The organism is Amycolatopsis sp. CA-161197 (genome assembly GCF_050942255.1).
GTDB lineage: Bacteria > Actinomycetota > Actinomycetes > Mycobacteriales > Pseudonocardiaceae > Amycolatopsis.
This window is the reverse complement of sequence record NZ_CP192059.1, coordinates 5,461,809-5,517,458: the sequence shown is the minus strand read 5'-3', so window position 1 is coordinate 5,517,458 and position 55,650 is coordinate 5,461,809. Positions and strand designations below refer to the sequence as shown.

Annotated in this window: 55 protein-coding genes and 1 pseudogene (2 of these 56 running past the window's edge); 40 read left to right on the top strand and 16 right to left on the bottom strand. The window is 72.1% G+C overall.

What is annotated here, in order from left to right:
* Both ACQPXB_RS25670 and mshC read left to right on the top strand, forming a co-directional pair.
* Positions 1–1,557, top strand: partial view of a VWA domain-containing protein gene (locus tag ACQPXB_RS25670; RefSeq protein ID WP_366576206.1) — the 3' portion only. Its footprint begins 402 nt before the window's first position; 1,557 of the gene's 1,959 nt are visible here — the last part of the coding sequence; its start codon lies beyond the left edge, outside the window; the stop codon is at positions 1,555–1,557.
* Between the two features lie 126 nt (positions 1,558–1,683).
* On the top strand, positions 1,684–2,922 hold the full coding sequence (gene mshC / locus ACQPXB_RS25665) for a cysteine--1-D-myo-inosityl 2-amino-2-deoxy-alpha-D-glucopyranoside ligase (RefSeq protein WP_432844708.1): 1,239 nt from the start codon (positions 1,684–1,686) through the stop codon (positions 2,920–2,922).
* Positions 2,923–2,988: 66 nt separating this feature from the next.
* Here mshC and ACQPXB_RS25660 read toward each other — a convergent pair whose 3' ends face one another.
* Both ACQPXB_RS25660 and ACQPXB_RS25655 read right to left on the bottom strand, forming a co-directional pair.
* The gene (locus tag ACQPXB_RS25660; protein WP_432844707.1) at positions 2,989–4,614 is read right to left on the bottom strand and encodes an ABC-F family ATP-binding cassette domain-containing protein; all 1,626 of its coding nucleotides are present in this window, start codon (positions 4,612–4,614) and stop codon (positions 2,989–2,991) included.
* Between the two features lie 171 nt (positions 4,615–4,785).
* The gene (locus ACQPXB_RS25655; protein ID WP_432844706.1) at positions 4,786–5,271 is read right to left on the bottom strand and encodes a MarR family winged helix-turn-helix transcriptional regulator; all 486 of its coding nucleotides are present in this window, start codon (positions 5,269–5,271) and stop codon (positions 4,786–4,788) included.
* Between the two features lie 156 nt (positions 5,272–5,427).
* Between ACQPXB_RS25655 and ACQPXB_RS25650 the strand changes: the two genes are divergently transcribed.
* The 4 genes and pseudogenes from ACQPXB_RS25650 (at position 5,428) to ACQPXB_RS25635 (ending at position 9,023) form a co-directional block, all read left to right on the top strand.
* Positions 5,428–6,015 (top strand): ArsR/SmtB family transcription factor, encoded by a 588-nt coding sequence (locus ACQPXB_RS25650; protein ID WP_432844705.1) that lies wholly within the window; start codon positions 5,428–5,430, stop codon positions 6,013–6,015.
* A pseudogene (locus tag ACQPXB_RS25645) lies at positions 6,012–7,285 on the top strand (MFS transporter). The gene ACQPXB_RS25650 and the pseudogene ACQPXB_RS25645 overlap by 4 nt, the downstream one beginning before the upstream one ends.
* Positions 7,249–8,079, top strand: a complete 831-nt coding sequence (locus tag ACQPXB_RS25640) for a metallophosphoesterase family protein (protein WP_432844704.1) — start codon at positions 7,249–7,251, stop codon at positions 8,077–8,079. Before ACQPXB_RS25645 ends, ACQPXB_RS25640 begins: the two are co-directional and overlap by 37 nt.
* Positions 8,076–9,023 carry a phosphotriesterase family protein gene (locus tag ACQPXB_RS25635; protein ID WP_432844703.1) on the top strand — a complete coding sequence of 316 codons (948 nt, stop codon included), beginning with the start codon at positions 8,076–8,078 and terminating at the stop codon, positions 9,021–9,023. Before ACQPXB_RS25640 ends, ACQPXB_RS25635 begins: the two co-directional genes overlap by 4 nt.
* Before the next feature lie 69 nt (positions 9,024–9,092).
* Here the strand turns inward: ACQPXB_RS25635 and ACQPXB_RS25630 are convergent, their stop codons facing one another.
* Positions 9,093–10,007, bottom strand: a complete 915-nt coding sequence (locus ACQPXB_RS25630; RefSeq protein ID WP_366576194.1) for a PAC2 family protein — start codon at positions 10,005–10,007, stop codon at positions 9,093–9,095.
* Between the two features lie 341 nt (positions 10,008–10,348).
* On the opposite strand from ACQPXB_RS25630, the gene ACQPXB_RS25625 reads away from it, so the two are divergent.
* The 3 genes from ACQPXB_RS25625 (at position 10,349) to hisG (ending at position 12,245) form a co-directional block, all read left to right on the top strand.
* Positions 10,349–11,035, top strand: a complete 687-nt coding sequence (locus ACQPXB_RS25625; RefSeq protein ID WP_432844702.1) for an HAD family hydrolase — start codon at positions 10,349–10,351, stop codon at positions 11,033–11,035.
* 65 nt (positions 11,036–11,100) lie between these two features.
* On the top strand, positions 11,101–11,364 hold the full coding sequence (locus tag ACQPXB_RS25620; RefSeq protein ID WP_184778231.1) for a phosphoribosyl-ATP diphosphatase: 264 nt from the start codon (positions 11,101–11,103) through the stop codon (positions 11,362–11,364).
* 35 nt (positions 11,365–11,399) lie between these two features.
* Positions 11,400–12,245, top strand: coding sequence for an ATP phosphoribosyltransferase (gene hisG / locus ACQPXB_RS25615; RefSeq protein WP_366576191.1), 846 nt, complete (start codon positions 11,400–11,402; stop codon positions 12,243–12,245).
* A 71-nt stretch (positions 12,246–12,316) separates the two neighbouring features.
* Here the strand turns inward: hisG and ACQPXB_RS25610 are convergent, their stop codons facing one another.
* From ACQPXB_RS25610 to ACQPXB_RS25600, 3 genes are all read right to left on the bottom strand, one after another.
* Entirely contained in the window at positions 12,317–13,252 is a 936-nt protein-coding gene (locus ACQPXB_RS25610; protein WP_366576189.1) for a ParA family protein, read from the bottom strand.
* Between the two features lie 63 nt (positions 13,253–13,315).
* The gene (locus ACQPXB_RS25605; RefSeq protein ID WP_386945452.1) at positions 13,316–14,107 is read right to left on the bottom strand and encodes a thioesterase family protein; all 792 of its coding nucleotides are present in this window, start codon (positions 14,105–14,107) and stop codon (positions 13,316–13,318) included.
* Entirely contained in the window at positions 14,107–15,000 is an 894-nt protein-coding gene (locus tag ACQPXB_RS25600) for a RecB family exonuclease (RefSeq protein ID WP_432844701.1), read from the bottom strand. The genes ACQPXB_RS25605 and ACQPXB_RS25600 overlap by 1 nt, the downstream gene beginning before the upstream one ends.
* Before the next feature lie 1,726 nt (positions 15,001–16,726).
* On the opposite strand from ACQPXB_RS25600, the gene ACQPXB_RS25595 reads away from it, so the two are divergent.
* Positions 16,727–17,884: a M50 family metallopeptidase gene (locus ACQPXB_RS25595; protein ID WP_386945453.1), complete on the top strand. Its 1,158-nt coding sequence runs from the start codon at positions 16,727–16,729 to the stop codon at positions 17,882–17,884.
* Between the two features lie 81 nt (positions 17,885–17,965).
* Positions 17,966–18,796: a tRNA (adenine-N1)-methyltransferase gene (locus tag ACQPXB_RS25590; RefSeq protein ID WP_432844700.1), complete on the top strand. Its 831-nt coding sequence runs from the start codon at positions 17,966–17,968 to the stop codon at positions 18,794–18,796.
* 3 nt (positions 18,797–18,799) lie between these two features.
* Here ACQPXB_RS25590 and ACQPXB_RS25585 read toward each other — a convergent pair whose 3' ends face one another.
* Entirely contained in the window at positions 18,800–19,252 is a 453-nt protein-coding gene (locus ACQPXB_RS25585) for a hypothetical protein (protein ID WP_432844699.1), read from the bottom strand.
* A 10-nt stretch (positions 19,253–19,262) separates the two neighbouring features.
* Positions 19,263–20,276: a hypothetical protein gene (locus ACQPXB_RS25580; protein WP_432844698.1), complete on the bottom strand. Its 1,014-nt coding sequence runs from the start codon at positions 20,274–20,276 to the stop codon at positions 19,263–19,265.
* A 351-nt stretch (positions 20,277–20,627) separates the two neighbouring features.
* Between ACQPXB_RS25580 and arc the strand changes: the two genes are divergently transcribed.
* A complete protein-coding gene (arc, locus tag ACQPXB_RS25575) occupies positions 20,628–22,430 on the top strand; it encodes a proteasome ATPase (protein WP_432844697.1) in 1,803 nt (600 codons plus the stop codon).
* A 23-nt stretch (positions 22,431–22,453) separates the two neighbouring features.
* Here the strand turns inward: arc and ACQPXB_RS25570 are convergent, their stop codons facing one another.
* Positions 22,454–23,386 (bottom strand): DMT family transporter, encoded by a 933-nt coding sequence (locus tag ACQPXB_RS25570; RefSeq protein ID WP_432844696.1) that lies wholly within the window; start codon positions 23,384–23,386, stop codon positions 22,454–22,456.
* Positions 23,387–23,503: 117 nt separating this feature from the next.
* On the opposite strand from ACQPXB_RS25570, the gene ACQPXB_RS25565 reads away from it, so the two are divergent.
* From ACQPXB_RS25565 to ACQPXB_RS25555, 3 genes are all read left to right on the top strand, one after another.
* Positions 23,504–23,845 carry a hypothetical protein gene (locus tag ACQPXB_RS25565; protein WP_220240784.1) on the top strand — a complete coding sequence of 114 codons (342 nt, stop codon included), beginning with the start codon at positions 23,504–23,506 and terminating at the stop codon, positions 23,843–23,845.
* A gap of 92 nt (positions 23,846–23,937) precedes the next feature.
* A complete protein-coding gene (locus tag ACQPXB_RS25560) occupies positions 23,938–24,861 on the top strand; it encodes an aldo/keto reductase (RefSeq protein WP_432844695.1) in 924 nt (307 codons plus the stop codon).
* 75 nt (positions 24,862–24,936) lie between these two features.
* On the top strand, positions 24,937–25,563 hold the full coding sequence (locus ACQPXB_RS25555) for a hypothetical protein (RefSeq protein ID WP_432844694.1): 627 nt from the start codon (positions 24,937–24,939) through the stop codon (positions 25,561–25,563).
* Here ACQPXB_RS25555 and ACQPXB_RS25550 read toward each other — a convergent pair.
* The gene (locus tag ACQPXB_RS25550; protein WP_432844693.1) at positions 25,554–26,066 is read right to left on the bottom strand and encodes an NUDIX hydrolase; all 513 of its coding nucleotides are present in this window, start codon (positions 26,064–26,066) and stop codon (positions 25,554–25,556) included. The two genes, ACQPXB_RS25555 and ACQPXB_RS25550, sit on opposite strands and share 10 nt — an antisense overlap.
* Before the next feature lie 41 nt (positions 26,067–26,107).
* On the opposite strand from ACQPXB_RS25550, the gene dop reads away from it, so the two are divergent.
* The 4 genes from dop (at position 26,108) to prcA (ending at position 29,831) form a co-directional block, all read left to right on the top strand.
* Positions 26,108–27,610: a depupylase/deamidase Dop gene (gene dop / locus ACQPXB_RS25545; RefSeq protein ID WP_366576166.1), complete on the top strand. Its 1,503-nt coding sequence runs from the start codon at positions 26,108–26,110 to the stop codon at positions 27,608–27,610.
* A 96-nt stretch (positions 27,611–27,706) separates the two neighbouring features.
* Complete coding sequence (locus ACQPXB_RS25540) at positions 27,707–27,901, top strand: ubiquitin-like protein Pup (RefSeq protein WP_220240779.1); 195 nt, start codon at positions 27,707–27,709, stop codon at positions 27,899–27,901.
* A 221-nt stretch (positions 27,902–28,122) separates the two neighbouring features.
* Positions 28,123–28,989, top strand: a complete 867-nt coding sequence (gene prcB / locus ACQPXB_RS25535; RefSeq protein ID WP_364048730.1) for a proteasome subunit beta — start codon at positions 28,123–28,125, stop codon at positions 28,987–28,989.
* Between the two features lie 68 nt (positions 28,990–29,057).
* A complete protein-coding gene (gene prcA, locus ACQPXB_RS25530) occupies positions 29,058–29,831 on the top strand; it encodes a proteasome subunit alpha (RefSeq protein WP_432844692.1) in 774 nt (257 codons plus the stop codon).
* A 93-nt stretch (positions 29,832–29,924) separates the two neighbouring features.
* On the opposite strand, the gene ACQPXB_RS25525 is transcribed toward prcA, so the two are convergent.
* A complete protein-coding gene (locus ACQPXB_RS25525; protein WP_432844691.1) occupies positions 29,925–31,106 on the bottom strand; it encodes an alpha/beta hydrolase in 1,182 nt (393 codons plus the stop codon).
* A gap of 151 nt (positions 31,107–31,257) precedes the next feature.
* Positions 31,258–32,757 carry a bifunctional phosphatase PAP2/diacylglycerol kinase family protein gene (locus ACQPXB_RS25520; protein WP_432844690.1) on the bottom strand — a complete coding sequence of 500 codons (1,500 nt, stop codon included), beginning with the start codon at positions 32,755–32,757 and terminating at the stop codon, positions 31,258–31,260.
* 146 nt (positions 32,758–32,903) lie between these two features.
* Between ACQPXB_RS25520 and pafA the strand changes: the two genes are divergently transcribed.
* On the top strand, positions 32,904–34,262 hold the full coding sequence (gene pafA, locus ACQPXB_RS25515; protein ID WP_220240774.1) for a Pup--protein ligase: 1,359 nt from the start codon (positions 32,904–32,906) through the stop codon (positions 34,260–34,262).
* A gap of 152 nt (positions 34,263–34,414) precedes the next feature.
* Complete coding sequence (locus ACQPXB_RS25510; protein WP_432844689.1) at positions 34,415–35,458, top strand: WD40/YVTN/BNR-like repeat-containing protein; 1,044 nt, start codon at positions 34,415–34,417, stop codon at positions 35,456–35,458.
* Here ACQPXB_RS25510 and ACQPXB_RS25505 read toward each other — a convergent pair.
* Entirely contained in the window at positions 35,455–36,153 is a 699-nt protein-coding gene (locus ACQPXB_RS25505; RefSeq protein ID WP_386945468.1) for an SDR family oxidoreductase, read from the bottom strand. The genes ACQPXB_RS25510 and ACQPXB_RS25505 overlap by 4 nt on opposite strands.
* A gap of 75 nt (positions 36,154–36,228) precedes the next feature.
* Between ACQPXB_RS25505 and ACQPXB_RS25500 the strand changes: the two genes are divergently transcribed.
* The 11 genes from ACQPXB_RS25500 to ACQPXB_RS25450 all read left to right on the top strand — a co-directional run bounded on the left by ACQPXB_RS25500 (position 36,229) and on the right by ACQPXB_RS25450 (position 47,614).
* Positions 36,229–37,221, top strand: a complete 993-nt coding sequence (locus ACQPXB_RS25500) for a helix-turn-helix transcriptional regulator (protein WP_432844688.1) — start codon at positions 36,229–36,231, stop codon at positions 37,219–37,221.
* Positions 37,218–38,198, top strand: coding sequence for a helix-turn-helix transcriptional regulator (locus tag ACQPXB_RS25495; protein ID WP_366576154.1), 981 nt, complete (start codon positions 37,218–37,220; stop codon positions 38,196–38,198). The genes ACQPXB_RS25500 and ACQPXB_RS25495 overlap by 4 nt, the downstream gene beginning before the upstream one ends.
* Positions 38,199–38,208: 10 nt before the next feature.
* Positions 38,209–38,436: a bacteriophage holin gene (locus ACQPXB_RS25490; RefSeq protein WP_285966923.1), complete on the top strand. Its 228-nt coding sequence runs from the start codon at positions 38,209–38,211 to the stop codon at positions 38,434–38,436.
* A 21-nt stretch (positions 38,437–38,457) separates the two neighbouring features.
* Entirely contained in the window at positions 38,458–38,757 is a 300-nt protein-coding gene (tatA, locus tag ACQPXB_RS25485) for a Sec-independent protein translocase subunit TatA (RefSeq protein WP_386945471.1), read from the top strand.
* Between the two features lie 88 nt (positions 38,758–38,845).
* A complete protein-coding gene (gene tatC / locus ACQPXB_RS25480; protein WP_432844687.1) occupies positions 38,846–39,811 on the top strand; it encodes a twin-arginine translocase subunit TatC in 966 nt (321 codons plus the stop codon).
* Positions 39,812–39,821: 10 nt separating this feature from the next.
* Positions 39,822–40,760 (top strand): diacylglycerol/lipid kinase family protein, encoded by a 939-nt coding sequence (locus ACQPXB_RS25475; protein ID WP_432844686.1) that lies wholly within the window; start codon positions 39,822–39,824, stop codon positions 40,758–40,760.
* Between the two features lie 67 nt (positions 40,761–40,827).
* Positions 40,828–43,593, top strand: a complete 2,766-nt coding sequence (locus tag ACQPXB_RS25470) for a DEAD/DEAH box helicase (RefSeq protein ID WP_432844685.1) — start codon at positions 40,828–40,830, stop codon at positions 43,591–43,593.
* A 187-nt stretch (positions 43,594–43,780) separates the two neighbouring features.
* Positions 43,781–44,635, top strand: coding sequence for a DUF4333 domain-containing protein (locus tag ACQPXB_RS25465; protein WP_432844684.1), 855 nt, complete (start codon positions 43,781–43,783; stop codon positions 44,633–44,635).
* 69 nt (positions 44,636–44,704) lie between these two features.
* A complete protein-coding gene (locus ACQPXB_RS25460; protein WP_366576144.1) occupies positions 44,705–45,907 on the top strand; it encodes a GNAT family N-acetyltransferase in 1,203 nt (400 codons plus the stop codon).
* A gap of 46 nt (positions 45,908–45,953) precedes the next feature.
* Complete coding sequence (locus ACQPXB_RS25455) at positions 45,954–46,355, top strand: DUF4333 domain-containing protein (protein ID WP_432844683.1); 402 nt, start codon at positions 45,954–45,956, stop codon at positions 46,353–46,355.
* Between the two features lie 41 nt (positions 46,356–46,396).
* Complete coding sequence (locus tag ACQPXB_RS25450) at positions 46,397–47,614, top strand: GNAT family N-acetyltransferase (protein WP_432844682.1); 1,218 nt, start codon at positions 46,397–46,399, stop codon at positions 47,612–47,614.
* A 7-nt stretch (positions 47,615–47,621) separates the two neighbouring features.
* On the opposite strand, the gene ACQPXB_RS25445 is transcribed toward ACQPXB_RS25450, so the two are convergent.
* Positions 47,622–48,572, bottom strand: a complete 951-nt coding sequence (locus tag ACQPXB_RS25445) for a 5'-3' exonuclease (protein WP_432844681.1) — start codon at positions 48,570–48,572, stop codon at positions 47,622–47,624.
* Positions 48,573–48,683: 111 nt separating this feature from the next.
* Here ACQPXB_RS25445 and ACQPXB_RS25440 point away from each other — a divergent pair, with 111 nt between their 5' ends.
* From ACQPXB_RS25440 to ACQPXB_RS25425, 4 genes are read left to right on the top strand one after another with little or no spacing between them, the layout of a single operon-like run.
* Positions 48,684–49,571 (top strand): NAD(P)H-binding protein, encoded by an 888-nt coding sequence (locus ACQPXB_RS25440; protein WP_432844680.1) that lies wholly within the window; start codon positions 48,684–48,686, stop codon positions 49,569–49,571.
* Complete coding sequence (locus ACQPXB_RS25435) at positions 49,571–50,182, top strand: lysostaphin resistance A-like protein (protein ID WP_432844679.1); 612 nt, start codon at positions 49,571–49,573, stop codon at positions 50,180–50,182. Before ACQPXB_RS25440 ends, ACQPXB_RS25435 begins: the two co-directional genes overlap by 1 nt.
* A gap of 36 nt (positions 50,183–50,218) precedes the next feature.
* Entirely contained in the window at positions 50,219–51,361 is a 1,143-nt protein-coding gene (locus tag ACQPXB_RS25430; protein WP_366576133.1) for a M24 family metallopeptidase, read from the top strand.
* Entirely contained in the window at positions 51,358–51,810 is a 453-nt protein-coding gene (locus ACQPXB_RS25425; protein WP_009078207.1) for an Lrp/AsnC family transcriptional regulator, read from the top strand. The genes ACQPXB_RS25430 and ACQPXB_RS25425 overlap by 4 nt, the downstream gene beginning before the upstream one ends.
* Positions 51,811–51,856: 46 nt before the next feature.
* Here ACQPXB_RS25425 and ACQPXB_RS25420 read toward each other — a convergent pair whose 3' ends face one another.
* Complete coding sequence (locus tag ACQPXB_RS25420; protein WP_366576131.1) at positions 51,857–52,531, bottom strand: winged helix-turn-helix transcriptional regulator; 675 nt, start codon at positions 52,529–52,531, stop codon at positions 51,857–51,859.
* 56 nt (positions 52,532–52,587) lie between these two features.
* Between ACQPXB_RS25420 and ACQPXB_RS25415 the strand changes: the two genes are divergently transcribed.
* The 3 genes from ACQPXB_RS25415 to ACQPXB_RS25405 are packed head-to-tail and all read left to right on the top strand — an operon-like array spanning position 52,588 to position 53,936.
* Positions 52,588–53,385 carry a class I SAM-dependent methyltransferase gene (locus ACQPXB_RS25415; protein ID WP_432844678.1) on the top strand — a complete coding sequence of 266 codons (798 nt, stop codon included), beginning with the start codon at positions 52,588–52,590 and terminating at the stop codon, positions 53,383–53,385.
* A 37-nt stretch (positions 53,386–53,422) separates the two neighbouring features.
* A complete protein-coding gene (locus ACQPXB_RS25410; RefSeq protein ID WP_360601484.1) occupies positions 53,423–53,650 on the top strand; it encodes a hypothetical protein in 228 nt (75 codons plus the stop codon).
* Positions 53,637–53,936 (top strand): hypothetical protein, encoded by a 300-nt coding sequence (locus ACQPXB_RS25405; RefSeq protein WP_360601482.1) that lies wholly within the window; start codon positions 53,637–53,639, stop codon positions 53,934–53,936. Before ACQPXB_RS25410 ends, ACQPXB_RS25405 begins: the two co-directional genes overlap by 14 nt.
* 12 nt (positions 53,937–53,948) lie before the next feature.
* Here ACQPXB_RS25405 and ACQPXB_RS25400 read toward each other — a convergent pair whose 3' ends face one another.
* Positions 53,949–55,028, bottom strand: coding sequence for a GDSL-type esterase/lipase family protein (locus ACQPXB_RS25400; RefSeq protein ID WP_366576127.1), 1,080 nt, complete (start codon positions 55,026–55,028; stop codon positions 53,949–53,951).
* A 92-nt stretch (positions 55,029–55,120) separates the two neighbouring features.
* On the opposite strand from ACQPXB_RS25400, the gene ACQPXB_RS25395 reads away from it, so the two are divergent.
* A protein-coding gene (locus ACQPXB_RS25395) for a nucleoside-diphosphate kinase (protein WP_432844677.1) crosses the window boundary here: on the top strand, positions 55,121–55,650 show its 5' portion. Its footprint extends 460 nt past the window's final position; the window shows 530 of its 990 coding nt (coding positions 1–530); its start codon is at positions 55,121–55,123; its stop codon lies beyond the right edge, outside the window.

The following is a 55,650-nucleotide window of genomic DNA, read 5'->3' as shown; positions in this document are numbered from 1 at the left end:
TACGACTGGCGCTCGTCGGAGGGCCGGCAGAAGTACGAGCAGATCCGCGACCTGCTCGGCCGCGAGGCGCTCGACGCGCGGTTCCAGGGCATGAAGCAGGCGCTGCAGAACGCCGGGCCCGAGGACGTCGAGCAGGTCAACCAGATGCTGTCCGACCTCAACGCACTGCTGCAGGCCCACGCGCAGGGTGCCGACGACATCGACGAGCGGTTCGCGGAGTTCATGAACCGCCACGGCGAGTTCTTCCCGGAGAACCCGCGCAACGTCGAGGAGCTGATCGACGCGCTGGCCGCCCGGTCGGCCGCCGCGCAGCGCATGATGAACTCGATGTCGGCCGAGCAGCGTGCCGAGCTGATGGAGCTGTCCCAGCAGGCGTTCGGCGACCCGCGCATCGCCCAGCAGCTGTCCGCGCTCGACGCGGCGCTGCAGGCGCTGCGGCCGGGGGAGGACTGGCAGGGCTCGGAGCGCTTCCGCGGCCAGGACCCGCTGGGGATGGGCGAGGGCGCGCAGGCGATGCAGGACCTCGCGGAGCTCGACGGGCTGGCCGAGCAGCTGGGCCAGGCCTACCCGGGCGCCCGGCTCGAGGACATCGACATGGACGCGCTGCAGCGCCAGCTGGGTCCCGACGCCGGTGTCGACGCGCAGCGACTGTCCGAACTGGAGCGTGAGCTGCGCCGGCAGGGCCTGTTCGAACGCGCGGCCGACGGCACGCTCCGCCTGTCGCCCAAGGCGTTGCGGCGCCTGGGCGAGACGGCACTGTCCGATGTGGTCAACTCGCTGCGCGGCAAGACCGGTGAGCGGGAGACCGAGTCCGCCGGAGCCGCGGGGGAGCCCACGGGCTCGAGCCGGCCGTGGCGGTTCGGGGACATGCAGCCGTGGGACGTGCCGCGCACGGTCCGCAACGCGGTGCTGCGCTCGACGTCGCTCGGCTCGCGCGCGGTGACGCTCGACGTCGAGGACGTGGAGGTCGTCGAGACCGAGCACCGCTCGCGCGCGGCCGTGGCGCTGCTGGTGGACACGTCGTGGTCGATGGTGCAGGAGGACCGCTGGCTGCCGATGAAGCGCACCGCGCTCGCACTGCACCAGCTGATCAGCACGCGCTTCCGCAACGACGCGCTGCAGCTGATCACCTTCGGCCGCTACGCGATGAAGGTGGACCTGCCGGAGCTGGTGGGCCTGGAGGGCACGTGGGAGCAGGGCACCAACGCCCACCATGCGCTCCTGCTGGCCGGCCAGCACCTGCGCCGCCACCCCGACGCGCAGCCCGTGGTGCTGATGGTCACCGACGGCGAGCCGACCGCCCACCTCGAACCCGACGGTGAAGCGGTGTTCGACTACCCGCCGGACCCGCGCACGATCTACAAGACACTGTCCGAAGTGGACCGGATCGCCAAGATGGGCGCCTCGGTCACGGTCTTCCGCCTCGGCGAGGACCCGCGGCTGGAAGCGTTCGTCGACACCATCGCCCGCCGCTCCGGCGGCCGCGTGGTGGCCCCCGACCTCGACGGCCTGGGCGCCGCCGTCGTCGGCGACTACCTCCGCAACCGAAGGGATTGACCCGGCTCCGGCTCCGCTGGCAGCGACCACCACCCGAGATCGCGCCGACGGAGCCGGGCCAAGGTCACAACGTTCGATTTCTCACCGGGTGGGAAAGGGGACGGCCGTCCCGTTTACAGTCGAGTCATGCAGACTTGGACCTCCGTCGACGTGCCCCGGTTGCCGGGCACGCCCCGCCCGCTTCGGCTCCACGACACGTCGACCGGGCAGATCCGCCCGACGGCTCCGGGTCCCACCGCCCGGATGTACGTCTGCGGCATCACGCCCTACGACGCCACGCACCTCGGCCACGCGGCGACCTACCTGGCGTTCGACCTGGTCAACCGCATCTGGCGGGACAACGGGCACGAGGTCCACTACGTGCAGAACGTGACCGACATCGACGACCCGCTGCTGGAGCGCGCCGAGCGTGACTCCGACGACTGGGTGGTGCTCGCGATGCGCGAGACGGCGCTGTTCCGCGAGGACATGGAGGCGCTGCGCGTGCTGCCGCCGCGGCAGTTCGTGAGCGTGGTGGAGGCGATCCCGGAGATCGTGGAGGTCGTGGCGAAGCTGGTGGCCAACGGCAGCGCCTACCGGGTGGACGACCCGGAGTATCCGGACGTGTACTTCGACCACGCGGCGAGCGGCCGGTTCGGGTACGAGTCGCGTTACGACGAAGAGACGATGGCGAAGTTCTTCGCCGAGCGCGGCGGTGACCCCGACCGCGTGGGCAAGCGGCACCCGCTCGACGCGCTGCTGTGGCGGGTCGCGCGGGAGGGCGAGCCGTCGTGGGAGTCGGAGCTGGGCGCCGGGCGGCCGGGCTGGCACATCGAGTGCAGCGCGATCTCGGTGAACCGGCTCGGATTCGGGTTCGACCTGCAGGGCGGTGGTTCGGACCTGCGGTTCCCGCACCACGAGTACAGCGCCGCGCACGCCGAGGCCGTGGCGGGGGAGCACCCGTTCGCGCGCCACTACGTGCACGCCGGGATGATCGGCCTCGACGGCGAGAAGATGTCCAAGTCGCGCGGCAACCTGGTGTTCGTCTCCCGGCTGCGCGCCGACGGCGTGGACCCCTCGGCCATCCGGCTCGCTCTGTTCTCCGGCCACTACCGCGACGACCGGCCCTGGACCGACGCGCTGCTGATCGAGGCGCAGGAACGCCTGGCCCGCTGGCGCGAAGCCGTGGCGCTCCCCGCGGGCCCCGACGCGACGGAAACCCTCGCCCGCCTGCGCGACCACCTCTCCGACGACCTCGACACCCCCCAGGCCCTCACGGCCATCGACGCCTGGGCCACCGAAGCCCTTCGCCGAGACGGCAAGGACACCGCGGCTCCCGGATTGATCAAGCTCGCCGTCGATGCCTTGCTGGGCATCTCCCTCTGACGGTCAACCGCTGAGCAACGCTGCCGGCCCGGGACCTTCCCGGGTCGGCAGCATCTGTATAACGACCTATACGGCGACGGTTTCGGCGGCCGTCAGCTCCAGGTGGTCACCGTGCCAGTGACGGCGCAGCCATCGATCATGAGAAGCGACGACGACGGCGCCCGGGGCGTCGTCGAGGGCGGCGAAGAGCTCCTCGGCGAGGGTGAGCGAGATGTGGTTGGTCGGCTCGTCGAGCAGGAGCACGTCCGGCGGGTCCGCGAGCAGCACGGCCAGCGCGAGGCGCCGCCGCTGGCCCACGGACAGCTCGCAGACGGGCCGGCCGAGGTCGCGCGAGGACAGCAGGCCCGAGCGGGACAACGGTGGCGCGTCGTCCCCTAGCGCGGCGCGGTAGACCTCGTGGGCGACGCGCTGCGGATCGGGAAACACCACGTCCTGCTCCAGGAGCCCCACCCGCAGCCCGGGTCCGAAGTGGACGGACCCGCCGGTGGGGGTGAGGCGGCCGGCCAGCACCGACAGGAGCGTGGACTTGCCCGCGCCGTTGCCGCCGGTCACGAGCAGCCGCGCCGTGCCGCTCACGTCCAGCCGGTCGAGGGCCAGCCGGCCCGGCACGTCCAGGTCCCGCACCGAGATCGCGGGTCCTTCGCCTGACGCGGCGGCCGTGAGGCGCGCCCGGAACCGCAGCGGCGCGGGCGGTTTGCGCACCTGGTCCTGTTCGAGCTCGTCGAGCCGCAACTGGGCGTTGCGGACGCGGCGGGACACCTGCTTCTGCACCCGCCCTCCCTTGAAGTTGTAGAGGTTCTTGTCGCCGTCGGACTGCGCGCGGTTGTGCGCGACCCGCCGCGCCGTGACCGCGACCGACTCCCGCAGCTCCTTCAGCTCGTCCTGCTCTTCGGCGAAGCGCTGTTCCCACCGCGCGCGTTCGGCCCGCTTCTGGTCGAGGTAGTCGCTGTAGGTGCCGCCGTAGCGCGTCGCCCCGCCCACGAGCCGGTCGGCCGGCGCCGGGTCGAGGTCGACGATGTCGGTGCACACCGCGTCGAGGAACACGCGGTCGTGCGACGACAGCACGACGATGCCGGACAGCTCCGCGAGGTGGTGCTCCAGGAACTCCATCGCGGTGTCGTCGAGGTGGTTGGTCGGCTCGTCGAGCAGCAGCGTGGCGGGGCGGCGGATGAGCAGCGCCGCCAGCCCGAGCCGGGACCGCTGCCCGCCCGACATCTCGCCGAGACGCCGGTCGCGCCCGAGCGCGCCGAGACCCAGCCCGTCGCACACCAGCTCGGCGCGGCGGTCGGCGTCCCAGAGTTCGTGGACCTGCGCCCACTCCAGGAGCTTCCCGTACTCGTCGAGCACGCCCGCGTCGTCGGGCCGGTCGGTCATCGCCGCGGTGAGCGCGTCGAGCCGCGCGGCGGCCGCGCGGATGTCGGCCAGCGCGTGGTCGAGGACGTCGGCGAAGGTCGCCGACGCCGGGAACGGCAGCTCCTGCAGCAGGAAGCCGACGTCGTCGCCGCGCACGATCTCGCCCGAGCGCGGCTGTTCGAGGCCCGCGAGCAGGCGCAGCAGCGTGGACTTGCCGGTGCCGTTCTCGCCGACGAGCCCGAGGCGGCGCCCGGCCGACGCGGTGAGGGAGACGCCGTCGAGGACGGTCCTGGTGCCGTAGCCGAACACGACGTCGGTGGCTTTGAGGGACAAAGACATGAGGGATCACCGGCCCTGGTGGGTGAAGCGGGTTCCCCGACGGGACTCGTGGCTCGCGGGAGCGGGGCTCGACCGGGAGCGGGGCTCGACCGGGAGCTGCCTCGGTGCGGGAAAGGGCTGGGCTCAGTTGTCCATGATGGGAAGAGGTTAACGCAACACGAGTAGGGTTAGTCAACCCCGAATTTCGCGGGGCGGCCGCGCGGCCTCCTCGACCTGCTGTGTGGCCAGGTCGGCGGCGGTCTCGCCGTCGGTCAGGAACGACACCAGGGCGGTGAGCTGACGGCGGTCGAACCCGGCCAGGCGCTCGCCGAACCGCTGGGCGAGCGGGGCGTAGAGCTCGGTCAGCTCCGCCATGCGGTCGGGCAGTGCCCGCACGCGCAGCCGCCGGCGGTCGGCCGGGTCGGGCGCGCGCTCCACGAGCCGGGCGTGCTCCATCCGGTCGAGCATCCGCGTGAACGCGCCGGTGGTCATCCCGAGCAGCCGCGCCAGCTCCGTGGGGGAGTCGGTGGCGCCGCTGTGCACGAGCTGCAGGCAGTGCAGCTCGGCCGGGGTCACGCCGAGCCGGTCGGCGACCGCGGTGTGGAAGCGGACCGTCGCGCTCACGAACCGGGGGAGGGCCAGCGCGGCGGCGGTGGCGAGTTCTCGCTGGTGGGGCAACGGACCGTCCTCGGCGCGGGAGTGGCTGGCGGAGACAACGACTGCACGAAGCAGTAACTATCCGTGATGGTAACGAAGCCCGTTGACAGCAGGTCGGGCGGCTGCAACTCTGAAAGGGGAGTTTCGAAAGAAGCCTTTCAGATAATCGGAGGACCGATGGCCGAGCTGCCGCCGCGCAAACGCGTCGACGACGCCGAGCTGCTGCGCGCGCTGGCGCACCCGCTGCGTTCGGCGCTGCTGCACCACCTGATGGCCGTCGGGCCCCGCACGGCGAGCGAATGCGCCGAAGCCATCGGCTCCACCGCATCCAACTGCAGCTGGCACCTGCGCCGGCTCGCGCAGCACGGCCTCGTGGAACGCGCCGACGCCACCGACGGACGCGAGCGGCCCTGGCGCGCCCTCCAAGTCGGCCTCGACTTCGGCAACCTGGGGGACGACCCGGCGCTCAACCGGGCGCAGCTCGCCGTCGTGGGCACCCAGCTCGCGGAGGAACAGGACCTCACCCGGCGCTACCTGGACTCCCTCGAAACGCTCGACCCGGCCTGGCGCGCGGTGGGTGGGTTCAGCTCGTACACGCTGCAGGTCACGCCGGCGGAGCTCGACCGGCTGCTGCAGGCGGTCGACGCGCTGGTCCGCCCGTACGTCGGCGCCATCCGCGAAGACGCGCCGGACGGGGCGCTGCCGGTACACGTCGGCCTGCGCTCGTTCCTGCGGCTCGGGCCGGACGGGAAGCCGGTGTCGTGAGACAGCTGCTGGGCGTGCCCGCGTTCGTGCGGCTGTGGCTGGCCGCGTTCTTCGGCGAGTCCGCCGAGTGGATGCTGCAGGTCGCGCTGCCGGTGTTCCTCTTCGCGACCACCGGCTCGGCCGCGACGACGGCGCTCAGCGTGGTGCTCGGCCTGCTGCCGGCGGTGCTGCTGAGCCCGGTCGCCGGGGTCGTCGCGGACCGGTGGGACCGCCGGGTCGTGCTCGCCGCCGTGTGCGTCGGCCAGGCGGTGGTCGCGCTGCCGCTGCTCGCGGGCGACGGCATCCCCGTCGCACTCGTGTACCTGGTGATGGCCGCGCAGGCGGGCTGGCGTCGGTGTTCGAACCGGCGCGCAACGCGCTGGTGCCGGAGCTGGTCGGGGTCGCCGAGGTGACCGGCGCCAACGGCCTGATGAGCGTCAACGGCAGCGTCGCCCGGCTCGCGGGCGGCTGGGCCGGCGGCGTGCTGCTCGGCTGGGGCGGGCTGGACCGCGTGGTGCTCGGGTACCTCGGCGCGCTGGCCGTCGCGGCGGTGCTGCTCGCGCGCCCGTTCCCGGGTCCGGCGGCGCCGCGGGCCCGGAAGCCGCGCCGGGAGCCGGTCGTCGCCGCGTGGCTGGCCGGGCTGCGGGAGCTCACGCGGGACCCGCGGCTGCGGGCCACCGGGATCGCGACCGTGCTCGTGTCCGTGGCCCAGGGGATGTTCCTCGTGCTGTTCGTCGTCTTCGTGCTGGACGTGCTCGGTGGCAGCGAGGCCGACGCGGGGCTGCTGCGCGGCGTGCAGGCGATCGGGGGGCTGGTGGCGGGCTTCGCCGTGGCGACGCTCGCCCGGCGCGTGGCGGGCGCGACGCTGCTCGCGTGGGGCTCGCTCGCGACGGGACTGGTGTCGGCGCTGATCTGGAACGCCGCGGCCCTCACGACCGCGCTCGGGCTCTACGTGGGCCTGTTCGCGGCGGCCGGCGGGCCTGCCGTGGTCACCGGCGCCGGGCTGCTGGCGCACGTCCAGAGCGTGGCGGCGCCCGACCGCGCGGGGCGGGTGCTGAGCACGGTGTTCGCCGTGGTCGCGGCGGCCCAGGCCGCCGGGTCGATGCTCGCCGGGGCGCTGGTGGCCGTGACCGGTCCGGCGGTGCTGCTCGACGTGCAGGCCGGCATCTACGTCGTGGCCGGGCTGGTGCTGCTGGGGTGGCGTAAGGGGCGGTTCTGGCGATCTGCCGGTCGGGAAATGGCTACGGTGGAGGAGTGCCGTCTCTCTTCGCCACCAGCGACCTCCACGTGACCCACGAGGGCAACGGGCCGATCCTCGACCGCGTCGTGCCGGATTCGCCGGAAGACTGGCTGCTCGTGGTCGGTGACGTCGCCGAACGCTCGTCCGTCATCCGCGACACGCTCGCCACCCTGCGCGAGCGGTTCGCCAAGGTCGTGTGGGTGCCGGGCAACCACGAGCTGTGGACGACGCCGAAGGACGAGTCCCAGCTGCGCGGCCAGGCCCGCTACGAGTTCCTCGTGGAGCAGTGCCGGGAGATCGACGTGCTGACCCCCGAGGACGAGTTCCCCGTGTGGGACCACGGCGCCAAGCCGCTGACGATCGCGCCGCTGTTCGTGTTCTACGACTACAGCTGGCGCACCCCGGCCGCCGAGGGCAAGACGATCGAGGAGGCGCTCGCGATCTCCCGCGAGAACGGCGTGGTGTGCACGGACGAGTACTTCCTGCACCCCGACCCGTTCCCCAGCCGCCAGGCCTGGTGCGCCGAGCGCCTCAAGGTCAGCACCGACCGCCTCGACGCCATCCCGGCCGGGCACGGCACGATCCTCGTGTCGCACTGGCCGCTGCACCGCCACCCGACCGCGCCGCTGCACTACCCGGACTTCGCGCTGTGGTGCGGCACGACGGAGACCGAGGACTGGCACCTGCGCTACCGTGCCGAGCTCGCCGTGTACGGCCACCTGCACATCCCGCGCACGACGGCCGCCGACGGCGTGCGGTTCGAGGAGGTGTCGCTCGGCTACCCGCGCGAGTGGAGCCGCCGCGCCCGCGGGGCCGTGCCGCTGCGGAAGCTGCTGACGGCGTGACCGGGGAACCGCGGGTCCGCACCGTCCTCGGTGACATCACGCCCTTGTCGCTCGAGGTGTGCGACGCGCACGACCACCTGTTCTTCGCCTCCCGGCAGCTCGCCGGGCAGGAGCTCGACGACGCGGCGGCCGCCAACGCCGAGCTGCGCGCCTTCGCGGCCGCGGGCGGGCGCGCGGTGGTCCAGTGGACACCGTTCGGCCTCAACCGCCGCGCGGCCGACCTGGCCGCGCTTTCGGAGGCGACCGGCGTGCACGTCGTCGCCGCGACGGGCTTCCACCGCGCCGAGCACTACCCGGCCGAAGTCCTCGACCGCGTCTCCGACCGGCTGGCCGAGATCTTCGTGGCCGACCTGCTCGAAGGCATCCCGGCCGGTGACGACCCGGACGCCGGGCGGACCGGACCCCGCGCCGGTCTGATCAAGGTGGCGGGCGCGTTCCACGTCGTCGACCGGCACGCCCGCTGGACGATGGTCGCGGCCGCGCAGGCCCACCAGGAGACGGGCGCGCCGATCGCCGTGCACCTGGAGCTGGGCACCGCGGCCCGGGAGGTCGCCGACCTGCTGTGCGGCGAGCTGGCCGTGCCGCCGTCGCGCGTGATCCTGGGCCACCTCAACCGCAACCCCGACCTGCGGGTGCTGCGCGAGGTCGCCGACACCGGCGTCTTCCTGGGCTTCGACGGCCCGTCGCGCGCCAACCACGCCACCGACTGGCGCCTCACCGACCTGCTGTACGAGCTCGCGACCTCCGGTCACACCGGCCAGCTGCTCCTCGGCGGCGACACGACCACCGCCGCGGCGAGGCTGTCCTCCGGCGGCGGCCCCGGCATCCCGTACCTGCTCACGACGCTGCGACCCCGTCTCGTCCGAGCTCTCGGCGAAGACGTGGTGCAGGCGATGCTGGTCTCGAACCCGGCCCGCGCGTTCGCGGCCCGCTGGCGTCGCTGAACCGAGCCTCAAGACGGGAAAGGCCCCGACCGCGAGTGCGGCAGGGGCCTCCTCCGGCCGGATGGCGGCTCAGCGGAGGCCGAAGCCCCCGCCCTCCTGGCCCGGACGCCGCCGGCGCAGGTACCGCTCGAACTCGGCCGCGATCTTGTCGCCGGAGACCTCCTCCATGGTGAAGTCGGTTTCGGCGTCGCCGCGCTCTTCGAGGCTGCGGACGTACTCGCTGATCTCCTCGTCCTCGTCGGCCATCTCGCTGACGGTCCGCTGCCACTCCTCGGCCTGCTCGGGCAGCGCGCCCAGCGGGATCTCGACGTCGAGGACGTCTTCGAGCTTGTGCAGCAGCGCCAGCGTCGCCTTGGGGGACGGCGGGTGCGACACGTAGTGCGGCACGGCCGCCCAGATCGACACGGCGGGGATGCCGGCCTGCACGCAGTAGTCCTGCAGCACGCCCACGATCCCGGTCGGCCCCTGGTAGTTGTTCAGCTCGAGGCGGAACCGGCTCGCGGTGTCCTTGTCGTAGGCGGTCCCGGTGACCGGGACGGGCCGCGTGTGCGCGGTGTCGGCCAGCAGCGCGCCGAGCGCGACGACCGTGTCCACGTCGAGCTGCATGATGTGCTCCAGCAGCTCCGCGCAGAACGCGCGCCAGCGCATGTTCGGCTCGGGGCCCTGGACCAGCACCACGTCGCGGTCGAGGCCCTCGGGCCGGCAGATGGACAGGCGCGTGGTCGGCCACTCCACCTGCCGCGTCACGCCGTCGACCATGCTGATGGTCGGCCTGCTGACCTGGAAGTCGTAGTAGTCGTCCGGCTCCAGCTCCGCCAGCGGGGTGGCGTCCCAGTTGAGCTGCAGATGCTCGATCGCGCGGCTGGCCGCGTCACCAGCGTCGTTCCAGCCTTCGAAGGCCACCACCATCAGGGGGCGCTTCGATTCCGGGCGGGCGCGATCCGGGTCTCCGGGTCGCTGGGTCTCCTCGACTGGCTCACTCACCTTCCCAGCCTACGACCCTTCGCCCGTAACCTGTGCAGCATGTCCGACCGCGCGCCGTCACCACCGCCGCCCGCGCGCGGCGGCCGGGTCCCGGTGTGCGGGACGCGCCGGAGAGTCGCAGCTCACAGCTCTGCAGGCGGGGCGCGGCGCCCGCGCCCGGCGGTGCGATGCGAATGGGATACTGGAGACGATCCGGCCCGTCGTCGTGCCCGGTCCCCCCGGTGGACGGTCCGGGGCCGTCGCCGGCGCGACGCAAGCCCACACTTTCGGGGCGGATTCGTGCCCGGTGCTCCGCGGCCGTCCGTCCGGCCACCCGCCGAAGCACCGACAAGGAGAAAACCGTGACTGCACCGTCCTCTTCGGACGGACTGGGCGCCGTCCTGTGGGACATGGACGGCACGCTCGTCGACTCCGAGAAGCTCTGGGACGTCGCGCTGTACGAGTGCGCGGAAGCGCTCGGCGGCACGCTGTCGGAGGAGCAGCGGATGACGCTCGTGGGGTCCAACATGGACGCCACGGCCACCTACCTGCTGGACGTCACCGCACGGGAGGTCACGCCGGAGTCGGTGGCCGAGACCGGCGCGTGGATCCGCCGGCGCACGGCGGGCCTGTTCGACGACGCGCTGCCGTGGCGCCCCGGTGCGCGCGAAGCGCTGGCCGCGGTGAAGGCCGCCGGCATCCCGTCGGCGCTGGTCACCTCGACCGAGCGCGCGCTGACCGAGCTGGCGCTGCAGACGATCGGCCGCGAGTTCTTCGACGTCACGGTGTGCGGTGACGAGGTCGACGGGCTGAACAAGCCGCACCCGCGGCCCTACCTCAAGGCCGCCGAGCTGCTCGGCGTGCCGCCGGAGCGGTGCGTCGCGGTGGAGGACTCGCCGCCGGGCGCGCAGTCGGCCGAGAGCGCCGGCTGCGCGGTGCTCGTGATCCCGAACGACGTGGCGGTCCCGGCAGGGACGCGGCGGGTGTTCCGCGAGTCGCTCGCCGGCGTCGACGTGGCCGCGCTGGCCGCGTTGCTGCCGGGAGTGTGACCCCTGCGGCATCGGGGTCACCCGGGGCAGCGCCCGCCCGTGCGGGATGGAAGGATCTGCAGACCGTGAAGACCTTCGATGAGCTGTTCGCGGAGCTTGCCGAGCGCGCCCGCACCCGTCCCGACGGGTCCGGCACCGTCGTCGCCCTCGACGACGGGGTGCACGCCCAGGGCAAGAAGGTGCTCGAGGAAGCCGGCGAGGTGTGGATCGCCGCCGAGCACGAGTCCGACGACCGCCTCGCGGAGGAGATCTCGCAACTGCTGTACCGGGTCCAGGTGCTCATGCTCGGCCGGGGGATCTCGACCGAGGACGTGTACCGCTACCTGTGACGCGTTCGCGCACCGGAGATCGAGGAGAGAGCGAAATGCTGCGTGTTGCCGTGCCTAACAAGGGAGCCCTCGCCGCGGCGGCGGCGGAGATGCTTTCCGAGGCGGGCTACCGCAAGCGACATGACTCGAAGGACCTGACCGTGCTCGACCCGGTCAACGAGGTCGAGTTCTTCTTCCTGCGTCCCAAGGACATCGCGATCTACGTCGGCTCCGGCGAGCTCGACCTCGGCATCACCGGCCGCGACCTCGCGCTCGACTCGGGCGCGCCGGTCGACGAGATGCTCGCGCTGGGCTTCGGCGGGTCCACGTTCCGCTACGCCGCCCCGGCCGGCCAGGACTGGAAGCCGGCCGACCTGCAGGGCAAGCGCCTGGCGACCTCGTACCCGCGGCTCGTGCGCGAGGACCTGGCCCGCCACGGCGTCGAGGCCGAGGTGATCCGCCTTGACGGCGCCGTCGAGATCTCGATCCAGCTCGGCGTCGCCGACGCGATCGCCGACGTGGTCGAGTCCGGCCGCTCGCTGCGCCAGCACAACCTGGTGGCCTTCGGCGACCCGATCTGCGTGTCGGAAGCCGTGCTGCTGCAGCGCGCGGGCAGCGACTCGGCGAAGGCGAAGAGCCAGCTGGCCGCCCGGCTGCGGGGGGTGGTGTTCGCGCAGCAGTACATGATGCTCGACTACGACTGCCCGCGCACCCTGCTGGAGCAGGCCATCGCCATCACCCCGGGCCTGGAGTCGCCGACGGTCGCCCCGCTGGCCGACGAGGACTGGGTCGCCGTGCGCGCGATGGTGCCGCGCAAGAAGGTCAACCAGATCATGGACGAACTGGCCGAGGTCGGCGCCAAGGCGATCCTCGCCTCCGACATCCGCTCCTGCCGGTTGTAACCGAACGACGGACGAGGGCGCTTCCCGTTGCGGGAGGCGCCCTCTTGTCTGTCTACACTGGATGCTGCGGCTCACCGCGGCCTGTTTGGACGCTTCGGCATGAGGTCATACAGTTTTTTGCGGGCGCCGTTGTCGTTGGCGTTGCGGGTCATCGCGACTTCGGAGATGAAGTCCTCGAAGACGAACTCGTCGTCGGCCGGGACCTCGGTGGGGCCGAGGTTCTGGGCGAGGTAGCCGTCGAGGGTTCCGGCGATTTCGCGGAACGACAGGGCTTGCAGGGTTTCCGGCGCGTAGGTGGTGACAGGTACGCCGTTGGCCGCGGCCTCGTTCATCACGACGCCGAGCGGTACGTGCGAGAGCATCGGCACGCCGAAGTTGTACATCTCCTGCAGAGCCGCGGCCGCGTAGTGGGAGATCGGGCGGCGGTAGAGCCCCGGCACGATCCCGTACCACGCGATGGGCGTGCGGCCGGTGGTCTGTTCCACGTAGCGCACCTGGTCGGCGAGCAGCCGCAGCGCGCGGATGCTCGTTTTGTCCGGCTGCACCGGCACCAGGATCCCGTGGGACGCCGCGAGTGCGTTGTTGGTCAGCACGTCGAGCGCGGGCGGGCAGTCGATGACGACGTGGTCGTAGTTCGCGAACTGGATCACGCGCGCGAGCTGCCAGCCGGGCACCCGGAACGAGTCCAGCCGGCGGATCAGGTCGAACATGCCGGGCGACGTCGGGATCACGTCGAACGCGCCGCCGCGGCCGAGGTTGCTGCGCGGATGCGGCACCGCGAGCTCTTCGATCGGGCCCTTCCAGAGCTTCGTGAGCGCCTTCGCGAGCGTGGGTGCGTCACCGGACACCTCGGCCAGCCCGAGCATCTCGGTGGTGGCGTGCCCCTGCGGGTCGAGGTCGATCAGCAGCACGCGCCGGCCGCGTTCGGCCAACGCCGCGGCCGTGCCCACGCTGAGTGAGGTCTTGCCGACCCCGCCTTTCTGGTTGACCACCGAGGTGATCTGCATGCCGGAGCGCTCCCTTGTCGGTCGTTCCGCGAAGGTTATTGGATCCGGGGCGTGGGCGCGCGGTTATCCGCCCCCGGCCTGTCGTGGCCGGACGAGCAGAGCCTGCGCGCCGGTGCCGACCGGACCGGAGCCGTCGTGCAGGGTACTCGTGGCGGTGCCGACGCCGTGCGGCCCGACCAGGGTCACGGCGTCGAGTCCGATCCACTCGCCCTCCGGCGCCCGGCGCAGGTGGACGGTGAGCTCCGAGTTGATGAACCACCAGCCATCGGTGGGTAGGAAGTGGGACACGCCGTTGGCCGAGTCCGCGACCGCGAACAGCCGCTGCAGCCCGGTGGGCTCCTCGCCGTCGACGAGCGGGACCCGCTGCCGGCCCCACACCGCGGCCGGGCCCGGCGCCGAGATGCTGCCGCGTACGGCCCGCCACTCGACGGCGTTGAGGTAACCGCCGCGCCAGTCGGCGGGGAACGTCGTCTCCGTGCCCGCATCCGCCGGGGGCAGCAGGGGACCGGCGTCGGTCGCGACGGTCGTGGTGTCGGTGGTCGCGATGCGCCACGCGCTGGCCCGCGCGATCAGCCTGCCGTCCGCGGACAGCTCCGACTGCAGCAGCTCGACCGACCGGCCCGGCCGCTCGATCCACGACCGCTGGTCCAGCTCCGCGACCGGCGCCGGCCCGAGGATCTCGATGGTGACGCGCGCGATCAGCGCCGGGTGTGGCGCTTCGAGCCGCTCCAGCCCGCGCGCGAGCAGCGCCGACGGCGGGCCGAAGTGCTGCGCGCCGGGCGCCCAGGGGCCGCTGGTGTGCTCGGTCGCGGCGTACCGCTCGTCGCCGAGCGGCACGTAGAACGCGTCGGCCATCAGTCCGCCCGGTCCAGCGCGGTCTCTTCGCCCGCGTCGGGTTCCGGCCAGCCGGGGTACTCCGGCGGCGTGCCGCCGAACTCCGGGCAGTGGGCCTGGTGGTCGCACCACGAGCACAGCTTGCCGGGATTGGGCCGGAAGTCGCCGGTCTTGCCCGCCTTGAGGATCGCCTGCCAGATGGCTTCCAGCGTGCGCTCGAACCGCACCAGTTCCGCTTCGTCGGGCGTGTAGGCGAGCGACTGGCCGTCGGTGAGGTACATCAGCTTCAGCTGGCGCGGCACGATGCCGCGCAGCCGCCACAGCACCACGGCGTAGAACTTCATCTGGAACATCGCCTTGGCCTCGCCGATCTCACGCGGCGCGGCCCCGGTCTTGTAGTCCACCACGCGGATCTCGCCCGTCGGCGCCACGTCCACGCGGTCGATGTACCCGCGCAGCAGAACCCCCGAGCCCAGCTCGATCTCCACGTGCAGCTCACACGCCTCCGGCTCCAGCCGGCGCGGGTCCTCCAGCTCGAAGTACGCGTCGAGGAGCTTCTCCGCGGACGCCAGCCATTTGTCGGTTTCGCCCTCCTCGGCGTCCGTGAACAGCTCGGTCCACTCCGGATTCGCGGCCGACAGCTCCGCCCACGTGGGCGCCAGCAGATCCTTCGCCCGCGGCGCCACGCGCTCACCCGCGGGCAGACCGAACAGCCGTTCCAGCACGGCGTGCACGAGCGTCCCGCGCACCTGGGCCTTCGTAGGCACCTCGGGCAGCCGGTCGACGGCCCGGAATCGGTAGAGGAGCGGACACTGTTTGAAATCGCTGGCACGTGACGGCGACAGCGCCGGCCGCCTGCGGACGGGCGCGTCACCGTTTCCCGGTGGGGTGGTGACCGTAGCGGTGTCGGGCATGGCCAGAGCGTAACGCCGGGCACCGACAGGATTTGATTGCCTCGGCTCCGCCGGGGCGGCGAGATCGCCGTGAAGCCGGTGTTTCGACTGGGCGGTCTGATCGGCCGGGGCCGATCGCACCGCCCAGTCGAAACACCGGCGCGATCTCGCGGCCGGGTCCCCGCTGCCGGGGTGACCATGGGTGGGGAGGGTGCTGTCGCGAGGTGGTCGCCGCGGAGGAGGTGGGTTGACGTGATCAGGTTGGCTGCACGGGGGCACCACGGCTGGTTCCGAGCGCAAGGCGTGTTTCGCCTTCCCCGGCGACGAAGCCCCGCGCGCCGCCCCACGACTAGACCCGCCGCGCCGGATCCTCCGACCGAGCCCGCCATGCCCGGAACCCACGACCTAGCCGACGCCGGACCTCCTGATCAGGGCCGACTCGCCCGGTCCCTTGACCAAGCCCGCCATACGCGGCCTCGCGACGAAGCCCGACACGCCCGAGCCTTCACATCAATCCCGACACGCCCGGCCCCGTGACGAGATCCGACTCGCGGGCCGAGTGCCAATTCCGGCACGCCGGCCCGAGGACCAACTGCGACACGCCCAGCCCACGACCGAGCCGACCACGCCCGGCCTCGCGACGAGGTCCGACTCGGTTGACCCCACGAGCAAGTCCGACATCCGGGCATCGCGACCAAGCCCGCCATGCCGGGCCCCCTGACCAAGTCCGACACGGCGGCCCGGCGCCGAAGCCCCACCTGCACGGCCTCGGGACGAAGCCCGACACGCCCGGCCCTCCCCATCAATCCCGACACACCCGGGGCTCACGACGACCCTCGCGACGAGTGGGCCTTGCGCCGAAACCCGACCCACGCGGTCGCGCGAACAGGCCCGACCCGTCCGGGTCTCGAAACCAATTCCGGCGCGGCCGCCCCGGTGACGGAGCCCGGCGGGTCTCGCGACAAAGTCCGGCACGGCGGGTTTCGCGACGGAGCTCACATGCCTCGATCTCGTGGCGCCGTCCGGCGCGCATGGCTTTGTGACGAAGTCCCGCACGGCTGGCCCCTGCCATGAAGCCCGCCATGCTCGGGACTCACGGCGCCGTCCGATATGCGTGGCCTCGCGACGAAGTCCGGCACGGTCGGCCGGGCCACGAAGTCCTCCGTGCCTGGGTCTCGGGGCGCCATCCGGCGCGAGTGGCGTCGCGACGAAATTCGACATGTCCGGCCCGCGGCCAAACCCGACATGGCTGGGGCTCGACACGAGGCCGACCTGCCTGGGGCTCGCGGCGCAGTGCGACATGCGTGGCGTTGCGGCGATATCCGACACCCCCGGCTCGCGACCAAACCTCACCTGCCGGGGACTCGCTACGAGGCCGACACGCCCGGGCCTCGCACCCAAGATCGACTCACCCGATCTCGCGACCAGGCCCGCCCCCCTTGCCTCACCACAGCCCCGCCGCACCCGGTGCCGCCGAGCCCGACGCACCGGACGCGCCCGGTGTCACCACCAACCCCGACACTTCCGGCCCCCGACCAACCGCACGTTCCGACCCAGCTCACCACGCCCAGTCGACCCACCAGCGAGATCGCGCCGGCTTCCCGATTGTGCGGTGCGATCGGCCCCCGGCCGATCCGACCGCACAATCGGGAAGCCGGCTTCCAGGCGATCTCGCACGCCCCGGCGGAGCCGGGGCAAACAACACAGATCACCCGCTTCCCACACCTTGCCCTTTACTCTTGCCCGCATGGCCGCGACCCGACAGCACGGTGCCGGGCCGTCCCGGCGCGTCACGCCCGGCGACGGCGGGCTGTTGCTGTTCCGGGTGGCCGGGGTGCCGGTGTTGCTGGCGCCGTCGTGGTGGATCGGGTCGTTGATCATCGTGGTGCTGTACGCGCCGCTGGTGGGGCGGTTGCTGCCGGAGGCGTCGACGCCCACGTCGTGGTTGCTTGCGGCCGCGTTCGCGGTGCTGCTGGGGTTGTCGGTGCTCGCGCACGAGCTGGGGCACTGCCTGGTGGCGCTGCGGTTGGGGATTCCCGTGCGGCGGTTGCGGTTGTTCCTGCTCGGTGGGCTGTCCGAGGTCGCGCGGACGCCGCGCCGGCCCGGGCAGGAGGGGCTGGTGGCCGCCGCGGGGCCGGCCGTGTCGCTGGTGCTGGGTGGGTTCTGCGCCCTGCTGATGCTGGCCGTGCCGCCGGACGGGGCCGTGTGGCTGCTGGTCGCGGAGTGCGCCGTGGCGAACTTGGCGGTGGGTGTGTTCAACCTGCTCCCCGGGCTGCCGCTCGATGGCGGCCGTCTCGTGCGCGCGGGCGTGTGGGCCGCGACGGGGTTGCGTGCCAAGGGCACGCGCGCCGCCGTGGCCGGGGGCGCGGTGGTGGCGACCGGCCTGATCGTGTGGGCGCTGTGGGGCCTGGCGACCCAGAGCGAGGACCGCTGGCTGCGGCTCGGAGTCTGCGTGGTCACGGCGTGGTTCGTGATCCTCGGTGCCCGCGGAGAGCTCGCGGCGGAAGCCCGGCGCAGCTGGCCCGACGGCCTCGAGCTGGCCGAGCTGGTCCGGCCCGTGCTGCAGCTGCCCGCGGAAAGCCCGGTGTCCGACGCGCTCGCCGCCTCGGCCGGCCGCGGGGTCGTCCTCGTCCGAGCCGACGGGGTCGCCGCGGGGCTGCTCGACGAGCAGGCCGCCGAGCAGCTGGCCGGAACCCACCCGCACGCCCCGGCGGAGCTCGCGGCCGAGCCGATCCGCGCCGAGACGGTGCTCCTGGCCTCGGAGCCGGGAGAGGAGATCGCCGAACGCGTGCGCGAAACCCCCGCGTGGCAGTTCCTCGTGGTCGACGACGAGGGCCGCCCCGCCGGCGTGCTGCGCCGCGAAGACCTCCGGGCCGCGCTCGTGCGCGGCCGCCACGCTCACTGAGAGTGCACCCGACCGGCGACCCGCGCGGACGACCTGCGAGGATCTGACGCCAGCGTTTCGCGTGTGAGGTGGAGGAAGAAGTTGTCGGTCAGCGGACCGTTTCGCGCAGGAGACCGGGTTCAGTTGACGGACTCGAAGGGCCGGCACTACACCCTCACGCTCGTCGAGGGCGGGGAGTACCACACCCACCGCGGCGCGCTCGCGCACGACGAGCTGATCGGGCTCCCCGAGGGCTCCGTGGTCACCTCGGCCGGCGGCAGCAACTACCTCGCGCTGCGCCCCCTGCTGCCCGACTACGTGCTCTCCATGCCGCGCGGCGCCCAGGTGATCTACCCCAAGGACGCGTCGCAGATCGTCATGTGGGGCGACATCTTCCCGGGCGCCCGCGTGCTCGAAGCCGGCGCCGGCTCGGGCGCCCTGACGCTCTCGCTGCTGCGCGCCGTCGGCCCGGCCGGGCACGTGTCGTCCTACGAGATCCGCGACGACCACGCGGAGCACGCCGAGCGCAACGTCGTGAAGTTCTTCGGCGAGAAGCCGGACAACTGGACGCTCACCGTCGCCGACCTGGCCACGCACACCGGTGAGGTCGACCGGGTCGTGCTCGACATGCTCGCACCGTGGGACCAGCTGCCGAACGTCGCCGCGCACCTCGTGCCGGGCGGCGTGCTCACGGTGTACGTGGCGACCGTCACACAGCTTTCCCGGGTGACGGAGTCGTTGCGGGAACAGCAGTGCTGGACCGAGCCGGAGTCGTGGGAGACGCTGATGCGCCCGTGGCACGTCGTCGGCCTCGCGGTGCGGCCGGACCACCGGATGGTGGCGCACACGGCCTTCCTGCTCACCGCCCGCCGCCTCGCCGACGGAACGGTGTCCCCGCGCGTGTCGCGCCGGCCCGCGAAGGGCAAGGGCTGAGGTCTAGCCCGGCACGCACCACCGGCCGTTTTCGCGGTGCATCGGGAACGGCGTGTCCTTGCGCCCGCCCGCGCCTTCCACGTGCACGGTGACGCCGGCTGAATCGCCGGCCACGTCCGGCGGCGCCGCCAGGGTCACGGTGAGCGGTCCCGCGGCGTCCCACTTGGCCTGCAGGTCGGCCAGGGCCTGGGAAGTCTGTGGTTTGCACGTGAGCCGGCCGAACTCCGTGGCGTCGCCGCGCTTGATGGCGTCGACGATCGCGTTGGCGAGCACGTCCGTGGCGGCGACGTCCGCGTCGCTCGCGGGCGAGGAAGTGGTGGGAACGCGCGTCGGCGGCGAAGTCACGGGCGGCGGTGGCGCGGACGGCCCGGCCGGTGCGACCAGCACCAGGCCGAGCACCGCGCCGGCCACGAGAGCGCCGAGCACGACGAGCCCGGCGGTGAGTCTGCCACTCACCGCCGGGGTCTCACTGCTTGTCCGCCTGGGCGTCGACCAGGCACCAGACGCCGGCCTCGCGCTTGGAGGTCATCGTCCCGTTGGCCGTTTTCGTACCCTGCGTGGCCTTGTACCGCACGGACGCAGTGTCGCCGTTCTCCTGTGCGGCGCCCGTGAGCTGGACGTCGGTCTTCGGGATGTCCACGGCGCCGCCGTTGTAGAGGCTGCGGCAGGCGAGCCCGGCCAGCGCCGAGCCGTCGCCGCTGCTGAAGTCGGCCGCGGCGGCCTGGAACAGCTCCTGCGCGCTCTGCGTGCCGCCCGGCGCCGGCGCGTCGGTGCCGCCCGACGAGCTGGTGGACGGGGCGGAGCTGCGGGGGAGGCTCGGGGTGCCGGTGTTCGGCGCGCCGCCACCCTGGCCGGTCACGGCCGGGGGCGCCGGCGGAGCCGCGGTGTCGGTTTTGCCCTTGTCGCCACCCGAAAGCCCGATGACGAGACCGATCGCGGCACCCACCACGACCACCACGCCGACGGCGATCCCGACGATCAGGCCGGTCTTCTTTTTCTTCGGAGGCTGCTCGGTGTAGCTGCCGAAGGACTGATAACCACCCGGTTGGCCGTACTGATCGCCGAAACCGCCCTGCGAGAAGCTCTCGGGCTGCCCGAACTGCTGCGTTCCGCCCTGCTGGTACGGATCTTGCTGCCCGTACTGCTGGGGCCCGCCCTGCTGCTGATGGGGATCTTGCTGTCCGAACTGCGCCGGCTGGGCATACGGATCTTGCCGGCCGAAGGACGGGGGCTGCTGCGCCGGGTAGCCCGGCTGCTGCTGCGGACCGGACTGCGGGTACCCGCTCTGCGGCGGCCAGGTGCTCGGCTGCTGCCCGCCGTAGGGCTGCCCGCCGGGGTAGCCGGGCTGCTGCTGGGGGCCGGACTGGGGCTGACCTGGGCCCTGCGGGGACTGTCCGTAGGGATTCGGCTGCTGCCCGTAACCTCCGTAGCCACCGCCCTGCTGGCCGTGACCACCGGGCTGCTGCGGCGGGTAGGTCATGTGTGGTGCCCCCTAGCGTTCCTTCGCGTGCCGACCTGGCCACCGGGTGAGGTGAACCCCGGGGGATGCTAGCCAGGCCGCCCGGGATCCGTGCGCTCAGGCCGGAATCCGGCGAAACGAGGGTTGGTGGCGGGGTCCCCGGGGTACCTGCCCCGTGCTCGCTTTCGCCTGGTGGAACACGGCGTGACGGCCTCCGGTGTCCGGGCACCGAATCGGCCGCTTGCGCATCCGTGACGACCGTGCTGAGCGGGTACGGAAATCGCGACGCGCCGATCTTGTGATGCGGAAAGGCCTTTTCTTGTCGGTGATCGCCGGTACCGTGGAATGAAAAGCACTCCGAGGAGGTGCCCGATGCATCATGACCTTCCCGGAGGTCGGCGCGAGGAGGCCGACCCTTCAGCAACAGGCGGAGCTGGGCTTACGGCGGAACAACAAGCCCGGCAGATCCGTTTTCTCGACGAGGAAGTGGCGCTCTTGCGTCGCAAACTCACCGATTCGCCGCGGCAGAACCGAGTTCTCGAACAGCGCCTCGCCGAGGCGTCCGAACGGGTGAGCCAGCTCACCGAGCGCAATACGAAACTGGTCGAGACCCTGCGCGAGGCGCGTGGTCAGCTGCTCGCCCTCCGCGAAGAGGTCGACAGGCTGGCCCAGCCGCCGAGCGGCTACGGGGTCTTCGTCACCTCGTACGAGGACAACACGGTGGACGTCTTCACCGCGGGCCGCAAGATGCGGGTCTCGGTGTCGCCGGCCGTGGAGATCTCGTCGCTGCGCCGTGGTCAGGCGCTGCGTCTCAACGAGGCACTCACCGTCGTCGAAGGCGGCGATTTCGAGCGCACCGGTGAGGTGTGCGCGCTGCGTGAGGTGCTCGCACCCGAGGACGAGGGCGGCATTCCCCGCGCTCTCGTGGTGGGGCACGCGGACGAGGAGCGGGTCGTCCTGCTCTCCGAACCGCTGGCCGAGCAGCCGCTCAAGCCGGGCGACTCGCTGCTCGTCGACTCGAAGGTCGGGTACGCGTACGAGCGCGTGCCGAAGGCCGAGGTCGAGGACCTGGTGCTGGAGGAGGTGCCCGACGTCCGCTACGAGGACATCGGTGGCCTGAGCAGGCAGATCGAGCAGATCCGCGACGCGGTGGAGCTGCCGTTCCTGCACGCCGATCTCTACCAGGAGTACCAGCTGCGGCCGCCGAAGGGCGTGCTGCTCTACGGGCCTCCGGGCTGCGGGAAGACGCTCATCGCCAAGGCGGTGGCCAACTCCCTGGCCAAGAAGGTCGCGCAGGCGCGGGGCGACAAGGCGGACGGGAAGTCCTACTTCCTGAACATCAAGGGTCCCGAGCTGCTCAACAAGTTCGTCGGCGAGACCGAGCGGTCCATCCGCCTGATCTTCCAGCGGGCTCGGGAGAAGGCCTCCGAGGGCACTCCCGTCATCGTGTTCTTCGACGAGATGGACTCCATCTTCCGCACCCGTGGCTCGGGCGTGTCCTCCGACGTGGAGACCACGATCGTGCCGCAGCTGCTGTCGGAGATCGACGGTGTGGAAGGGCTGGAGAACGTCATCGTCATCGGCGCCTCCAACCGTGAGGACATGATCGACCCGGCGATCCTGCGGCCGGGCCGGCTCGACGTGAAGATCAAGATCGAGCGTCCGGACGCCGAAGGCGCGAAGGACATCTTCTCCAAGTACCTGGCCGAAGGCCTGCCGATCCACGCCGACGACCTGGCGGAGTTCGGCGGGGACCAGAAGGCCACGTTCGACGCGATGATCCAGCACACCGTCGAGCGCATGTACGAGGAGAGCGACGAAAACCGGTTCCTCGAGGTGACCTACGCCAACGGGGACAAGGAAGTCCTGTACTTCCGCGACTTCAACTCGGGCGCGATGATCCAGAACATCGTGGACCGGGCGAAGAAGTCGGCCATCAAGTCGGTGCTGGAGACCCAGCAGCCCGGCTTGCGCGTGCAGCACCTGCTGGACGCGATCGTCGACGAGTTCGCGGAGAACGAGGACCTGCCGAACACCACGAACCCGGACGACTGGGCCCGGATCTCCGGCAAGAAGGGCGAGCGGATCGTCTACATCCGCACGCTCGTCACCGGCAAGAACCAGGACTCGGGGCGGGCGATCGACACCGCCACGAACACGGGTCAGTACCTGTAAGGGATTCGATTCGGAACGTGGGGCTACCGGTTCGCCGGTGGCCCCACGTTCTCGTCTGAAACCCGCACCGCCCGACGTGCGAGTTTCCCGTGTGAGGCGAGGATTCCGAGCACGACGAGGAGCGCACCGACGGGTTCGTTCCAGTGCACGGGTTCGTTCAGCACGAGCACGCCGAGCGCCACTCCCACCACCGGTGTGAGGTAAGTCACCGACGAAGCGTGGGCGGCGCCCCAGGCCGCTACTACGCGTGTGTTCCACACGTACGCGATCCCCGTTCCCAGCACGCCGAGCGCGAGCATGCTGACCACCACGGCGGCGCTCAGGTGCATCGGCTGGCTCGCCACCACGGGCGCCAGCACCAGGAGCAGCACCGTGGCGAACCCGACCTGCCCGAAAGCAACGACCACGGGATCGGCGCCTTTCGGGGACACGAACCGGCGCAGGTACACGAAAGCCGCGCCGTAGCACGTCGTGGCGCCCAGGCAGGCCAGCTGAGCCGTGAGCTCGTGCGAGAGGTCCACGCCCTGCCACACGCCGACGAGCGTCAGCACGCCGGCGAACCCGAGCAGCAGCCCCGCCACGCGTGGCGGGGTCAGGCGCTCCGCGGGCAGCGCCGCCGCGGCGAACACCATCGTCAGCAACGGCGTGGTCGCGTTGAAGATGCTGGCCAGGCCGGAGGAGATGTACTGCTCGGCCCAGGAGAAGAGCAGGAACGGTGCGGCGCACAGCAGCACCGACACCACCGCGAGATGGCCCCACAGCGCGGGATCACGGGGGAGGGGCCGGCGCCGCACCGCCAGGACCACGGCGAGCGCCAGCGCGCCGAAGCCGACGCGCGCCAGAGCGACTTGAGCGGGGGAGAGGCCCTGGAGGCCCACCTTGATGAAGAGGAAACTCGCGCCCCACACCACCGCCAGCGCGACGAATCGCGCACCGATACCGAACCGCCCGGTCATGACCCTCCTGATCGACTGACTCCCGGGGGCCAGTCAACGGGCCCGCCACGCCGCGAGGCCAGCGGTTTTCGGTCATGTCACTGAAGTTCGGTGTATAACGCCCTATACTTCCCGGCTGTGAGCACCGACGACACCCCGCGCCCGCGCGCCCCGATCACCGAAGCCGACGTCCTCACCTGGCTGGAGACGACCGCGGCCGCCGTCCAGGCGGGGGAGCTGAACGCCAACGACCTCATCGACCTGCTGGGGGAGCTGCGCCGCGCGTCCGCCGCCTGCGCCGACGCGTCCGACTGGGCCCTGCTCGCCGCCCGAGAGGAGGGCGCCAGCCTCCGCCAGATCGCCCCCGTCTTCGGCAAAGGCTACGTCCGGGCACCCGCCGCCCGCCTGGAAAAACTCCACCGACAAGCCCAGAACTCCGGACAATGGCTGGCCATCCTCCGGCACAAACAAACTGTATAACGACCTATACAGCTGGCCTGGGGTCGAAAAAATCCGCGGCCGACAACGCATTTCACTCACCACCCGAGAAACAGCACAGACAAGGACACCGAATGGAGCGCATCGCGGTCGGGCTCGCCACTCTCGGCCGGCCCGCGTACATCAACCTGGGCCGGGAGCTGCCGGGGACGCGGGACGTGCCGGCGATGCGCGCCGCGACCCACGAGGTGCTCGACGCGGCCTACGCGGCGGGGGTGCGCTGGGTCGACGTCGCGCGGTCCTACGGGTTGGCGGAGGACTTCCTCGCGAGCTGGCTCGCGGAGACCGGCCACACGGACGTGACGGTGTCGAGCAAGTGGGGCTACCGCTACGTCGGCGAGTGGCGGCTCGACGCGCCCGTGCACGAGGTGAAGGAGCACTCGGCCGCGCGGTTCGCCGAGCAGTGGGCCGAGACGCGGGCGTTACTGGGCGACCACGTGAACCTGTACCAGGTGCATTCGCTCACTGTGGACAGTCCGCTGTTCTCCGACGCGGCGCTGATCGATGCGCTGGCGGGATTGGCCGACCAGGGCGTCGAGGTCGGGTTCTCGACATCCGGGCCGGCGCAGGCCGACGCCGTGCGGCGGGCGTTCGAGCTGGAAGCGGCGGGGCGGCCGGTGTTCTCGTCGGTGCAGTCCACTTGGAACGTCCTGGAGCCGTCGGTCGGTGAGGCGCTGGCGGAGGCCGATGCGGCGGGGAAACGGGTGCTGGTAAAGGAGACGCTGGCCAACGGCCGTCTGGTCGTGGAGGCGCCGGAGTCCCTCGCGCGCATCGCTGCCGCGCACGGCGTGGGTGCGGACGCGGTCGCGGTGGCCGCGGTGCTGGCGAACGACTGGGTTTCGGTGGCTCTGGTGGGTCCGTCGAGCACGGCGCAGCTGGCGTCGAACCTGGCCGCCCCGCGGGTTTCGCTGACCGCAGACCAGGTGGCCGAGCTGGCGGGTCTGGCCGAGGCGCCGGAGGAGTACTGGCGGCACCGGTCCCACCTCGGGTGGGACTGAGGGCCTGCACTACCCTCGCTGCAGCGCGGGCCCGTGGGTGGGCCGCGGTTCTCGGATCTTCCGGAGGGGCGGCAGGTGCGTCATCGGCAGGTGCTCGCGGTGGCGGCGGTCGCGCTCGTAGGGCTCACGACCGCGTGTGGCAACCGGCCCAACAACCTCCAGACGTACTACGACGATCCGACGCCGACGAGTGACGCGACGTCGTCCGCGCCGGTGACTCCGCCGCCTGCCGCGCCGCCGAGCACTCCCGCGTCTCCCTCGCCCGATCCCCGGATCCTGGCCGCTGCGGCGGCTTCGGCCGCGCTGCTGTCCGATGAGGACGTTGCGGAGGAGGGCGTGGCTCCGGGGCCGGGCAAGGCGTCGGGGTGCCTGTCGGGGCTGGCTCAGGGGGAGCGGCGCTCGGCGAGCTGGGTGTACCCGAGTGGTTCGGGGATCACGCACGAGGTCACGGCGTACGCGGGCGGGTCGGGCGCGGAGGTGGTGTCCGCCGCGGACTGTGCCGGTCAGGTGCTCGCCATTCCGCCGCAGCCGGGTGTTTCGCAGCAGCGGGCGTGGTGCGACGGGTCGACCTGCACGGTGCTGCTGGCGAAGGGTGAGCTGGTGTCGGCGTTGAGCGTGGCGGCGAGCACGCCGGCGCGGGCGGCGGACGCGGCGAAGCGGTTGCTGCCGAAGCTCGTGGCGAAGCTGGTTGCTCAGCCGTAGCGGCGGAACCATTCCTGGACGCCTTCGCGGCCGTCGGGGATGAAGGGGCTTTCGGGGTCGTCGACCCAGGCGCGCAGTTCGGTCAGGGGAAGCCAGCGGCCTTCGACGATCTCTTCGGCCTGGTGGTGGATCGGGCCGTCCCAGCGGACTTCGTAGGCGAAGTTGTGGCAGTGGACGGTGCCCTGGTCGTAGATCTTGGTGAACAGGGGTTCCGGTTCCACTCCGTGGACGCCGAGCTCTTCGGCGAGCTCGCGCCGGGCGCAGTCGGCGGGGGTTTCGCCCGCGGCGACGACTCCGCCGGCCCAGCAGTCCCAGGTGGACGGGAAGATGTCCTTGTCCGCGGTGCGGAGGTGGACGTACACGGACTGGCCGTCGCCCGAACGGACGAGCACCACTCCGGCGGCGTGCCACAGTCCTTCGGCGCGGACGCGGGAGCGGGGTGCCTGGCCCACGACGTGGCCGGCGCGGTCATAGAGGGCAACGAGTTCGTCACTGCCTGGCATGGGGGCATCGTCGCACGGCCTTACCCCGTAGGGTGTCGGGTATGCGTCGGATCATGGGAACCGAAGTCGAGTACGGCATCGCCGTGCCCGGGGACGCCACGGCGAACCCGGTGCTCACCTCGACTCAGGTCGTGCTCGCCTACGCGGCGGCTGCTGACATTCCGCGGGCCCGGCGGGCCCGGTGGGACTACGAGGTGGAGTCGCCGCTGCGCGACGCGCGGGGCTTCGACCTGACGGGTCCTGGTGGGCCGGGGCACGACCCGGACGTGGAGGACCTGGGTGCGGCGAACGTCATCCTGACGAACGGTGCGCGCCTGTATGTGGACCACGCGCACCCGGAGTACTCGGCGCCCGAGGTCACGAACGCGCGGGACGCGGTGATCTGGGACAAGGCCGGCGAGCGGGTGATGGAGGAGGCGGCGCTGAAGGCGGCGTCGGTGCCGGGTCAGCCGCCGTTGCAGCTGTACAAGAACAACGTGGACGGCAAGGGTGCGAGCTACGGCACGCACGAGAACTACCTGTGTTCGCGGTCGACGCCGTTCACCGCGATCATCGCCGGGCTGACGCCGTTTTTCGTGTCGCGGCAGGTGGTGACGGGGTCGGGCCGGGTCGGGATCGGCCAGCAGAGTGAAGAGGCCGGGTTCCAGCTGTCGCAGCGGTCGGACTACATCGAGGTCGAGGTCGGCCTGGAGACGACGCTCAAGCGCGGGATCATCAACACGCGCGACGAGCCGCACGCGGACGCGGACAAGTACCGGCGGCTGCACGTGATCATCGGTGACGCGAACCTGTCGGAGTACTCGACCTACCTGAAGGTGGGCACGACGGCGCTGATCCTGGATCTGATCGAGTCGGGGATCCGGTTCGACGAGCTGAAGCTGGACGAGCCGGTGCGGGCGGTGCACAAGATCAGCCACGACCCGACGTTGAAGGTGAAGGTCGAGCTGGCGAACGGGAAGAAGTTCTCGGGGCTGGACCTGCAGTTCGCCTACCACGAGGTCGCGTCGGCGAACCTCGAGCGCACGGGTGCGGACGAGGCGTCGAAGGAGGTCCTGCGGGTCTGGGGCGAGGTGCTGGACGCGCTGGCGCGGGATCCGCAGGAGTGCGCGGACCGGCTGGACTGGCCGGCGAAGCTGCGGTTGCTGGAGGGGTACCGGGAGCGGGACCAGCTGGCGTGGGGTGCGCCGCGGTTGCGGCTGGTGGACCTGCAGTACTCGGACGTGCGGCTGGCGAAGGGCCTGTACAACCGGCTGGTCACGCGGGGTTCGATGAAGCGGCTGGTCACGGAGGAGGAGGTCCAGGCGGCGATCACGACTCCGCCGTCGGACACCCGGGCGTATTTCCGGGGCCGGGCCTTGGAGAAGTACGCGACGTCGATCGCGGCCGCGTCCTGGGATTCGGTCATCTTCGACGTGGGCAAGGAGTCGCTGGTGCGGATCCCGACGCTGGAGCCGCTGCGGGGCACGAAGGCGCACGTCGGGAAGTTGCTGGACGCGGCGGCGACGGCCGAGGAGCTGGTCGAGGCGATCACCGGTTCGGACTAGTCCGGATCGGCACGGGGCTGATCGGGACCGCGGCGTTGCCCCGAATGTCGGGGCTGCTGGGTAGGCTAGGAATCATCGGCCACACCGGGAGGCGATATGGCGCAGGAGAAGATCGAGAAGCACGGCGGTGGGGACTCCGACGAGGAGTTCGAAGCCACCGGAGCGGCGGGCCAGGAGCGGCGCGAGAAGCTCGGCGAGGACGTCGACACGATCCTCGACGAGATCGACGACGTGCTGGAGGAGAACGCCGAGGACTTCGTTCGCGCCTACGTGCAGAAGGGCGGCGAGTAGTCGTTCGCGGCCGGTAGCCGCCCTCGGGTTTCCGGGGGCGGTTGTCGGTTGGCGTGCCGTTGCACGCGGTGTCGTGCCGGGAGCGTCGTCGAAGGAGTGTCCTCCGAGCCGGCGGCGGTGCGGAGCGACATACTGCGCGGCAGAGTTCGCCACAGCGTGGCTTCGGCACGCGGCCTCAGCGTTGTTTCTTCAGCCGATACAGATGGGAACCAAGAGCACGTATGGACAACACCTTCCCTCGGGCGGGTTTTTCGGGACCCGGCCTGCCTGCTTCGTATTTCTCGCCGGCTTCGTCGTCGTTCGCGGACTTCGTGCGGGCGCAGGCGCCTGAGCTGTTGCCGGCGCGGCGGGTGCCGTCGTCCGGGGCGGGTGAGCTGGCGGTGCCGCACGGGACGACGATCGTGGCGCTGACGTTCGCCGGGGGTGTGCTGATCGCGGGTGACCGGCGGGCGACGTCGGGGAACTTGATCGCGAGCCGGGACATCGAGAAGGTGCACGTCACGGACGAGTATTCGGCGGTGGGGATCGCGGGGACCGCGGGCCTGGCCGTGGAGATGGTCCGGTTGTACGCGGTGGAGCTGGCGCACTACGAGAAGATCGAGGGTGTCTCGCTGTCGCTGGACGGCAAGACGAACAAGCTGGCCGGGATGGTGAAGGCCAACCTGGACATGGCGATGGCGGGCCTGGCCGTGGTGCCGTTGTTCGTGGGCTACGACCTGGAGGCCGAGGACGCGAAGCGCGCCGGCCGGATCATCTCGTACGACGCCGCCGGTGGGCGGTACGAGGAGAACGCCGGGTACGCGGGTGTCGGTTCGGGTTCGCTGTTCGCGAAGTCGGCGCTGAAGAAGCTGTACGACCCTGACGCGGATGTGGACGCCGCGGTGCGGGCGGCCGTGGAGGCGTTGTACGACGCGGCGGACGACGACACCGCGAGTGGTGGGCCGGACCTGGTGCGGCGCATTTTCCCGAGCGTCGTGACGATCACCGCCGAGACCGGTGCGGTGCAGCTGCCGTCGGAGCAGACGGCGGCGGTGGCGGAGGCCGTGGTGGCCGGCCGCGCCGAGCGCACGCACCACCGGCCGAGCTGATCGCCGGTGACTTTCCCGAACGCTGAACCTTCTACCGCCGGTACACCGGAGAACGTGGAGCCGACACCGTGACGATGCCGTTGTATGCCTCTCCCGAGCAGCTGATGCGGGAGCGTTCCGAGCTGGCGCGCAAGGGCATCGCGCGCGGCCGGAGCGTGGTGGTGCTGAAGTACTCCGGCGGGGTGCTGTTCGTGGCGGAGAACCCGTCGGCGACGTTGCACAAGGTGTCGGAGATCTACGACCGCATCGGGTTCGCCGCGGTGGGCCGGTACTCGGAGTTCGAGAACCTGCGGGTGGCGGGGATCCGGCACGCGGATCTGAAGGGCTACCAGTACGACCGGCGTGACGTGAGCGCGCGGGCGCTGGCGAACGCCTACGCGGCGACGCTGGGCAGCATCTTCACCGAGCAGCTGAAGCCGTTCGAGGTGGAGGTGTGTGTCGCCGAGGTCGGGGCGAACCAGTCGGAGGACCAGCTGTACCGGCTGACCTACGACGGGTCGATCTTCGACGAGTCGCCGTTCGTGGTGATGGGTGGTCAGACGGAGCCGATCAGCACGAAGCTGAAGGACTCCGTGGACCCGGAGCACGATCTGGCGACGGCGCTGGCGACGGCGATCGAGGGCCTGCGGGCGACGGTCGCGGCGTCGGGCAACGGCAACGGGGCGACGCCGCCGGACCAGATCAAGCTCGAGGTGGCGGTGCTGGACCGGGCGCGGCCGCGGCGGGCGTTCCGGCGGTTGACGGGGGCGGCGCTGGAGGCGTTGCTGCCCGAGCCGCCGGCGAAGGACGAGGCCGAGAAGCCGGCCGAGGGTGACTCGGGTGGTGACTCCGCCAAGGAGTGACGCGCGTTGTGCGAGTGGGCCGTCCGGGTTTCCGGGCGGCCCACTGTGCTTGTGACGGGCCTGCTTTTGCCGGTCCTGCTTTGGACGGCCGGTTCAGGACGTCGGTGTGGGGCTGCGGAAGTTCTGGTCGGCGAAGGCCAGGAGGTAGGGCAGGGTCGCGCGGGCGGTGTGCCAGGTGTGGTTGAAGCCGTGTTCGGTGTGGACGACGGCTTCCTGGCCGCGGCGGTGCAGCGCTTCGGCGATGCGGCGGGCGGTGGCGACGTCGGTGGGCGCGCCGGTGCCGGCGGCGAGGAGGACGGAGATCGGTGCGGTGAACGTCATCGTCGGCAGGTAGCGGCGTGGCGTGTTGGCGGCGATGGCCCCGGGGTGGCCGTCGAGGATGCCGATGGAGTCGTTGAGGTCGTCGTAGGGCAGGGCGATGACGAGGGTGGCGAACTCGTCGAGGTGGTGCAGGCCGGTGTTGAGGGCGGCGAACCCGCCGCCGGACATGCCGCCGAGGGCACGGTGGCGGCGGTCGGCCAGAGTCCGGTAGTGGTGGTCGACGCCGGCGACGACGGTTTTCGCGAGGTAGGTCTCCAGCTGCGGCCCGCCGGGGACGTCGAGGCCTTCCCAGTCCTTGCTGGGCACGCCGGCGGTGAGGTCGACGCTGACCACGATCATCGGGGCGATCACGTGGTCGGCTTCGAGGTCGCGCAGGGCGTCCGGGGCGGCGCCGGAGGTGAGCCAGTCGCGTGGGCCGCCGTAGGGGTAGCCGTGGATGAGGTAGACGACGGGGTAGCGGTGGCCCGCGTTGGCCGGGTCGTCGTAGCCGGGCGGCAGGATCACGTAGTTCTCGCCCGAGGGCACGGCGTCGGCGGGGTCGGGAAGGCTGAGCACGTCGATGCGCTGCCCGCTGTTGACGACCGCGGGACGGTGCCGGGCGGTGGAGTCGGCGGGCGCGTCGGGTTCGTCGGCGCCGTCGTCGAGCAGCATCCCCACGGCGTCGGCCGCGCCGGAGCCGCGTTCGAAGAGCCGGCCGAGGTCGTCGGGGGTGCGGACGTAGCCGACGTAGCTGTTCACCGCGGTCACGGCCGCGAGGAGGAGGAGCACCACGGTGCCGCCGGCTCCCCAGCGGCGGGCGCGCCGGTGGTGCCAGAGCGCGATGGTCACGGCGAGCACGGCGACGGCCGCGCCGGCGGCGGTCAGCCAGATCACCGGTGACTCGAGCGGACCGAGGTCACGCGCCTGCGCCGTGATGTCGGACGGCAGCACCGGGTCGACGGCGGCCTGCGGCATCACGGCCGCACCGCCGGGCGCGCGGCACCGCGGAAGGAAAAGCGCACGAAAGTCCCCGCCGTGAACGGAAGCGGGCAGGGTCGCCCGCACCTGACGTGATCACGCTAGGGACGGGCCGCTGTGGATTCGCTGTGAGCGGGTAAAGCGCAGGTCAAGCCCGGTTGTCGGGGTTGCGGTAGATCGTCAGGGCGCTGGGGCGGGAGCTTAAGGTGAACTCGTTGCCGAGCGGCCCGACCTCGCCGTCGGTGGCGACGCGGCGGTTGCCGTCGAGGAGTTTCACGCGCAGCTCCGGCAGGTCCAGCTGCTGGTAGACGTGGCTGGCGTTGAGGCTGTTGGTCACCATCGCGAGCAGGAACCGGGCGCGGGAGTAGGGCAGGTCGGCCCGCAGGTAGCGCACGTCGAGCAGGCCGGTGTCCAGCGCCGGGCGCCGCGACGGCGCGAAGCCCTTGGGGGAGTAGGTGCCGTTGCCGACGAAGATCAGCCAGACCTCGGCGGGCTCGTCGTTGAGCAGGATCGGCAGCGGCTTCGCGCGGCGCAGCACCCGGGCGAGCGCGAGTGCGGCCGAAGGCCACTTCGGGTGCTTCTGTTGCAGCTTCTCGCGCAGCCGCACCATCTCGGGGTAGCCGCCGAGGCTCGCGGTGTTCACGAACCAGCGGTGCTCGGGCTCGCCCGCGCCGTGGACCTCGACCTCGCCGAGGTCGATGCCGACGGCGTTGCCGGCTTCGGTGGCCGCGTCGGCGTCGGGCATGGACCGCACGCCGACGTCGCGCGCGAAGTGGTTGAGCGTGCCCGCGGGGATGAGCGCGAGCGGCAGGCCGCGTTCGGCGGCCACGGACGCGACCGCGGCGACCGTGCCGTCGCCACCCGCGACGCCGAGAGCGCGCACGGAGCCGCCACGGGCGTCGATCTCGGCCACGAGCTGTTCACGCAGGTCCTGGCTCGGGTCCGGGTAGAGCAGCGTCGCCTTGGGCCAGGCGTAACGCACGTCCTCGGTCGGGTCCTGGCCGTCGACGCCGGAGTGCGGGTTGACCAGGGCCAGCATGTCCTCGCCGTCACGCATCTCCGGCGCTTCGGCCGTGTGCGCGGTGCGGCCGGGCACGTCGGGGTGCAACGGCCACCAGTGCCGGGTCAGCGCGGCGACCCCGACGCCGATCACCAAGCCCGCGCCGACGTCGCTGGGCCAGTGGACCCCGGTGTGCACCCGCGAGTACGCGACCGCTCCCGCCAGCGGAGCGACGACGAGCCCGGCCTTCGGCGACTCCATCGCGACCGCCGTGGTGAACGCGGCCGCGGAGGCCGCGTGGCCCGACGGGAACGACGACGACGTGGGCCGCTTGCGCAGCCGCCGGTGCTCGGGCACCTCGTCCTCGGCCGGGCGCCGCCGGGGGAACAGCGGCTTGCCGAGCAGGTTCGCGGCCGCGCTCGCCCCGGCGATCGCGACCATCCCCCGCAGCGCTCCCCGGCGCGTCGCACCCTTGCGGGAGGCCAGTGCGGCGGCCACGACCCACCACAGACGCGACTTGTTCGCGGATTTCGAAAGCCAGCCGAGAACATCGTCGGCCCGGGTCTTCGGCAGCGCCGCGCTCCGGCGGATCAGGGCCCGATCGGTGCGCCCCACTTTCCGGAACGGGCGGCTGAGCTGGTGCAACACCGTCGTCGACCTCTTCTCCGTGCGGCGTGGGCCGCGCTGCGCCGTAGCCGGATTCACGCGATTTCTCACCACCCGCAACGTACCGACCGCGTGTCGCCGCCCGAACGGCGCACCGCTCAAGGGGGTGCAGCGCCTACTCTGGTGGGATGCAGCGGCGGATCTTTGGCATCGAGACCGAGTTCGGGGTCACGTGCACCTTCCACGGTCAGCGCAGGCTCTCGCCCGACGAGGTCGCGCGGTATCTCTTCCGGCGGGTCGTGTCCTGGGGACGCTCGTCGAACGTCTTCCTGTCCAACGGCTCCCGGCTCTACCTCGACGTGGGCTCGCACCCCGAGTACGCGACGGCCGAGTGCGACGACCTCACGCAGCTGGTCACGCACGACAAGGCCGGTGAGCGGATCCTCGAGGACCTGCTGGTCGACGCCGAGCGCCGGCTGGCCGACGAGGGCATCGGCGGCGACATCTTCCTGTTCAAGAACAACACCGACTCCGCGGGCAACTCCTACGGCTGCCACGAGAACTACCTCGTGACGCGCGCCGGCGAGTTCTCCCGGATCGCCGACGTGCTGCTGCCGTTCCTCGTCACCCGCCAGCTCATCTGCGGCGCGGGCAAGGTCCTGCAAACCCCGCGCGGCGCCGTGTACTGCCTCTCGCAGCGCGCCGAGCACATCTGGGAGGGCGTCTCCAGCGCCACCACGCGCTCGCGCCCCATCATCAACACCCGCGACGAGCCTCACGCCGACGCCGAGCGCTACCGGCGCCTGCACGTGATCGTGGGCGACTCGAACATGGCCGAGCCCACCACGATGCTCAAGATCGGGTCGGCGAACCTGGTGCTCGAGATGATCGAGGCCGGGGTGCAGTTCCGCGACTTCACCCTCGACAACCCGATCCGGGCGATCCGCGAGATCAGCCACGACCTCACCGGCCGGCGCCAGGTGCGGCTGGCGGGCGGGCGCGAGGCCTCGGCGCTCGACATCCAGCGCGAGTACCACGCCCGCGCCGTGCAGCACCTCAAGGAGAACGGCTCCACCCCCGCCAACGAGCGCGTGGTCGAGCTGTGGGGCCGCGCGCTGGAGGCCGTCGAGCAGCAGGACTTCGCGAAGATCGACACCGAGATCGACTGGGCCATCAAGCACCGCCTGGTCGAGCGCTACCGCGCGAAGCACGACCTGGACCTCTCCAGCCCCCGCATCGCCCAGCTCGACCTCGCCTACCACGACATCCGCCGCGGCCGGGGCATCTTCGACCTGCTGCAGCGCAAGGGCCTGGTCAAGCGCGTCACCGACGACGGCGAGATCGAGGCCGCCAAGGACACCCCGCCCCAGACCACCCGCGCGAAGCTGCGCGGCGACTTCATCGCCGCCGCCCAGGCCGCGGGCCGCGACTTCACCGTCGACTGGGTCCACCTCAAGCTCAACGACCAGGCCCAGCGCACCGTGCTGTGCAAGGACCCGTTCCGCTCGGTCGACGAGCGGGTGGAACGCCTGATCAGCTCGCTGTAACCGGCCAGGACCGCAGCGCTGGAGGGCCGCCCCGCACCACGCGGGGCGGCCCTCGGGCATTTCCGGCGGACGCGGCCGGACAGCGCCGCTCGCCGGGGGACCGGTCGGCGTTCCCGACGAAAGTCGCCGTCCGGGTGCGGCAAGATCGCCGCATGCGGGTCGTGCGGGCGTTGGTGGTTCTGCTGGGCGCGGTGCTGCCGCTGGTGGCCGGTGGGGTGGCGGATGCGGCTCAGCGGGTCCCGTCGTGGCGGTTGACGCCGACTGGGGTCGCGGCGCAGTTCCGGGGGCTTTCGGCCGTCAGCGGGCGCGTGGCGTGGGTCAGCGGCACGCAGGGGACCGTCTTGCGCACCACGGACGGCGGCCGCACGTGGAGCCCCGTCGGGCCGCCCGGCACGGAAACGCTGGAGTTCCGTGACATCGAAGCCTTCGACGCCGATCACGCCGTGGTGCTGTCCATCGGCCCGGGCGGGGACTCGCGGGTCTACCGCACCGACGACGCCGGCAGGCACTGGCGCCAGACGTTCACCAACTCCGATCCGGCCGCGTTCTACGACTGCCTCGCCTTCTTCGACCCGTGGCGCGGCCTCGCGATGAGCGACCCCGTCGACGGGAAGTTCCGCGTGCAGGCCACCGCCGACGGCGGCCGCACCTGGCGGCAGATCCCCGACAGCGCGTTCCCGCCCGCCCTGCCCGGCGAAGCGGGCTTCGCGGCGAGCGGGCAGTGCGTGGCCACCTCCGGGCCGTTCGACGCGTGGCTCGCGATGGGCGGCGGCGCCCGCGCCCGCGTGCTGCACAGCGGCGACGCCGGGCACCACTGGACCGTCGCCGACACCCCGCTGCCCAGCAGCGCGTCGGCCGGAGTTTTCGCGCTCGCGTTCCGCACGCCGTGGCAAGGCGTCGCGATCGGCGGCGACTTCGCGAACCCCACCGCCCCCGGCCCGGCCGTCGCCCTCAGCGGTGACCGCGGCCGCACCTGGCGCACGCCGGCGCAGTACCCGGCGGGCTACCGCTCCGGGCTCGCGTGGCTCGGGGGGTCGGTGATCGCCGTCGGCCCCGGCGGCAGCGACCTCAGCCCCGACGGCGGCCGCCACTGGACGCCGTTCGACATCGGCAGCTTCGACACGGTCGACTGCACACCCCTCGGCGCCTGCTGGGTCAGCGGGACCGGGGGCCGCGTCGCGCGGCTGGAGCGTTAGAGGACCTGGCCGGTCGGGCGCACCATGATCTCGTTGACGTCCACCGTCGGCGGCTGCTCCAGCGCGTAGAGCACCGCGCGGGCGACGTCGTCGGCCTCGAGCTTCGGCTTGCGCCGCTGCTCGTCGGTGAGGATGTCGGTGTCGGTGATGCCGGGCTGCACCAGCGTCACCCGCACCCCCGTGCCCACGGCTTCCTCCCGGATCCCCGCCGCCAGCCCGCTCACCGCCCACTTCGTCGCCGAATACAGGCTCCCCTTGCGCGGATAGCGGCCGGCGACCGAACCCGTCAGCACGAGATGACCGCTCGTGCCCGCCAACGCCGGCAGCACGGCACGCGCCGTGAGCGCCGGACCGTAGACGTTCGTCAGCACCAGTTCCCGCCACTCTTCCGGCTCCGCGCCACCGTCGCCGAAGAACGACACGCCCATGCCGATCCCGGCATTCGCGAAAGCCGCGTCCAGCCGCGAAAACCGCGCCAGCGTCGCCTCGACCGCGCCCGACACGCTCGGCCAGTCGGTGACGTCCGCGGCCAGCGCCAGCGCGTTTTCCTCGCCGAACTCGGCCACGAGCGGGGCCAGGGCCTCGGCTTTCCGGGCCACGAGCGCCACCCGGAACCCCGCCGCGACCGCCCGCCTGGCCGTCGCCGCCCCGATCCCGCGCGACGCTCCGGTCACCATCAGTACACGTTCAGCCATGGTTCCAGGCTAGGGCCGCGACGCGTTCGGGGAACCTCACGATCGGGGCGGACGAGGAGAGCTAGGGTTGTACGGGTGTCCACCGCACGCGCCGAACGGCTGGTCAACCTCGTGCTCGCCCTGCTGTCCACCCGGCAGTACCTCACCGCCGAGCGGATCCGCGGCATCGTCCCCGGGTACGCCGACGCGGCCAGCGACGAGGCCTTCTTCCGCACGTTCGAACGCGACAAAACGGAGCTGCGCGAGCTCGGCATCCCGCTGGAGACCGGCCGCAACTCCGCCTTCGACCCCGTCGAGGGCTACCGCATCGCCCGCCGCGACTACGAGCTCGGCGAGATCGACCTGGCCCCGGACGAAGCGGCCGCCGTCGGCCTCGCCGTGCGCCTGTGGGATTCGCCCGAGCTGACCGGGCAGGCCCAGGGCGCGCTCGTGAAGCTGCGCGCCGCCGGCGTCGAGGTCGACGACCAGGCACCCACGGTGATCGAACCCCGCGTGCGGGCCGAACCGGCGTTCGGGCCGTTGCTCGCCGCCGTGCAGAGCGGCCAGGCCGTGCGCTTCGAATACCGCCGCAGCGGATCCCCGGAACGCCGGATGCGCGAGCTCGAACCGTGGGGCGTCGTGTCCTGGCGCGCCCGCTGGTACGTCGTCGGGCACGACCGCGACCGCGGCGCGACCCGCTGCTTCCGGCTCTCCCGCGTCACCGGCAAAGTCACCCCGATCGGCGAACCGGGCGCGGTGGTCAGGCCCGAGGGCGTGAACCTGCTGCAGCTCGTGTCCGTCACCGGCGGCAGCGAAGAAGCCAGCCCCGTCACCACCGCCCGCCTGTGGGTCGCCGACGGGCGCGCCGCGGGCGTGCGCCGCCGCGGCGAGGTCGTCGGCCGCGACACGATCGACGGCGAGGAAGGCGACCTCATCGAGATCGGCCTGTTCTTCCCCGAGTCGGCCGCCGACTGGATCGCCGCACAGGGAGCCGACGTGCTCGTGCTCGAACCCGACGTGCTCGCCAAATCCGTGCAGCACCGCCTCGAAGCCGTCCTCGCCCGCGCCGAGCAGGGGAGCGGCCGATGAGCGGCTCCACCGAACGCATGCCGCGCCTGCTCGCGCTCGTGCCCTACCTGCTCGCCCGCCCGGGCGTGCGCATCGACGAGGCCGCCCACGACTTCGACGTCACCCCGCGCCAGCTGCGCAAGGACCTCGAGCTGCTGTGGATGTGCGGCCTGCCCGGCTACGGCCCCGGTGACCTCATCGACCTGTCGTTCGAAGGCGACACCATCGTCGTCACCCACGACGCCGGCATGAGCCGCCCCCTGCGCCTCACCGGCAGCGAGGCCACCGCCCTGCTCGTGGCCCTGCGCGCGCTCGCCGACACCCCCGGCGTGGTCGACGGCGACGCCGTGCGCCGCTCCATCGCCAAGATCGAGGCCGCCGCGGGCCAGGCCCAGCCGGCCGGTGTCGTGGTCGGCGGCGGTGTGCGCGAGGGCAAGCGCGCCGCGAAGACCCGTGAGGAGGTCGCGGCCGCGCTGCAGGCCGGACGCGCGCTGCGGATGCGCTACTACACCGCGTCCAAGGACCAGATGACCGAACGCACCGTGGACCCGATGCGGCTGCTCATCGTGCAGGCCGTCGGCTACCTCGAAGCCTGGTGCCGCCGCGTCGAGGACGTGCGGCTGTTCCGGCTCGACCGCATCGACGAGCTGACCGTGCTCGACGAACCCGCCGCGCCCCCGGCCCACGCGCGGCCCACCGACCTGTCCGACGGCGTGTTCTCCGCGCGGCCCGACCAGTGCGAGGCCGAGCTCGTGCTCGACCCCGACGCGCGCTGGGTCGCGGAGTACTACCCGTGCGAAGAGCTCGCGGAGCTCGACGGTGGCCGGCTCCGCATCCGGATGCGCTATGCGGACGAGTCCTGGATGGTCCGTTTGGTCCTCGGATTGGCCGGAGACGCGCAGGTGGAGAGCCCTGTCACACTGGCTGACGCGGTTCGACGGCGAGCGGCCGACGCCGTGGCCCGATCCCGTCACCTACCGTCAACCTACGGCCGTTAAGGTAACCCACGTGTCGTACCTGCCCACTTACGTAGTGCTCGCGGCGGGCCTGCTCGTCCTGATCCTCCTGGCAGTACGGACGATCAGAGTCTTGCGCCAGTTCCGCCGCACCCTGAGCATGGTGGCTACGAACACCCAGGACCGGACGGGACTGCTCCGCGCCCGGTCCGCAGCACTTCGCGTGGCCGTGGCGCAGCGCCGCGACGCACCGGAAACCAGTAACATCGGCAACGACTAAAGAAACAAGGAGGCCACCGCCATGAACGCGCTGCAGCCGTGGCACATCATCATCCTGGTGCTCGTCGTGGTTCTGCTGTTCGGGGCCAAGAGGCTTCCGGACGCCGCCCGCTCCATCGGCAAGTCCATGAAGATCTTCAAGGCCGAGACCAAGGACCTCACCGGCGAGCAGAAGGACGAGGCCGAGCAGGTCGAGACCCGCCAGCTCCCGCAGGCCACCGCCCCGGCCCAGGACCAGCAGGTCGCCGACCTCCAGCGCCAGCTCGACGAGCTGAAGAAGCAGCAGGCCGCCACCGAGCAGCCGCAGAAGAACGCCAGCTGAGGCCCGACCACACCACCCGGTCCCGGTCCGCGGAGCGCGCTGAACACCCAGCGCGCTCCGGCGGGCTACGACGAGAACGGAACGACCAGTGGCGGAAGCCGCCAACGGCACAGGCGCGGGCCGCACCAAGCGAGGCCGCCGCAGCCGCCGGAAAAACCCCGACGGCACGATGACGCTCATCGAGCACGTCTACGAGTTCCGGCGCCGGCTCGGGTTCGCCCTGCTGTTCATCGTCATCGGCGGCATCTTCGGCTGGATCTGGTTCGAACAGCACCTCGGCCCGATCCCGTCGCTCGGCGACATCATGAACGGCCCCTACTGCGCCATCCCGCCCTCGCAGCGCTTCGGCGGCGACCTGGGCGGCTGCCGGCTCCTGCAGACCCAGCCGTTCGAGATCTTCATGGTCCGCCTGAAGGTCGGTGTCGCCGCGGGAGCCGTGGTCCTCTCCCCGTTCTGGCTCTACCAGTTCTGGGCGTTCATCGCCCCGGGCCTGTACTCGAAGGAACGCAAGTACGCGCTGACCTTCGTCGGCTTCGCGTCGGTCCTGTTCGCCGCCGGCGCCGTGCTCGCCTACTTCCTCGTGCCCCACGCGCTGGCCCTGCTCGCCGGCTTCGGCCAGGACCAGTTCGTCACCGCTCTCACCGCGGACAAGTACATCTCGTTCATCCTGTCGCTGCTGGTCATCTTCGGCGTCAGTTTCGAGCTCCCGCTCATCGTGGTGATGCTCAACCTCGTCGGCGTCGTGAAATACCAGCAGCTCCGGCGCTGGCGCCGCGGCATCCTGTTCGCGCTGTTCGTGTTCGCCGCGTTCGCGACCCCCGGGTCGGACCCGTTCTCGATGCTCGGCCTCGCCGCCGCACTCACCGTGCTGTTCGAGATCGCCATCCAGATCACGCGCTTCCACGACCGCAAGCTCGACAAGGTCCGTCAGGACGAGGGCTGGGACAAGCTGGCCGACGACGAGGCCGCGCCGTTCGACTACACGCCCAGCACCGTCGAGGAAGACGAGCCCGCGACCGCGCCGCGCGGCCACTCGACCGACGACATCACCTAGACCCCAGCGGATGGGGCTCAACGCGGCACTCGCCGTCCACCCGGCCTCCGGCCACGGAGCGGCCGCCCGGATCGCGGACACCGTGGCTGAGCGGCTGCGCCCCGCCGTGGACCGGCTGGACGTCCTCGTCGCCACCAGCGTCGACGAATCCCGTGCCCTCATGCGGTCGGCCCACGCCGACGGCCTCGACGTGCTCATCGTCCTCGGCGGCGACGGCGCCGCCCACCAAGGCGTGCAGTTCTGCGCCGAGCACGACGTCGCCCTCGGCCTCGTCCCCTCCGGCACCGGCAACGACTTCGCCCGCGCCCTCGGCACCCCACCCGACGCCCTCGCCTCCGCCGACGCCCTCGCCTCCGCCGACACCCTCGCCGAAGCCCTGCGCGCCGGCACCCGCCGCCGCCTCGACCTCGGCCGCATCGACGGCGGCACGGCGGCCGGCGCCTGGTTCGCCACCGTCCTGTGCTCCGGCTTCGACGCCGCCGTCAACGCCCGCGCCAACCGCCTCCGCCGGCCGTCGGGACCCCGCCGCTACGACGTCGCGATCCTCGCCGAACTCGCCGCCTTCCGCCCCCGCCCCATCACCCTCCACACCGACGAAGGCACCGTCGAGCTCGACGCCACCCTCGTCGCCGTCGGCAACACCCCCTACTACGGCGGCGGCGTCCCCATCTGCCCCCGGGCCACCCCGGACGACGGGCTCTTCGACGTCACCGTGATCGGCGCAGCCGGCCGCCTGCAGCTGCTGCGCCTGCTGCCCGGCCTGCGCACCGGCGCCCACCTCGACCACCCCGCCGTCCGCACCCTCCGCACCCGGAAGGTGAGCATCGAAACGGGCAGCGAAACCGGCACAGCCCCGGGCTGGCCCGCCTACGCCGACGGCGAATCCCAAGGCACGACCCCCGTCACCGCCACCTGCGTGCCCGGCGCGCTCACCGTCGTCGCCCCGTAACCCCACGGCCACACCCCGGTCGGCACGCCGCGTGCGGACTGTCGGTGCCGTGTGGAACCCTGACGGGGTGGCCACTAGCCCTTCACCTTCCCCGGCCGAGGCCTATGCGGTCTCACGCCGCCGCGGCAAGTACCCCCAGCTGACGCGTTTCGCCGGCGAGGTGTCGTTCGAGTTCGACGACTTCCAGGTCCGCGGCTGCGAGGCACTCGAAGACGGCCACGGCGTGCTCGTGTGCGCGCCCACCGGCGCCGGCAAGACCGTGGTCGGCGAGTTCGCCGTGCACCTGGCGCTCGCCGAAGGCCGCAAATGCTTCTACACCACGCCCATCAAGGCGCTGTCCAACCAGAAGTACGCCGATCTCGTCGCCCGCTACGGCAGCGACGCCGTCGGCCTGCTCACCGGCGACACCTCCATCAACGGCAACGCGCAGGTGGTCGTGATGACCACCGAGGTCCTGCGCAACATGCTCTACGCCGGCAGCTCCGCCATCCCCGAGCTCGGCTACGTCGTGATGGACGAGGTCCACTACCTCGCCGACCGCTTCCGCGGCGCCGTCTGGGAGGAAGTGATCCTCCACCTGCCCGAACACGTCCGCGTCGTCGGGCTGTCGGCCACCGTGAGCAACGCCGAGGAGTTCGGCGAATGGCTCGTCGAGGTCCGCGGCGACACCACCGTCGTCGTCGACGAGCACCGGCCCGTGCCGCTGTGGCAGCACATGCTCATCGGCAACCGCCTGATGGACCTGTTCGCCGGCCAGGACGAAGCCGACCCCAACGCCGAGCTGAGCATCAACCCCGGCCTGCTGCGCCGTGCCGAAGAGCTCGGCCGCTTCGCCCCCGCGTCGCTGCGCGGCAACCGCGGAGGACGCCGCGGCGCGCCCCGCCCGCAACGCTTCCGGCCGCCCTCGCGCGTCGAGGTCGTCGAACGCCTCGACGCGGCCGGGCTGCTGCCCGCGATCGTGTTCATCTTCTCCCGCGCCGGCTGCGACGCCGCCGTCGCCCAGTGCGTGCGCTCCGGCCTGCGGCTCAACGGACCCGAACAGGTCGAGGAGATCCGCCGCATCGTCGCCGAGCGCACCGCCGACCTGCCCGAGGGCGACCTGAGCGTGCTCGGCTACTGGGAGTGGCGCGAAGCGCTCGAACGCGGCTTCGCCGGCCACCACGCGGGCCTGCTGCCCGCGTTCAAGGAAACCGTCGAGGAGCTGTTCCTGCGCGGCCTGGTGAAGGCCGTGTTCGCCACCGAGACCCTCGCGCTCGGCATCAACATGCCCGCCCGCACCGTGGTCCTCGAGCGGCTGGTCAAGTACAACGGCGAAGCCCATGTCGACCTCACCCCCGGCGAGTACACGCAGCTCACCGGCCGCGCCGGGCGCCGCGGCATCGACGTCGAGGGCCACGCCGTGGTCGCGTGGCAGCCCGGCGTGGACCCCAAGCAGGTCGCCGGCCTCGCCTCCACGCGCACGTATCCGCTGCGCTCGTCGTTCCGGCCCGGCTACAACATGGCCGTGAACCTCGTCGCCCAGGTCGGCGCCGACTCCGCCCGTGAGCTGCTGGAACAGTCGTTCGCCCAGTTCCAGGCCGACCGGTCCGTGGTCGGCACCGCCCGGCGCATCGAGCGCAACAAGGAAGCCCTCAAGGGCTACGCGAAGGCCGTCACCGGCGAGTTCGACGAGATGCTCGAATACGTCGAGCTGCGCGCCAAGATCTCCGCCCGCGAGAAAACGCTGTCCCGGCAGAACACCGCCACCCGCCGCGCCGGCACCGCGGAGTCGCTGGAGAAGCTGCGCAAGGGCGACGTCATCGCCGTGCCCGCCGGGCGCCGCGCGGGCCTGGCCGTGGTCGTCGACCCGGGGCTGGACCCGATTCGCGAGCCGCGGCCCGTGGTCGTCACCGAGGACCGCTGGTCCGGGCCGCTGTCGGTCGCCGACTTCCCGGCCCCGGTCGAGCCGCTCGGCCGCATCCGCCTGCCCAAGCACGTCGAGCTGCGGTCGCCCAAGATCCGCCGCGACATCGCCTCGGCCCTGCGCGACTCCGGCATCTCGCTGCCCGGGCGTCAGCGCCGCCGCACCAGCCAGGGCGACGACGCGGAGCTCAACGCCCTGCAGCGCGCCCTGCGCGCCCACCCCTGCCACGGGCTGGCCGAACGCGAGGCCAACCTGCGCTGGGTCGAGCGTTACCAGCGCCTGCAGACCGAGACCGAGCAGCTGGAACGCAAGGTCGCCGCCACCACCCACTCCCTCGCCCGCGCGTTCGACCGGATCCTCGCGCTGCTCGGCGAACGCGGCTACCTCGGCCCCGGCACCGGCGAGGACCGCGTCACCGAACACGGCCACCGCCTCGCCCGCCTCTACAGCGAGTCCGACCTGCTCGCCGCCGAGTGCATCCGTCACGGCGTGTGGGAAGGCCTCGGCGCGGCCGAGCTCGCCGCCGTCGTCTCCACGCTCGTGTTCGAGGCCCGCCGCGACACGGCGGGGGAGCCGCGCCTGCCCGGCGGCTCCGTGCCCAAGGCCTGGGAAGAGACCACGAAGCTGTGGGTCGACCTCACCGAGGACGAACGCCGCCACCACCTCGACCGCACCCGCGAACCCGACGCCGGCTTCGCGTGGCCGGTCTACCGGTGGGCCCGCGGCGAGTCGCTCGAGAAGGTCCTCACCGTCGCCGAGACCAACGGCCAGGAACTGTCCGCCGGCGACTTCGTCCGCTGGTCACGCCAGGTGATCGACCTGCTCGACCAGATCCGCGACGTCCTCGGCAAAGCCGACCCGGTCGGCGCCGCCGCCGCGGAAGCCGTGCGTGCCCTGCGCCGCGGCGTCGTCGCGGCCGGCGGGGCGTGACTGTTTTGCCTGAACCACAGGTCTCGGCCACAGGGCGTTCGCGGGCAGGCCGAGGTCACCGCTCGGACAGGGTGCGCGTGGACGCGTGTGCTCGGCCCGGACCTGTGGTTGGATCGCGCTCGACACCGTGGGCAGCGACCCCTCACCAGGAGGGCGCTGCCCCAGGCAATCAAGGCGGAGGCGAACGATGAGCACGCCGTATGGCGGCAACGACCCGCAGCAGCAGCCCCAGTACGGGCAGCAGCCGCAATACGGGCAACAGCCGGGCGGCGCCTACCCGCCGAGCGGGCCGCAGGAGCAGCAACAGCAGCCCTACAACCCGCAGCAGTACGGCCAGCAGCCCCAGCAGCCCTACGACTCGCAGCCGACGCAGTGGGTCCAGCCCCAGCAGCAGCCCCAATACGGCCAGCAGCCCGGCGGCTACCCCCAGCAGCAGCCGCAGCAGCCCCAAGCGCCGCAGCAGCCTCAGTGGGGCCAGCAGCCGCCGCCTCAGCAGTACGGCCAGCCCTACGACCCGAACCGGCAGCAGCCGCCCCAGCAGTACGGGCAGCCCGGCGGCGGGTACCCGCAGAGCGGCCCGCAGCAGCAGCCGCTGTACGGCCAGCCGCAGACCGGCCCGCAGGCCCAGCAGCCCTACGGCCAGCCCGCCGGCAACCAGTACGACTACGGCCAGGCCACCGCCGTCACCCAGACCGTCGGCGACCCCGGTGACGAGCCGAAGTCCAAGCGCGGCCTGTTCATCGGCATCGGCGCGCTCATCGTCGTGGTGGCCGTGGTCGCGATCCTCGGGTTCGTCGCCCCCGGCTTCTTCAAGACCGAGGTCTTCAACAACACCCAGATGCAGACCGACGTCGCGAAGCTGCTGACCGACACCTACAAGATCGAAGGCGTCAGCGGCGTCACCTGCCCGGCCGAGCAGAAGGTCGAGGACGGCGCCAAGTTCGAGTGCACCGCGACCATCAACGGCAAGCCGCAGCAGGTCCCGATCACCGTCAAGGGCAGCGACGGCAACTACGAGGTCTCGCCGCCCGCCGCCCAGTGACCGGGTGTGCACCGTGACGCCGGGTAAATCAGTGGCCCGCACCCGGCGGGCCGCAGGATGATCCCCGGCATGAGCGACCACACCGTACGGCTCCTGTCCTCCGCCGACGAGCAGCGCGCCGCCTGGAACCTGTTCCGGGGCGCGCTGCACGTCAAGGCCGGCAGCGACGAGGAGTGGGAACGGATCAGCAAGGCGCTGCAGGAGTCACGCGTGTTCGCCGCGTTCGACCCCGAGCTGATCGGCACCGTGCGCGCCGCCGACCACGAGGTGCTCCTCCCCGGCGGCGCGCGCGTGCCGCTCGCGGCCGTCACCGGTGTCGGCGTCCGCGCCGGCCGCACCCGCCGCGGTGTGCTCAGCGCGCTGCAGACCGCGCAGCTGCAGGACTTCGCCGAGCGCGGTGTCGTGCTGGCGTCCCTGCACGCCACCGAAGGCGCGATCTACGGCCGCTACGGCTACGGCGTCTCGACCCTCAGCCGCAATCTCGTGGTCGACCGCCACCATGCGCGGCTGCGCCCGGAAGCACCGGCCGGCGGCGAGATCACCGTCTTCGGCCTCGACCAGGCCGTGCTGCACTGGCCCGACCTCTACGGCGCCACCGGCACCGTCCGCCCCGGCATGATCACGCGGCCCGCGCACTACTGGCCCATGAACGAGAACCAGGCCCGCCGCTCCGACAGCCCCGTCGAAACCGCCGTGCACCGCGGCCCGGACGGCGTCGACGGCTATCTCGTCTACCACGTCGAACGCGGCGACGCCGACCGGCAGAAACTCACCGTGTTCGAGTTCCACTACACCAACCCCGCCGCCTTCGCCGGGCTGTGGCGGTTCCTGCTGTCGGTGGACCTCGTCGACGACATCTCCGTGATCGCCCGCCCGCTCGACGAACCCGTCGAGCTGCTCTTCACCGACCCGCGCGCCGTGAAGGTCAAGGGCGTCGAGGACGAGACCTGGCTGCGCGTGATCGACGCGTCCGCCGCACTCGCCGCCCGCACCTACGGCCCCGGCGAACCGGTCGTGCTCGAAGTGACCGACCCGCTGCTGCCCGCCAACGACGGCCGCTACCGCATCAGCCCCGACGGCGCCGAGCGCACCGACGCCGCCCCCGCCCTGCGTCTCGACGTCACCTCGCTCGCGATGCTCTACTTCGGAGCGTGGCGTGCCTCGGCCCTGGCCGACACCGGTCGCGTCGAAGTCCTCGACGACGCCGCGGTGTCGCACGTGGACACCTTGTTCGGCACGCGCCGGGCGTCGTGGTGCGGTACTTTCTTCTGACCTTGACCAAGGGCCCTGAACCGGGCATCGGGGGACAGGAGCGGGAATGCGCGCCGTGCTGGTGCTGGGGCTGTGCGGTCTCGGAATGCTGCTCGCCACCGGCTGTTCGACCAAGCCCGACCCGGCCGCGCCCGTCAAGACCGTCACGGTCACACCGTCCGCCACGGCACCCTCCGGCACCTCGCCGGGGAGCTCGGGTGCGACGCCGGCGTCGGCCACCGGGCCCGGCCGCGTGTTCGACGCGAAAGCCATGGACGCCGCCGTCGCCAAGATCCTCGCCGACACCTACAAGATCGACGGTGTCGGCGAGGTCAGCTGCCCCGACCGCCAGGCCGTGACCGACGGCTCCACCTTCCAGTGCGTCGTCGACATCGCGGGCGAGCAGAAACACGTGCCCATCACCGTCACCGGCACCGCGGGCGACTACACCGTCGACGCCCCGAAATAAAACGCGTGGCACCCGCGGCGCGGGCTTGGTTGGATCGCGCCATGACCGACTTCGTGGTACGCCCGATCACCGACGACGAGCGCCGGCCCACCTTCGACCTGCTCGGGCAAGCACTTCACAGCCCCGTGGTCTCGGACGAGACGTGGGCGCAGATCGGCGATTCCTGGGCCGGGCCCGGCAAGTTCGCTGCGTTCGCCGACGACCGTCCGATCGGGATCACCAGCGGGTTCGCCACCACGATCGCCGTCCCCGGCGGCGCGGTCCTGTCCGCTACGGCGGTCGACGGCGTCGGTGTGCGCGCCGACTGGACCCGCCGCGGCGTCGTCACCGCACTCATGACCGCGCAGCTGAACGACCTCGCCGAACGCGGCACCACGCTGGCCTGCCTGCACGCCAGCGAAGCCGTGATCTACGGCCGCTTCGGCTACGGCATCGCCACCTCCGGAGCCACCGTCCGAATCGACCACCCCGCGCGGCTGCGCGAAGGTGCCGAAGCCGGCGGCGCCGTCCGGCTGCTCGACGCCGACGAGGCCCGCGCGCAGCTTCCCGCGCTGTACCAACGGATCGGGCTGCACCGGCCGGGCATGATCGCCCGCCCCGACGTCTGGTGGCCCGTCGTCCTCAACCGCCGTCTGAGCCGCGAAGGCGGGTACCGCGTGGCCGTCCACACCGGACCGAACGGTGCGGACGACGCGTTCGCGATGTTCAAGAGCGTGGACCAGTCCACTGCCGCCGACCCCGAACACGGTGTGCTGCTGGAGGTCCGCGACCTGCACGGCGCGGCCCCGGAGGCGATCAACGCGCTGTGGCGGTTCCTGCTCTCCATCGACCTCGTCGCCACCGTCAGCTCCCGCTTCCGTCCGGTCGACGAGCCGCTGTCCGTGCTGCTCACCGACCCGCGCCGCGCCCGCACCACCGAGATCGAAGACGACCTGTGGCTGCGGCTGGTCGACGTCGCCGGCGCGCTCACCGCCCGCACCTACGGCCCGGGCGAACCCGTCGTGTTCGAAGTGGACGATCGGCTGCTGCCGGCCAACCGCGGCCGCTACCGCGTCGGTCCCGACGGCGCCGAGCGCACCGAAGCCGACGCGGACCTGCGCCTCGACGCCGACAGCCTCGCGATGCTCTACCTCGGCGAGTGGCGGGCCTCGACGCTCGCGCAGGCCGGCCGGATCACCGCGGTCGACCCGGCGGCACTTGGCCGCGCCGACACGCTCTTCGCCACCGACACGCGGCCGTGGTGCGGCACGTACTTCTGAGCCGCGCTCACGCCTTCGGCAGTGCCGCCAGCAGCCGTTCGACCGAGCGGCCCAGGTTCCACTGCTCGGCGAGCTCCGCGACCCGGTCCGGGTCCGCGGGGCTCACCGGCACGGCGTCCGAACCGGACTGCACCACCGGCGCGTCCACGGCCACCCGCACCACGGTGGGGGCCACGGCGAGGTAGTCGGCTGCGTCCTTGAGGCGCAGCCGCGTCTTCAGCGGCAGCCGCGAGTCACCCGACTGCGAGGCCGCGATCAGCTCCTCCAGCGACCCGAACTGCGTGATGAGCTTCGCCGCAGTCTTCTCACCGATCCCGGCGACGCCCGGCAGCCCGTCGGACGGGTCACCCCGCAGCGCGGACATGTCGGCGTAGGCGGGGCCCGCGTGGTCGGCCGGCACGCCGTACCGCTCGGCGATCTCGGCCTGCCCCAGCACCTCGGCCTTCGCCCAGCCCTTGCCCACGTACACCACCGACGTCGGCGTCGGCGTCGCACGCACGAGCTGGAAAAGGTCACGGTCACCGGTGATGACCTCGACCGGCGCGTCCTGCTCGTGGGTGGCCAGCGCGCCGATCACGTCGTCGGCCTCGTAGCCTGCCGCCTCCGCCGTGGCGAACCCGAATGCCGCCAGTACGTCGAGGATCACCGGCACCTGCGGCGTGAGCGTGTCGGGCACCTCCTCCACGTCGGCCTCACCCTCGCCGTGCCCCGGCACGGCGACCCGGTGCGCCTTGTAGCTGGGCAGCAGGTCGGTGCGGAACTTCGGCCGCCAGTCCGCGTCCAGGCACGCCACCAGTCGTGACGGGCGCCGGTCGGTGAGGATGCGCGCGAGCGTGTCGGTGAACCCGCGCACGGCGTTGACCGGCGTCCCGTCGGGCGCGGTCATCGAGTCGGGCAGCGCGTAGTACGAGCGGAAGTACAGGCTCGCGGAGTCGAGGAGGGCGAGTGGTCCGGTCACGCGCCCAGCCTGCCACGTCCACCCGCACACCACCCCGCCTGACGCGCCGCCCGGTTTCCACCGGCCCGTCCCGGGTACCCCCGCGGGAAACGGGGAGAAGGGGAGTGCCGCGTGCGGGTACTGGTCACCGGGGCGTCCGGGTTCGTCGGGAGCCGTCTCGCCGAGGCGCTGGCCGAAGGGGGCCACGACGTGCGGGCGATGACCCGCAACCCGGCGAACTACCACGGGGCGGGCACCGCCGTGCACGGCGACGTCGAGGACAGCCGCTCCCTGGCAACGGCCCTCGCGGAGGTCGACGCCGCCTACTACCTGGTGCACGCCCTCGACGCGCGGGACTTCGAACGCCGCGACGCCGCCGCGGCCCGCGCCTTCGCCCTCGCCGCGCGCGCCGCCGGGACCGGCCGCATCGTCTACCTCGGCGGCCTCGGCGACGACTCCGACGACCTGTCCGCCCACCTGCGCAGCCGCCGTCAGGTCGAGTACCTGCTCGCCGGCACCGGCGTGCCCGTGACCGTGCTGCGCGCCGGCATAGTGGTCGGCCACGGCGGCATCTCGTGGGAGATCACCCGCCAGCTCGTGGAGCACCTGCCCGCGATGATCACCCCGCGCTGGGCCGCCACCCGCGCCCAGCCGATCGCGATCGCCGACGTCGTGCGCTACCTCGTCGGCGTGCTCGACGCGCCGGCCGCGGAAGGCCGCACCTTCGAGATCGGCGGCAGCGAACAGCTGGCTTACCTGGACATGCTCCGCCGGCTGGCCCGCATCGAGGGGCGCCGCCCGCTGATCGTGCCCGTGCCGCTGCTCTCACCGCGCCTGTCGTCGTACTGGCTCGCGCTGGTGACCGACGTCGACGTGGCCACCGGCCGCACGCTCATCGACTCCATGGCCAACGAGGTGATCGTGCGCGACCCGGCGATCCGCGACGTCGTACCGTTCGAACCCATGGACTTCGACTCCGCGGCGCTGGCGGCGCTGGCCGAACGCGTGCGGGCGGCGTGATGCGGCGCTCGCTGCTCGGGCTGGTCACCGCGGCCGGCACCGGCCTGCTCGGCTGGTCGCTCTCGACGCCACCCGGTTCGGCCCGCTTCCACGGGCGCACGGGCGCTGTCGCCGCCATCTGGATCGCGGGTGGCCTGGCGGCGGGACCGCCCCCGCGGGGCACCTCGCGCCATCCGGTCGCGGGGCCGGTGGCGGTCGCCGTGGGCGCATTCGGCGTGTTCTACGGCGGCGCGCTCGTCGCCCGGCGCATCCCGCCGTTGTCGCGGGCGATCGCCGGTGTGCTCGCCTACGCCCACCGCGGTTCCGGGCCCGCCGTCTACGCGACGACGCTGATCACCGGCGCCGCCGAGGAGGTCTTCTTCCGCGGCTCCCTGCAGAGCTCCGTGACCCGTGCGCCGGTGGCGACCTCGACGGCGGTCTACGCACTGTCCACCGTGGCCACCCGCAACCCGGCGCTGGTGCTGGCGTCGATCGTGATGGGGACCCTGTTCGGGCTGCAACGGCGCGCCACCGGTGGCATCCAGGCGCCGCTGCTGACCCATGTGGTCTGGTCCGCGTTGATGCTCACGGCGTTGCCGCCGCTGTTCGAAACTCCGGCCCCGCCCGGGTGACGGGTGCCCGCGCGGGCCGGTACTAGGCTCAGCCGCATGTCGCGCCGATCCCTCCACACGCCCGCCCCGGACGCCGCCGCGCTTCGCGCCCGCCTCGACCGCGCAGCGAAAGCGGCCGCCGCCGCGGACACCGACGCCCTGCTCATCGCCCCCGGCTCCGACCTGCGCTACCTGCTCGGCCAGGCGGGCGGCTCGTTCGAGCGCCTCACCACTCTCGTGGTGCCCGCCGACGGCGTGCCCGCGCTCGTCGTGCCCAAGCTGGAGGCCCCCGGTTACGCCGACGTGCCCACCGCCGAGCTCGGTGTCGAGGTCCTCACCTGGGTCGACGGCGACGACGCCTACCGGCTCGTGGCCGACCGGCTCGGCAAGGCCCGCCGTGTCGCCGTCAGCGACTTCACCCCGGCGCTGCACGTGCTCGCCCTGCGCGCCGCGCTCGGCGACGCCGAGCAGACCCTGGCCGGTCCCGTCGTGCGCGAGCTGCGGATGCGCAAGGATGCCGCCGAGATCGCCGCGCTGCGCGCCGCGGGTGCCGCGATCGACCGCGTGCACGCCCGCGTGGGCGAGTGGCTGCGCGCCGGCCGCACCGAGGCCGAGGTGGGCGCCGACATCGCCGCCGCGATCGTCGAGGAAGGCCACACGATGGCCGACTTCGTGATCGTCGGCTCCGGCCCCAACGGCGCCAGCCCCCACCACGACGTCTCCGACCGCGTGATCGAACGCGGCGACGTGGTCGTGGTCGACATCGGCGGCCCGCTGCCCGAGGGCTACAACTCCGACTCCACCCGCACCTACGCGGTCGGCGAACCCCGCGACGCCGACGTGGCCGCCACCTACGCGGTGCTGCAGCAGGCCCAGCAGGCCGCGGTCGACGCCGTGCGCCCCGGCGCCACCGCCGAGTCCATCGACGCCGCCGCGCGCGAGGTGATCGACGCCGCGGGCTTCGGCGAGTTCTTCATCCACCGCACCGGCCACGGCATCGGCCTCGACGTGCACGAGGAGCCCTACATCATCGCCGGCAACACCCTGGCGCTGGAGCCGGGCATGGCGTTCAGCGTCGAGCCGGGCATCTACCAGCCGGGCCGCTGGGGCGCCCGCATCGAGGACATCGTCGTGGTCACCGAGACCGGCGTCGAGGCCGTGAACACGCGGCCGCACGACCTCGTCGTGCTCGACGCATGAGCGGCCCCCTCGAGCCACTCGACCAGGCCATCGTGCAGGAGCTCGCCGCCGACGGCCGGCGCAGCTTCACCGACCTCGCCGAACGCGTGGGGCTGTCCGTGTCGGCCGTGCACCAGCGCGTGCGGCGGCTCGAACAGCGCGGCGTGATCCTCGGCTACACCGCCCGCCTCGACGGCGAGCAGATCGGCCTCCCGCTCACCGCGCTGATCTCGCTCACCCCCAACGACCCGGCCGCCCCCGACGACTACCCGCAGCGCATCCAGCACATCACGGAGATCGAGTCCTGCTACTCGGTCGCCGGCGACGAGTCGTACATCCTGCTCGTGCGGGTCGCCTCCCCGCTCGGGCTGGAGGACCTGCTGCGCCGCATCCGGGAGGCGGCGAAGGTCTCGACCCGCACGACGGTGGTGCTGTCGACGCCGTTCGAGGGGCGTTCACCGACGTTGTGATCCCGAGTGGTGCTGTCCCGCCGCTGTGACGGCGGGGCAGCACCACTCACCGGGCCGTCTGGTCTCGGCCCAGGGGGAACACCGCGATCGTGTCGAGCATCGTGCGGACCGCGGCCGGCTCGCCGGCCAGCGAAACGCCGTCGAACCCGCCTTCACGGGCCGCGGGCGGACCGGTCAGGAACTTCGCCAGCGCCTCCCGGGTGGCCGTTACGGTGACGTCCGGGCCGGCGGTTTCGCCTCGGTTCAACGTCCAGCGCACGCCGTCGAAGGCGAGCACGAAACTCTCGTCCACGCGCACCAGCCAGCGCGCGGGCTCGATCACGGCACCGACGTCGTCGAGCATGATCCGCACCGCCCACAGCAGGTGCTCCGGATGCGTCGACTCACCGGGCGCCGGCGGTCGCGGTGCGTTGCGCAGGCCCCACAGCGCCAGCTGCTCCAGCGTCGGCACGAGATCCTGCCCGGCCGCGGTCAGGCGGTACCAGACCTCGCGCCGGCCCGGTTCGCGATCGGCGGTGACAATGCCGTCGCGGTCCAGCTCCTTCAGCCGCCGGGTCAGCGTGGTGGGGGTGATGCCACCGAGCGCGGCCACGAGATCGGTGAAGCGGCGCGGGCCGTGCACCAGATCGCGCACGATCAGCAGCGTCCAGCGATCACCGAGCCGGTCCAGGCTCTGGGCGAGCAGGCAGTAGTGGCCGTAGGTCCGGCTTTCCGTCTCCACGTAAGCTATCTTACAGATACTATCTTTGAGATACTGTTGCTGGGGAAGGCGGGCTCATGACCGACATCGACACCCACTACGCGACCGGCCTGTCCCGAGCCGCCATCGAGCAGGCGCTCGTGGCCGCAGGCAAGGACCTCGACCACCTCGCGCCCGCGGACCTCGCCACGCTCGAGGACTTCCACACCATGGGCCGTCTCGCCACGGGTGCGCTGGCCGACTTGGCGGCCGTGACCGCGGCCGATGCGGTACTCGACGCCGGCAGTGGCATCGGCGGCACGTCCCGCTTCCTCGCCGACCGCCACGGCTGCCGCGTCAGCACCGTCGATCTGACCGCCGAGTACTGCGCCACCGCGCGGTGGCTCGACGACCTCGTCGGCCTGCCCGCGATCGACGTCCGCCACGGCGACGTCACCGACCTGCCCTTTCCCGACGCCGCGTTCACGGTGGTGTTCAGCCAGCACGTCCAGATGAACGTCGCCGACAAACCCGCGCTCTACCGTGAAGCCCACCGCGTTCTCGCCCCAGGCGGGCGCCTGGCGATCTGGGACGTCACCGCGGGCACCGCCGAGCCGCTCGACTACCCGCTGCCGTGGGCCGACGAACCCGCCCACAGCCACCTCGCCGGCCCCGACGCGCTGCGTGAGATGGTGGCATCGGCCGGCTTCACCGTGTCGCACTGGACCGACCTCACCGAGACCGCCGCCGGGGTCATGCGGGCCGTGCTGGCGCAGCCGCCGAACCCGCTCGGCCTGCACATCTTCGTGCCGGGCTTCGCGGCGAAGGCCGCCAACCTCACCCGGGGCCTGGCCGACGGCAGGCTGCGGGTGGTGCAGGCCGTCGCGATCGCGTGAACCACCTGCGGGCCCGACCACTGGTACGATAAAAGGTATGGCAACACGTAAGGTCACCCTTTCTCTCGACAGTGGTGCGCTCGAGTTCGCCGAACGAGCTGCGAAAGCGCACGGGATCTCGGTCTCGTCCTGGTTGTCCAAGGCGGCCCGGCGGGAGGCGGTGCGCACGGGCTACACCCCGCAGCAGGCGCCGACCGCGCCGGCGGCCGAGGCGGACGAGGTGGAACGGACGGCGGCGGAAAAGGACATGCGTGCGCAGGGGTGAAGTCTGGACGTACCACCCCCCGACCGAACCGGCGCGGGAACGCACCGTGGTGCTCCTGTCGTCGGACGGGGTGAACGAGTCCGAGCGGCCCTGGCTGCTCGGCACCGAACTGCTCGACCGCGACCCGCAGGACATCCTGGGTGTCGCGATCGACGCGCGGTACTGGGTGTCCACGCTCAACCTGACGCGGCTGTACCGGCCGTGGTTCGACGAGCGGATCGCCGAGATCGACCAGGAAGTGCAGGAACAGATCGACGTCGCACTGCGGGCCGCGCTCGACCTCTAGAGCCGGGCCGGGTCAGCGGTTGGCGACCTCGGGCACGGCGTGGAGCTTGCCGTCGGGCCCGGACAGGCACGCGGCGTTGCCGTCGCGCCCGGCGAGGAACTCCGACAGGCAGTCGGCGATCGCGGCGTGCCCCGCGGCGTTGGGGTGGAACGACTCCTGCAGTGCGTGCTGCGCCCGGTCCGCCTGGCCCAGATCGCTCAGGTGCAGCGTGAGACGCGTGAACCACTCCGAAGCCGGGTTCGCCCCGCCGCTGCACGCCTCGTGGTGCTCACCCGCGCGCGCCAGGTCCAGGAACCGCGCGCCGGACTGCACGGCGGCCTGTTTCAGACCCGCCGAGAGCGTGGTGATGCCCGTCGTCGAGATCCACTGCAGGTCGTCGGTGCGGAACGGGCAGCCGTTGAGGTTCTGCAACCCCGGCGGGACGTCGGTGGCCACGGGCGTGGCGTAGGACTGCAGCACGAGCTGGTAGTCGGCCGGCACGTAACCCGCCTGCGCCAGCACCTTCTTCACATCACCGACGGCGTTGACCACCTTCGGCACCATCGCGTCCACTTTGGACTTCCACGTCTGCCGCAGCGCCACGTTGCACGACGGCGCGCCCACCGTGAACCACGCCTTGAAGCAGTCGGACACCTGCGTGGAGAACTTCGGGTCGTCGTTGGCGCCGATCGCGATCACCACGGCGGCCACCCGGTGGTTCTTCACCACCGCGGCCAGCTGCTGCGCCTGCGACGGCTCACCCCACTGCTTCACGCCACCCAGCGACACCTGCTCCGCCGGCGCCCCCGAACACGCCAGGTTCACCCGCGCCGTGACGTCCGGAATGCGGACCTTCTGCACGAACGCGTTGGCCGACCGGTGGCACCAGTCGCCGTTGCGGCCGTCGGTGTCGGGGGTGTACGCGCCGGCGCCTTCACCGGACACGGTGCTGTCGCCGATCGCGACCACCGTCAGCGGGCCCGTGCCGGGCGGCCCTTTGCGCGGCAGCGGCTGGCCGGGTTTGAGCCCGGGGCCGGAGAACGCGAAGAAGCCCGCGAGCACAGCCACGCAGGCGAGCACCAGGGCTCCCCACCACCACCGGAATCGTCGCATCGCCGCCCGAGTCTAGCGAGCGCACCCGGCTCTGGGGTTTTCCCCGGTCCCGCACTGGGACATTGGTCACCACCCGGAAGGGAGCGGATGCCATGAACGGGCACGAGAAGGACGGACAGCGGCCGCACGAGGCCTTGACCCGCGACGCGGACAAGCGCGCCCGTTACGCGGCCGACACCTACTTCCAGGAGTCGCTCGAGCACCTGCGCGCCCTCACCGGCGACGTCGGACGCTTCGCGAGCGGCCACGGCCTGCTGCTGCTCAAACCCGACGCGATCGCCGCCCGCCGCATCATGTCCACAATGGACTGGCTCGCGGACAACGGCTTCCGCGTCGTCGGCGCCCGCCGAGTGCGGCTCACCCCGGTGACGCTGCGGGCGCTGTGGTACTTCCAGTGGAACACGGCCACCCCGCAGCTGCGCCGCATCGCCGACCACTGCGCCGGCTGCACCGACTCGCTGCTGCTGGTCGTCGCTCCCGCCGGGGACCAGGGCCCGCTCGCGGACCTGCCGGTGCCGGTCCGTCTCACCGAGCTCGTCGGCCCGAGCGACCCCGCCGCCCGCGAACCGGGGCGCCTGCGCACCGAACTCGGCCGCTACGCGCTGCTCAACCTCGTCCACCC

Excerpts from the sequence above, each read along its gene's own strand:
- ACQPXB_RS25430 (WP_366576133.1), top strand. The coding sequence starts at position 50,219 with ATGTCGCGCCGATCCCTCCACACGCCCGCCCCGGACGCCGCCGCGCTT.
- ACQPXB_RS25415 (WP_432844678.1), top strand. The coding sequence starts at position 52,588 with ATGACCGACATCGACACCCACTACGCGACCGGCCTGTCCCGAGCCGCC.
- ACQPXB_RS25600 (WP_432844701.1), bottom strand. The coding sequence starts at position 15,000 with ATGCCCGACACCGCTACGGTCACCACCCCACCGGGAAACGGTGACGCG.
- ACQPXB_RS25495 (WP_366576154.1), top strand. The coding sequence starts at position 37,218 with ATGAGCGGCTCCACCGAACGCATGCCGCGCCTGCTCGCGCTCGTGCCC.
- ACQPXB_RS25540 (WP_220240779.1), top strand. The coding sequence starts at position 27,707 with ATGGCGCAGGAGAAGATCGAGAAGCACGGCGGTGGGGACTCCGACGAG.
- ACQPXB_RS25570 (WP_432844696.1), bottom strand. The coding sequence starts at position 23,386 with ATGACCGGGCGGTTCGGTATCGGTGCGCGATTCGTCGCGCTGGCGGTG.
- ACQPXB_RS25505 (WP_386945468.1), bottom strand. The coding sequence starts at position 36,153 with ATGGCTGAACGTGTACTGATGGTGACCGGAGCGTCGCGCGGGATCGGG.
- dop (WP_366576166.1), top strand. The coding sequence starts at position 26,108 with ATGCGTCGGATCATGGGAACCGAAGTCGAGTACGGCATCGCCGTGCCC.
- ACQPXB_RS25560 (WP_432844695.1), top strand. The coding sequence starts at position 23,938 with ATGGAGCGCATCGCGGTCGGGCTCGCCACTCTCGGCCGGCCCGCGTAC.
- ACQPXB_RS25525 (WP_432844691.1), bottom strand. The coding sequence starts at position 31,106 with ATGCCGCAGGCCGCCGTCGACCCGGTGCTGCCGTCCGACATCACGGCG.
- ACQPXB_RS25650 (WP_432844705.1), top strand. The coding sequence starts at position 5,428 with ATGGCCGAGCTGCCGCCGCGCAAACGCGTCGACGACGCCGAGCTGCTG.
- ACQPXB_RS25410 (WP_360601484.1), top strand. The coding sequence starts at position 53,423 with ATGGCAACACGTAAGGTCACCCTTTCTCTCGACAGTGGTGCGCTCGAG.
- ACQPXB_RS25550 (WP_432844693.1), bottom strand. The coding sequence starts at position 26,066 with ATGCCAGGCAGTGACGAACTCGTTGCCCTCTATGACCGCGCCGGCCAC.
- ACQPXB_RS25660 (WP_432844707.1), bottom strand. The coding sequence starts at position 4,614 with ATGTCTTTGTCCCTCAAAGCCACCGACGTCGTGTTCGGCTACGGCACC.
- tatA (WP_386945471.1), top strand. The coding sequence starts at position 38,458 with ATGAACGCGCTGCAGCCGTGGCACATCATCATCCTGGTGCTCGTCGTG.
- hisG (WP_366576191.1), top strand. The coding sequence starts at position 11,400 with ATGCTGCGTGTTGCCGTGCCTAACAAGGGAGCCCTCGCCGCGGCGGCG.
- prcB (WP_364048730.1), top strand. The coding sequence starts at position 28,123 with ATGGACAACACCTTCCCTCGGGCGGGTTTTTCGGGACCCGGCCTGCCT.
- ACQPXB_RS25460 (WP_366576144.1), top strand. The coding sequence starts at position 44,705 with ATGAGCGACCACACCGTACGGCTCCTGTCCTCCGCCGACGAGCAGCGC.
- ACQPXB_RS25610 (WP_366576189.1), bottom strand. The coding sequence starts at position 13,252 with ATGCAGATCACCTCGGTGGTCAACCAGAAAGGCGGGGTCGGCAAGACC.
- ACQPXB_RS25510 (WP_432844689.1), top strand. The coding sequence starts at position 34,415 with ATGCGGGTCGTGCGGGCGTTGGTGGTTCTGCTGGGCGCGGTGCTGCCG.
- ACQPXB_RS25475 (WP_432844686.1), top strand. The coding sequence starts at position 39,822 with ATGGGGCTCAACGCGGCACTCGCCGTCCACCCGGCCTCCGGCCACGGA.
- ACQPXB_RS25580 (WP_432844698.1), bottom strand. The coding sequence starts at position 20,276 with ATGACCTACCCGCCGCAGCAGCCCGGTGGTCACGGCCAGCAGGGCGGT.
- ACQPXB_RS25450 (WP_432844682.1), top strand. The coding sequence starts at position 46,397 with ATGACCGACTTCGTGGTACGCCCGATCACCGACGACGAGCGCCGGCCC.
- ACQPXB_RS25455 (WP_432844683.1), top strand. The coding sequence starts at position 45,954 with ATGCGCGCCGTGCTGGTGCTGGGGCTGTGCGGTCTCGGAATGCTGCTC.
- ACQPXB_RS25605 (WP_386945452.1), bottom strand. The coding sequence starts at position 14,107 with ATGGCCGACGCGTTCTACGTGCCGCTCGGCGACGAGCGGTACGCCGCG.
- ACQPXB_RS25465 (WP_432844684.1), top strand. The coding sequence starts at position 43,781 with ATGAGCACGCCGTATGGCGGCAACGACCCGCAGCAGCAGCCCCAGTAC.
- pafA (WP_220240774.1), top strand. The coding sequence starts at position 32,904 with ATGCAGCGGCGGATCTTTGGCATCGAGACCGAGTTCGGGGTCACGTGC.
- ACQPXB_RS25595 (WP_386945453.1), top strand. The coding sequence starts at position 16,727 with ATGGCCGCGACCCGACAGCACGGTGCCGGGCCGTCCCGGCGCGTCACG.
- arc (WP_432844697.1), top strand. The coding sequence starts at position 20,628 with ATGCATCATGACCTTCCCGGAGGTCGGCGCGAGGAGGCCGACCCTTCA.
- ACQPXB_RS25435 (WP_432844679.1), top strand. The coding sequence starts at position 49,571 with ATGCGGCGCTCGCTGCTCGGGCTGGTCACCGCGGCCGGCACCGGCCTG.
- mshC (WP_432844708.1), top strand. The coding sequence starts at position 1,684 with ATGCAGACTTGGACCTCCGTCGACGTGCCCCGGTTGCCGGGCACGCCC.
- ACQPXB_RS25400 (WP_366576127.1), bottom strand. The coding sequence starts at position 55,028 with ATGCGACGATTCCGGTGGTGGTGGGGAGCCCTGGTGCTCGCCTGCGTG.
- ACQPXB_RS25425 (WP_009078207.1), top strand. The coding sequence starts at position 51,358 with ATGAGCGGCCCCCTCGAGCCACTCGACCAGGCCATCGTGCAGGAGCTC.